47 protein-coding genes and 3 pseudogenes (2 of these 50 running past the window's edge) are annotated in these 56,476 nt (G+C 73.8%); 22 read left to right on the forward strand and 28 right to left on the reverse strand.

Annotation, left to right across the window (positions count from 1 at the left end; translation table 11 throughout):
• The 4 genes in view from narH to ACGRHY_RS24325 are tightly spaced (each overlapping or abutting the next) and all read left to right on the forward strand, a layout consistent with a single transcriptional unit that may run on beyond the window.
• A protein-coding gene (gene narH / locus ACGRHY_RS24310; protein ID WP_394637439.1) for a nitrate reductase subunit beta crosses the window boundary here: on the forward strand, positions 1–1,132 show its 3' portion. The gene continues 590 nt to the left of window position 1, outside the view; 1,132 of the gene's 1,722 nt are visible here — the last part of the coding sequence; its start codon lies beyond the left edge, outside the window; its stop codon occupies positions 1,130–1,132.
• Positions 1,129–1,806 carry a nitrate reductase molybdenum cofactor assembly chaperone gene (gene narJ, locus ACGRHY_RS24315; protein ID WP_394637440.1) on the forward strand — a complete coding sequence of 226 codons (678 nt, stop codon included), beginning with the start codon at positions 1,129–1,131 and terminating at the stop codon, positions 1,804–1,806. The genes narH and narJ overlap by 4 nt, the downstream gene beginning before the upstream one ends.
• Positions 1,803–2,561: a respiratory nitrate reductase subunit gamma gene (narI, locus tag ACGRHY_RS24320; protein ID WP_394637441.1), complete on the forward strand. Its 759-nt coding sequence runs from the start codon at positions 1,803–1,805 to the stop codon at positions 2,559–2,561. The genes narJ and narI overlap by 4 nt, the downstream gene beginning before the upstream one ends.
• On the forward strand, positions 2,558–2,932 hold the full coding sequence (locus ACGRHY_RS24325; RefSeq protein WP_394637442.1) for a cupin domain-containing protein: 375 nt from the start codon (positions 2,558–2,560) through the stop codon (positions 2,930–2,932). Before narI ends, ACGRHY_RS24325 begins: the two co-directional genes overlap by 4 nt.
• A 143-nt stretch (positions 2,933–3,075) precedes the next feature.
• On the opposite strand, the gene ACGRHY_RS24330 is transcribed toward ACGRHY_RS24325, so the two are convergent.
• The 3 genes from ACGRHY_RS24330 to ACGRHY_RS24340 form a co-directional block, all read right to left on the reverse strand.
• Positions 3,076–4,128 (reverse strand): ABC transporter ATP-binding protein, encoded by a 1,053-nt coding sequence (locus ACGRHY_RS24330; protein ID WP_394637443.1) that lies wholly within the window; start codon positions 4,126–4,128, stop codon positions 3,076–3,078.
• The gene (locus ACGRHY_RS24335) at positions 4,125–5,615 is read right to left on the reverse strand and encodes an ABC transporter permease (protein WP_394637444.1); all 1,491 of its coding nucleotides are present in this window, start codon (positions 5,613–5,615) and stop codon (positions 4,125–4,127) included. The genes ACGRHY_RS24330 and ACGRHY_RS24335 overlap by 4 nt, the downstream gene beginning before the upstream one ends.
• A 105-nt stretch (positions 5,616–5,720) precedes the next feature.
• Complete coding sequence (locus tag ACGRHY_RS24340; RefSeq protein ID WP_394637445.1) at positions 5,721–6,749, reverse strand: iron ABC transporter substrate-binding protein; 1,029 nt, start codon at positions 6,747–6,749, stop codon at positions 5,721–5,723.
• A 265-nt stretch (positions 6,750–7,014) separates the two neighbouring features.
• Between ACGRHY_RS24340 and ACGRHY_RS24345 the strand changes: the two genes are divergently transcribed.
• Positions 7,015–9,624 carry an AMP-binding protein gene (locus ACGRHY_RS24345; protein ID WP_394637446.1) on the forward strand — a complete coding sequence of 870 codons (2,610 nt, stop codon included), beginning with the start codon at positions 7,015–7,017 and terminating at the stop codon, positions 9,622–9,624.
• Positions 9,625–9,655: 31 nt separating this feature from the next.
• Here ACGRHY_RS24345 and ACGRHY_RS24350 read toward each other — a convergent pair whose 3' ends face one another.
• From ACGRHY_RS24350 to ACGRHY_RS24365, 4 genes are all read right to left on the reverse strand, one after another.
• The gene (locus tag ACGRHY_RS24350; RefSeq protein WP_394637447.1) at positions 9,656–10,114 is read right to left on the reverse strand and encodes a pyridoxamine 5'-phosphate oxidase family protein; all 459 of its coding nucleotides are present in this window, start codon (positions 10,112–10,114) and stop codon (positions 9,656–9,658) included.
• 126 nt (positions 10,115–10,240) lie between these two features.
• Complete coding sequence (locus ACGRHY_RS24355; protein WP_394637448.1) at positions 10,241–10,948, reverse strand: response regulator; 708 nt, start codon at positions 10,946–10,948, stop codon at positions 10,241–10,243.
• Between the two features lie 168 nt (positions 10,949–11,116).
• The gene (locus ACGRHY_RS24360) at positions 11,117–11,791 is read right to left on the reverse strand and encodes a CBS domain-containing protein (RefSeq protein ID WP_394637449.1); all 675 of its coding nucleotides are present in this window, start codon (positions 11,789–11,791) and stop codon (positions 11,117–11,119) included.
• Between the two features lie 35 nt (positions 11,792–11,826).
• The gene (locus tag ACGRHY_RS24365; RefSeq protein ID WP_394637450.1) at positions 11,827–12,288 is read right to left on the reverse strand and encodes a Crp/Fnr family transcriptional regulator; all 462 of its coding nucleotides are present in this window, start codon (positions 12,286–12,288) and stop codon (positions 11,827–11,829) included.
• A 302-nt stretch (positions 12,289–12,590) separates the two neighbouring features.
• Between ACGRHY_RS24365 and ACGRHY_RS24370 the strand changes: the two genes are divergently transcribed.
• Both ACGRHY_RS24370 and ACGRHY_RS24375 read left to right on the forward strand, forming a co-directional pair.
• Positions 12,591–13,226, forward strand: a complete 636-nt coding sequence (locus ACGRHY_RS24370; protein WP_394638184.1) for a hypothetical protein — start codon at positions 12,591–12,593, stop codon at positions 13,224–13,226.
• A 194-nt stretch (positions 13,227–13,420) separates the two neighbouring features.
• Positions 13,421–14,311, forward strand: a complete 891-nt coding sequence (locus tag ACGRHY_RS24375) for a universal stress protein (protein WP_394637451.1) — start codon at positions 13,421–13,423, stop codon at positions 14,309–14,311.
• 552 nt (positions 14,312–14,863) lie between these two features.
• On the opposite strand, the gene ACGRHY_RS24380 is transcribed toward ACGRHY_RS24375, so the two are convergent.
• The 6 genes from ACGRHY_RS24380 to ACGRHY_RS24405 all read right to left on the reverse strand — a co-directional run bounded on the left by ACGRHY_RS24380 (position 14,864) and on the right by ACGRHY_RS24405 (position 23,030).
• Complete coding sequence (locus ACGRHY_RS24380) at positions 14,864–15,547, reverse strand: DUF5825 family protein (protein WP_394637452.1); 684 nt, start codon at positions 15,545–15,547, stop codon at positions 14,864–14,866.
• A 72-nt stretch (positions 15,548–15,619) separates the two neighbouring features.
• A complete protein-coding gene (locus ACGRHY_RS24385; RefSeq protein WP_394637453.1) occupies positions 15,620–17,545 on the reverse strand; it encodes a RiPP maturation radical SAM C-methyltransferase in 1,926 nt (641 codons plus the stop codon).
• 220 nt (positions 17,546–17,765) lie between these two features.
• Entirely contained in the window at positions 17,766–19,667 is a 1,902-nt protein-coding gene (locus tag ACGRHY_RS24390; RefSeq protein WP_394637454.1) for an alpha/beta hydrolase family protein, read from the reverse strand.
• Positions 19,664–20,950 carry an MFS transporter gene (locus ACGRHY_RS24395; RefSeq protein ID WP_394637455.1) on the reverse strand — a complete coding sequence of 429 codons (1,287 nt, stop codon included), beginning with the start codon at positions 20,948–20,950 and terminating at the stop codon, positions 19,664–19,666. Before ACGRHY_RS24395 ends, ACGRHY_RS24390 begins: the two co-directional genes overlap by 4 nt.
• 378 nt (positions 20,951–21,328) lie before the next feature.
• On the reverse strand, positions 21,329–22,543 hold the full coding sequence (locus ACGRHY_RS24400) for an acyl-CoA dehydrogenase family protein (RefSeq protein ID WP_394637456.1): 1,215 nt from the start codon (positions 22,541–22,543) through the stop codon (positions 21,329–21,331).
• 16 nt (positions 22,544–22,559) lie between these two features.
• On the reverse strand, positions 22,560–23,030 hold the full coding sequence (locus ACGRHY_RS24405) for an SCP2 sterol-binding domain-containing protein (protein ID WP_394637457.1): 471 nt from the start codon (positions 23,028–23,030) through the stop codon (positions 22,560–22,562).
• Positions 23,031–23,110: 80 nt separating this feature from the next.
• Here ACGRHY_RS24405 and ACGRHY_RS24410 point away from each other — a divergent pair, with 80 nt between their 5' ends.
• Positions 23,111–23,815: a TetR/AcrR family transcriptional regulator gene (locus tag ACGRHY_RS24410; RefSeq protein WP_394637458.1), complete on the forward strand. Its 705-nt coding sequence runs from the start codon at positions 23,111–23,113 to the stop codon at positions 23,813–23,815.
• Here the strand turns inward: ACGRHY_RS24410 and ACGRHY_RS24415 are convergent.
• Together ACGRHY_RS24415 and ACGRHY_RS24420 are read right to left on the reverse strand one after the other, a co-directional pair.
• On the reverse strand, positions 23,801–24,808 hold the full coding sequence (locus tag ACGRHY_RS24415; RefSeq protein ID WP_491630967.1) for a MaoC family dehydratase: 1,008 nt from the start codon (positions 24,806–24,808) through the stop codon (positions 23,801–23,803). The genes ACGRHY_RS24410 and ACGRHY_RS24415 overlap by 15 nt on opposite strands.
• A 4-nt stretch (positions 24,809–24,812) precedes the next feature.
• Positions 24,813–26,207 (reverse strand): 3-oxoacyl-ACP reductase, encoded by a 1,395-nt coding sequence (locus ACGRHY_RS24420; protein ID WP_394637459.1) that lies wholly within the window; start codon positions 26,205–26,207, stop codon positions 24,813–24,815.
• A 56-nt stretch (positions 26,208–26,263) separates the two neighbouring features.
• Between ACGRHY_RS24420 and ACGRHY_RS24425 the strand changes: the two genes are divergently transcribed.
• The 4 genes and pseudogenes from ACGRHY_RS24425 (at position 26,264) to ACGRHY_RS24440 (ending at position 31,146) form a co-directional block, all read left to right on the forward strand.
• Positions 26,264–27,580: an acetyl-CoA C-acetyltransferase gene (locus tag ACGRHY_RS24425; RefSeq protein ID WP_394637460.1), complete on the forward strand. Its 1,317-nt coding sequence runs from the start codon at positions 26,264–26,266 to the stop codon at positions 27,578–27,580.
• Between the two features lies 1 nt (position 27,581).
• Positions 27,582–29,421 (forward strand): annotated as a pseudogene (locus ACGRHY_RS24430) (AMP-dependent synthetase/ligase); the annotation flags it as partial.
• A 12-nt stretch (positions 29,422–29,433) separates the two neighbouring features.
• Positions 29,434–29,667, forward strand: a pseudogene (locus ACGRHY_RS24435) (cholesterol oxidase); the annotation flags it as partial.
• Between the two features lie 390 nt (positions 29,668–30,057).
• On the forward strand, positions 30,058–31,146 hold the full coding sequence (locus ACGRHY_RS24440) for a polysaccharide deacetylase family protein (RefSeq protein WP_394638186.1): 1,089 nt from the start codon (positions 30,058–30,060) through the stop codon (positions 31,144–31,146).
• A 45-nt stretch (positions 31,147–31,191) separates the two neighbouring features.
• Here the strand turns inward: ACGRHY_RS24440 and ACGRHY_RS24445 are convergent, their stop codons facing one another.
• Both ACGRHY_RS24445 and ACGRHY_RS24450 read right to left on the reverse strand, forming a co-directional pair.
• The gene (locus tag ACGRHY_RS24445; RefSeq protein WP_394637461.1) at positions 31,192–31,569 is read right to left on the reverse strand and encodes a hypothetical protein; all 378 of its coding nucleotides are present in this window, start codon (positions 31,567–31,569) and stop codon (positions 31,192–31,194) included.
• Between the two features lie 80 nt (positions 31,570–31,649).
• Positions 31,650–33,353: an ATP-binding SpoIIE family protein phosphatase gene (locus tag ACGRHY_RS24450; RefSeq protein ID WP_394637462.1), complete on the reverse strand. Its 1,704-nt coding sequence runs from the start codon at positions 33,351–33,353 to the stop codon at positions 31,650–31,652.
• Positions 33,354–34,029: 676 nt separating this feature from the next.
• Between ACGRHY_RS24450 and ACGRHY_RS24455 the strand changes: the two genes are divergently transcribed.
• Both ACGRHY_RS24455 and ACGRHY_RS24460 read left to right on the forward strand, forming a co-directional pair.
• Entirely contained in the window at positions 34,030–34,263 is a 234-nt protein-coding gene (locus ACGRHY_RS24455) for a DUF397 domain-containing protein (protein WP_394637463.1), read from the forward strand.
• 135 nt (positions 34,264–34,398) lie between these two features.
• Entirely contained in the window at positions 34,399–35,304 is a 906-nt protein-coding gene (locus ACGRHY_RS24460; RefSeq protein WP_394637464.1) for a Sco1979 family transcriptional regulator, read from the forward strand.
• An 88-nt stretch (positions 35,305–35,392) separates the two neighbouring features.
• Here the strand turns inward: ACGRHY_RS24460 and ACGRHY_RS24465 are convergent, their stop codons facing one another.
• Complete coding sequence (locus tag ACGRHY_RS24465; RefSeq protein WP_394637465.1) at positions 35,393–36,208, reverse strand: SAM-dependent methyltransferase; 816 nt, start codon at positions 36,206–36,208, stop codon at positions 35,393–35,395.
• 218 nt (positions 36,209–36,426) lie between these two features.
• A complete protein-coding gene (locus tag ACGRHY_RS24470) occupies positions 36,427–37,443 on the reverse strand; it encodes a LacI family DNA-binding transcriptional regulator (RefSeq protein WP_394637466.1) in 1,017 nt (338 codons plus the stop codon).
• Positions 37,444–37,726: 283 nt separating this feature from the next.
• On the opposite strand from ACGRHY_RS24470, the gene ACGRHY_RS24475 reads away from it, so the two are divergent.
• From ACGRHY_RS24475 to ACGRHY_RS24490, 4 genes are all read left to right on the forward strand, one after another.
• Positions 37,727–39,025, forward strand: a complete 1,299-nt coding sequence (locus tag ACGRHY_RS24475) for an extracellular solute-binding protein (RefSeq protein ID WP_394637467.1) — start codon at positions 37,727–37,729, stop codon at positions 39,023–39,025.
• 119 nt (positions 39,026–39,144) lie between these two features.
• Positions 39,145–40,161, forward strand: coding sequence for a carbohydrate ABC transporter permease (locus ACGRHY_RS24480; protein WP_394637468.1), 1,017 nt, complete (start codon positions 39,145–39,147; stop codon positions 40,159–40,161).
• A gap of 18 nt (positions 40,162–40,179) precedes the next feature.
• Entirely contained in the window at positions 40,180–41,106 is a 927-nt protein-coding gene (locus ACGRHY_RS24485; protein ID WP_394637469.1) for a carbohydrate ABC transporter permease, read from the forward strand.
• 94 nt (positions 41,107–41,200) lie between these two features.
• Positions 41,201–42,661 (forward strand): GH1 family beta-glucosidase, encoded by a 1,461-nt coding sequence (locus ACGRHY_RS24490; RefSeq protein ID WP_394637470.1) that lies wholly within the window; start codon positions 41,201–41,203, stop codon positions 42,659–42,661.
• A gap of 74 nt (positions 42,662–42,735) precedes the next feature.
• Here ACGRHY_RS24490 and ACGRHY_RS24495 read toward each other — a convergent pair whose 3' ends face one another.
• Positions 42,736–43,167, reverse strand: a complete 432-nt coding sequence (locus ACGRHY_RS24495; protein WP_394638187.1) for a DnaJ family domain-containing protein — start codon at positions 43,165–43,167, stop codon at positions 42,736–42,738.
• Positions 43,168–43,398: 231 nt separating this feature from the next.
• A pseudogene (locus tag ACGRHY_RS24500) lies at positions 43,399–43,782 on the reverse strand (ATP-dependent DNA ligase); the annotation flags it as partial.
• A 390-nt stretch (positions 43,783–44,172) separates the two neighbouring features.
• On the opposite strand from ACGRHY_RS24500, the gene ACGRHY_RS24505 reads away from it, so the two are divergent.
• Together ACGRHY_RS24505 and ACGRHY_RS24510 are read left to right on the forward strand one after the other, a co-directional pair.
• Positions 44,173–46,860 carry a SpoIIE family protein phosphatase gene (locus ACGRHY_RS24505; RefSeq protein ID WP_394638188.1) on the forward strand — a complete coding sequence of 896 codons (2,688 nt, stop codon included), beginning with the start codon at positions 44,173–44,175 and terminating at the stop codon, positions 46,858–46,860.
• Positions 46,861–46,977: 117 nt separating this feature from the next.
• The gene (locus ACGRHY_RS24510) at positions 46,978–47,100 is read left to right on the forward strand and encodes a hypothetical protein (protein ID WP_394637471.1); all 123 of its coding nucleotides are present in this window, start codon (positions 46,978–46,980) and stop codon (positions 47,098–47,100) included.
• A gap of 45 nt (positions 47,101–47,145) precedes the next feature.
• On the opposite strand, the gene ACGRHY_RS24515 is transcribed toward ACGRHY_RS24510, so the two are convergent.
• The 5 genes from ACGRHY_RS24515 to ACGRHY_RS24535 all read right to left on the reverse strand — a co-directional run bounded on the left by ACGRHY_RS24515 (position 47,146) and on the right by ACGRHY_RS24535 (position 50,471).
• Positions 47,146–48,024 carry a 5-oxoprolinase subunit C family protein gene (locus ACGRHY_RS24515; RefSeq protein ID WP_394637472.1) on the reverse strand — a complete coding sequence of 293 codons (879 nt, stop codon included), beginning with the start codon at positions 48,022–48,024 and terminating at the stop codon, positions 47,146–47,148.
• On the reverse strand, positions 48,021–48,644 hold the full coding sequence (locus ACGRHY_RS24520; RefSeq protein ID WP_394637473.1) for a 5-oxoprolinase subunit B family protein: 624 nt from the start codon (positions 48,642–48,644) through the stop codon (positions 48,021–48,023). Before ACGRHY_RS24520 ends, ACGRHY_RS24515 begins: the two co-directional genes overlap by 4 nt.
• Positions 48,641–49,396 carry a LamB/YcsF family protein gene (locus ACGRHY_RS24525; RefSeq protein WP_394638189.1) on the reverse strand — a complete coding sequence of 252 codons (756 nt, stop codon included), beginning with the start codon at positions 49,394–49,396 and terminating at the stop codon, positions 48,641–48,643. Before ACGRHY_RS24525 ends, ACGRHY_RS24520 begins: the two co-directional genes overlap by 4 nt.
• Positions 49,397–49,500: 104 nt before the next feature.
• Positions 49,501–49,836 carry a DUF1232 domain-containing protein gene (locus ACGRHY_RS24530; protein ID WP_394637474.1) on the reverse strand — a complete coding sequence of 112 codons (336 nt, stop codon included), beginning with the start codon at positions 49,834–49,836 and terminating at the stop codon, positions 49,501–49,503.
• A 119-nt stretch (positions 49,837–49,955) separates the two neighbouring features.
• Positions 49,956–50,471, reverse strand: a complete 516-nt coding sequence (locus ACGRHY_RS24535) for a metallophosphoesterase family protein (protein ID WP_394637475.1) — start codon at positions 50,469–50,471, stop codon at positions 49,956–49,958.
• A 146-nt stretch (positions 50,472–50,617) separates the two neighbouring features.
• Between ACGRHY_RS24535 and ACGRHY_RS24540 the strand changes: the two genes are divergently transcribed.
• Positions 50,618–51,619, forward strand: coding sequence for a Gfo/Idh/MocA family protein (locus tag ACGRHY_RS24540; protein WP_394637476.1), 1,002 nt, complete (start codon positions 50,618–50,620; stop codon positions 51,617–51,619).
• A gap of 267 nt (positions 51,620–51,886) precedes the next feature.
• The gene (locus ACGRHY_RS24545) at positions 51,887–55,072 is read left to right on the forward strand and encodes a glycoside hydrolase family 3 N-terminal domain-containing protein (RefSeq protein ID WP_394637477.1); all 3,186 of its coding nucleotides are present in this window, start codon (positions 51,887–51,889) and stop codon (positions 55,070–55,072) included.
• Between the two features lie 345 nt (positions 55,073–55,417).
• Here the strand turns inward: ACGRHY_RS24545 and ACGRHY_RS24550 are convergent, their stop codons facing one another.
• The gene (locus tag ACGRHY_RS24550) at positions 55,418–56,104 is read right to left on the reverse strand and encodes a hypothetical protein (RefSeq protein ID WP_394637478.1); all 687 of its coding nucleotides are present in this window, start codon (positions 56,102–56,104) and stop codon (positions 55,418–55,420) included.
• A 90-nt stretch (positions 56,105–56,194) separates the two neighbouring features.
• A protein-coding gene (locus ACGRHY_RS24555) for a DUF302 domain-containing protein (RefSeq protein ID WP_394637479.1) crosses the window boundary here: on the reverse strand, positions 56,195–56,476 show its 3' portion. The gene runs 105 nt beyond the window's last position; the window shows 282 of its 387 coding nt (coding positions 106–387); its start codon lies off the right edge, out of view; the stop codon is at positions 56,195–56,197.

Raw genomic sequence — 56,476 nt, forward strand, 5'->3', positions numbered from 1 at the left:
CGCGATCTACAAGCGCAGCGAGGACGGCATCGTCCTGGTCGACCAGGACCGCTGCCGCGGCTGGCGGATGTGCGTGACCGGCTGCCCGTACAAGAAGGTCTACTTCAACCACCGCACCGGCAAAGCCGAGAAGTGCACCTTCTGCTTCCCCCGCATCGAGGTCGGACTGCCCACCGTCTGCGCCGAGACCTGCGTCGGGCGGCTGCGCTACATCGGCCTGGTCCTCTACGACGCCGACCGCGTGCTGGAGGCCGCCTCCACTCCCGACGACAAGGACCTGTACGAGGCGCAGCGCGGCATCCTGCTCGACCCGGACGACCCGGAGGTGATCGCGGCGGCCGAGCGCGAGGGCATCCCCCGCGACTGGATCGAGGCCGCCCGGCGCTCCCCCGTCCACTTGCTGATCAACACCTACAAGGTGGCCCTGCCGCTGCACCCGGAGTACCGCACCATGCCCATGGTCTGGTACATCCCGCCGCTGTCCCCGGTCGTCGACGCGGTGCGCGGAACCGGCCACGACGCCGAGGACCGCGGCAACCTCTTCGCAGCCATCGACACGATGCGCATCCCCGTCGAGTACCTCGCCGAGCTGTTCACCGCCGGCGACCCGGCCCCCGTCGACGCCGTGCTGCGGCGGCTCGCCGCCATGCGCAGCTACATGCGCGACATCAACCTCGGCCGCGAGCCCGACGCCTCCATTCCGGCCGCCGTCGGCATGGGCGAGGAGGAGATGTACGAGATGTACCGGTTGCTGGCGCTGGCCAAGTACGACGAGCGGTACGTCATACCGCCCGCCCACGCCGAGCAGGCGCACGGCCTGGAGGAACTGGCCACCGAGTGCAGCCTGGACTACGAGGGCGGCCCCGGCATGGGAGGCTCCGGCCCCTTCGGCGAGGCGTCCGGCGGGCCCGACCCGGTGGCGGTGGAGAACTTCCGGATGCTCCACGCCCGCCAGACCACCGACTCCTTCACCGACCCGGCGGACAAGGCGGGCCGGGTCAACCTCCTCAACTGGGACGGAAAGGGCCGCCCGAAGGGGCTGTTCCCGGACCGCCCCGGCAGCGGGGAGGCACCCCCGAAGGAACCGATGGACGGCACCGAACCGAACGCCGAGAGCGAGCCGAAGCCATGACCCCCCGCACCACCGACAGCACCTCCGACCGCACGTCCGGACAGGACACCCCCCTGCCCGCACCGGCCTGGCAGATCCAGTCGCTGCTGCTGGCCTACCCCGACGAGCACCTGGACGGCCGCGTCCGGCTGGCCCGCCGGGTCGCGGCCGCGCTGCCCGAGCCGGTCGCGGCCCCCCTGCACCGCTTCCTGGACCACGCCGAGCGCACCGGCGCCGCCCGCCTGGCCACCGAGTACGTGGAGGTCTTCGACCACCGCAGGCGGTGCTGCCCGTTCCTGACCTACTACGCCCACGGCGACACCCGCAAGCGCGGTGTGGCGCTGCTGCGCATCAAACGGACCTACGCCGCCGCCGGGCTGCGCCTGACCGACGAGGAGCTGCCCGACCACCTGGCCGTCGTCCTGGAGTTCGCCGCCGGTGAGCCCGGGGCCGGGCGGAAACTGCTGACCGAGCACCGCGCCGGTCTGGAGCTGCTGCGCCTGGCCCTGCACGACGCCGGCGCGCCCTGGGCGCACGTCCTGGACTCGGTCTCGGCCACCCTGCCGCCGCTGGGCGGCGACGAGCGCGAGGCCGTCGCCCGCCTCGCCGCCGAGGGGCCGCCCGAGGAGGAGGTGGGCCTGGCGCCCTTCGCCCCGCCCCAGTACATGCCCGACCCGGTGGGAGGCCGCCGATGACGCACCTGGCCCGGAACGCCGCCGACCCCGGCGCGCTCCACATCCTGCTGTGGGTGATCCTGCCGTACGTGGCGCTGGTGATGTTCGCCGGCGGGCACGTCTGGCGCTACCGCTACGACAAGTTCGGCTGGACGACCCGCTCCTCCCAGCTCTACGAGGGCCGGCTGCTGCGCATCGGCAGCCCCCTGTTCCACTTCGGCATCCTGGTGGTGCTGGTCGGCCACGTCATCGGCCTGCTCATCCCCAGCCGCTGGACCGAGGCCGCGGGCGTCGGCGAGCACACCTACCACGTCACGGCCGTCGTGCTGGGCCTGATCGCGGGCGTGAGCACACTGGGCGGGCTGGCCATCCTGATCTACCGGCGCCGCACCGTCGGCCCGGTCTTCAGCGCCACCACCCGCAACGACAAGCTGATGTACCTGATGCTCACCGTGGCGCTGGTGCTGGGACTGGCCGCCACGGTGGCCGCCAACGTCGTCGACGACGGCTACGACTACCGGACCACCATCTCCCCCTGGTTCCGGTCGGTCTTCTACTTCCAGCCCGACCCCTCGCTGATGGCCGGCGTGCCACTGCTGTTCCAGCTCCACGCGCTCAGCGCACTGGCCCTGTTCGCCGTCTGGCCCTTCACCCGGCTGGTGCACATGCTGACCGCTCCGCTGGGGTACCTCACCCGTCCCTACATCGTCTACCGCAGCCGGGACACGCAGCTGGGCTCGCGTGCCACACGGCGCGGATGGGAGCGTGTCCGATGATCACTCCGCAGGGCGGTCCCGAGCCGGACCGCGAGAAGCACCCCGCCGGAGAGGTGGCGGGACTGAAGGCCCAGGGCGAGTGGCTGCTGGCCGAGGCGGGGGCGGCCGACTCCGGGCGGAAGGCGCAGACCGTCGTCAAGGTCCCCGGACTCAGCGTGACCCTGATGGCACTGGCCTCCGGCCACGGACTGGCCGAGCACCAGACGCCGGGGGCCGCCACGCTGCTGTGCCTGACCGGCCGGGTGACGCTGAGCACCGTCGAGAAGGAATGGGAGCTGGGCCCGGAGGACCTCATCGCCATCCCCGCGGAGCGCCACCGGCTGACCGCCGGCACCGACGCACTGGTGCTGCTCACCGTCCGGCTGGACTGACCCCGGCCGGCGCAGCTCCCGCACCGTGCGCAGGGCACCCACCCCGCGCACGGTGCGGCACCGAGTACCGGAGGACCGCGGCGGCGACGGGGTGTCCGCCATGGTCGCGGTCGGCTCTCCCCCGGCGCGCGCCGCCGGGCCGGTCACCGGTGCAGGGTCGCCTGCCCGGTGACGCGGACGCCGGTTTGCTGACCGGGGCGCACGGCGACCGGCCCGGCGACACGGACGCCCACGGGATCGTCCAGCCCGTCGACGCGGACGGTCACCATGGCGTCGTGCCCGTAGAAGCACACGTCGGTCACCGTGCCCCGGACCCCCTCGGCCCCGTCCTGGACGAGGTGGAGCTGTTCGGGCCGCAGCAGCACCGTGCCGCCGGGCGGACCGCCCGCTTCGGCGCCGTCCCCGCCGGGCGCGGTGAGCGGTATCCGGCCCAGCGCGGTGGCGGCCGCGCCGTCCTCGGCCGAGCCGGGAAGCAGCACGGCGTCACCGACGAAGCCCGCCACCCACAGGTCGGCGGGGTGCCGGTAGACGTCCTGGGGGGTGCCGCACTGGGCGACCCTTCCGCCGCGCACGACCGCCACGAGGTCCGCCGTGGACAGGGCCTCCTGCTGGTCGTGGGTGACCAGGAGCGCGGTGGCGCCGGTGGCGAGCAGAGCGGCCCGGACGTCGGCGCGGACCCCCGCGCGCAGGGCACTGTCCAGGGCGTTGAACGGCTCGTCCAGCAGCACCAGTTCGGGCCGCGGGGCCAGCGCGCGGGCCAGGGCGACGCGCTGCTGCTGGCCGCCGGAGAGCTCGTGCGGCATCCGGTCCCCGTACCCGGCCAGACCGACCAGGTCCAGCATCTCCCCGACGCGTCGGCGTGACTCGCCGCGGTCGAGGCCGGTCAGCCCGAAGGAGACGTTGCGGGCCACGCTCAGGTGCGGGAAGAGCGCGCCCTCCTGCGGCACGATGCCGACCCGGCGGCGCTCGGGCGGCACATGCGTCCCGGGGCCCTCGACCGGGCGGCCGGCGATCGTGACGGTGCCCGAGTCCGCGCGCAGGAAGCCCGCGATGACGCGCAGCAGGGTGGTCTTGCCGCAGCCGGAAGGGCCGAGCACGGCCGCCAGGGTGCCGGCGGGAACGGCCAGGTCCAGCCCGTCGAGCACGGCCGCGCCGCCGTAGGACTTGGACAGGGCGTCGATCCGCAGTTCGGTCATGTGCGGTGCCTCCCGAGCAGGTACGAGGGGACTGCCGCCAGGAGGATGAGCGCGGCGGCGTAGGGCGCGGCGGCGGCGAACGACCCGGAGCCGGTCTCGGTCCACAGGCGGGTGGCCAGGGTGTCCGTGCCGGTGGGGCTCAGCAGCAGGGTGGCGGGCAGCTCCTTCATGCACACCACGAAGGTCAGGGCGGCTCCGGCCGCCACGCCGGGCGCCGCCAGGGGGACGGTCACCTCGCGCAGCACCCGCAGCGGCGAGCGGCCCAGCGAGCGGGCCACGTCCTCCAGCACGGGCGGGGCCTGGAGCACGGCGGCGCGTGTGGCGGCCACCGCGACCGGCAGGAACAGCACCGCGTACGCGCAGATCAGCAGCGGGAGTTCCTGGTAGAGCGGGTATGCGTAGCGCACGGCGAAGAACACCAGGGACAGGGCGACGGTGATGCCGGGCAGCGCGTGCCCCGCGTAGGCGGTCTGCTCCAGCAGGTGGACCGCGCGCCCCCGGTGCCGGGCGGCGATCACGCCGACCGGCAGGGCCAGCACGGTGGTGAGCGCGGCCCCGGCGGCGGCGACGCCGAGGGTGGTCCACGCGGTGTCGGCCAGCCGGGCAGGATCCCAGGTCGCGGAGTTGCCGACGGCCAGCCAGTAGCCGAGCGTGCCCAGCGGGAAGGCGACGGCGACGGCGGTGACCGCACCGCACCAGGCCAGGGCGGGAACGCGGAAGCGCCCCAGGGGGTGGGGGACGGCGGGCCGGGCGGTCCCGGTCCCGGTCCGCGCGTGGGCCGCGCGCCCCCGGGTCCGCGACTCGGCGGCCACCAGGGCCACGGTCATCAGCACCAGGACGACGCTGAGCGCGGCGGCCGGGGTGCGGTCGAAGCTGGCCCGGTAGGAGGTGTGGATGGCGCGGGTGAAGGTGTCGTAGCGCAGCAGGGAGACCGCGCCGAAGTCGGAGAGCACGTACAGCGCCACCAGCAGTCCTCCGCCGGCCGCGGCGGGGCGGATCTGGGGGAGGGTGACGCGGACGAAGGTGCGTACCGGACCGGACCCCAGCGAGCGGGACACCTCCTCCTGCGCGGGGTCCGTGCCGCGCAGGGCGGCGGTGACCGGCAGGTAGACGTACGGGAAGCTCACCAGCGTCAGCGCCAGCGCGGCTCCGGTGAAACCCGCGACCCCGGGCGCGGCCGACAGCCAGGCGAACGCCGCGACGTAGCTGGGCACCGCCAGCGGCAGGGTCACCAGCACCGACCAGACGCGGGCTCCGGGCAGGGCGGTGCGCACGGTCAGCCAGGCCAGGGAGACGCCCAGCACCAGGCAGGCGGACACGACGACGGCGGTGAGCCCAAGGCTGCGGCCGAGCAGCAGGGCGGTGCGCTCGTCGGCGACGACGTCCCAGGCGTAACCGGGCCCCCGTTCCAGGGAGCGCACGGTCAGGTAGCCCAGGGGCAGCAGCGCGAAGGCCGCGGCCACCGTGGCGGGGACGACCAGGATCAAGGGGGGTCTGTTCCCGGCACGCCGGCGCCCGGCCGGCCCGGAGGGGCCGGCCGGGCGGACGCCGGTATGTGTCCGGGCATCGGGTTGCGGTGCGCGCACGGTGGCTCAGACCATCCCGACGTCCTGGAGCATGGCCAGGGTCTCCTGGAGCGAGTCGAGCTCGCCCAGGTCTATCTCGGGGGAGTCCAGGGACTCCAGCGGCGGCAGGTCCTCCACGGAGCTGGTGACCCCGGCGGCCAGCGGGTACTCCTTGGTCTCGTCGGCGAAGTAGTTCTGCGCCTTCTCGGACAGGAGGAAGTCGACGGCCTCGCGGGCCTCCTCGCCGCGGCCGCTGTCCTTGAGGACGCCCGCCCCGGCCACGTTGACCAGGGCACCCGGGTCGCCGCCCGGCAGGAAGTGGAGCCGGGCCGTGACCGCGTCGACGCCCTTCTCCGCGACCCGCTCGTACCAGTAGTAGTGGTTGATCAGGCCGAGGGAGACCTCCCCGGAGTCGACCGCGTCCAGCACGGCGATGTTGTTGGTGTACACCTTGCCGTTGGCCTTGAGCTTCTCCAGCCAGGCGCGGGCGGCCCCGTCGCCTTCCAGGACGCGCATACCGGTGACGAACGCCTGGAAGGAGGCGTTGGTCGGCGCGTAGCCGATCTCGCCCTTCCAGCGGGGGTCGGTCAGGTCGTGGACGCTGTCCGGGGCCTCGGCGGCCTTCTCCGGGTTGTAGGCGATGACGCGGGCGCGTCCGGAGACGCCCGTCCACTCGCCGCCGGTGGCGCGGTAGGCGGGGTCTACCTTCTCCAGGGTCCTCCGCGGCAGCTTCTCCAGGCGTCCCTCCTCGGCCAGGGCGCCCAGCGCTCCGGCGTCCTGGGAGAAGAACAGCGCGGCCTCGCTCTTGTCCCCCTCCTCCAGCAGTTGCGCCGCGAGTTCGGCGCTGTCGCCGTAGCGGACCTCGACCTCGGTGCCGACGGCCTTCTCCAGCTCGTCCAGGATCGGCTTGACCAGCTTCTCGTTGCGGCCCGAGTAGACGACGAGCGCGGACCCGTCCTCCTCACTCCCGCTTCCCCCGCCGCAGGCCGCGGCGGCGGGGAGGAGCACGGCCGCGACGAGGATCGCGGCGAGACGGCGGACCGATGGGCGTCGCATGGCGGGGCCTTCCTTACCGGGTTCGCCTCCGTCGCCGCGAGGTGCGTCCGGGCGGACGGCGCACCGGCACCGAGGAGGAACTGTCAACGCCCCATGATTAAGGTAAACCTAACCTAAAGGTCAAGTTGAGTGGCTGAAACTCTTGACCCCAGGCGCGGTGCAATGAGGTCTTATATGTATGAACTTGGACATTTCCTTTGACTTGATGCGCGAAAACCAGCCCCCCGGGCGTGATCGTAAGGTTAGCCTTACCTAGTATTCGAATGTGACATCCCTACCCCACCCTCACCCCGGCTCCGGAGCGGTCCCGTTCGCCCGCGCCCTGGACGCCCACGGCGACCGGACCGCGCTCATCACCGCCGACGGCGGGATGTCCTACCGCGAACTCGCCGCCGAAGTGGCGGCCACCGCGCGGCGGCTGGGACAGCGGCGGCGGCTGGTGCTCCTCGCCGGCGCCAACCGGACCGGCGCCCTGGTCTTCTACCTCGCGGCACTGGCCGCCGGCCACCCCGTCCTGCTGGTCCCGGGCGACAACCCCGAGGCCGTGCGGTCGCTGACCGCCGCGTACGACCCGGACGTCGTGGTGCGGCCGGACGGCGGGGAGTGGGTGGTCGACGAGCGGCGCGAGGTCTCCGCGCACGAACTCCACCCGGACCTCGCGCTGCTGCTGAGCACGTCCGGATCGACGGGGTCGCCCAAGCTGGTCCGGCTGTCGCACGAGAACCTCCAGGCGAACGCGGAGTCCATAGCCCGGTACCTGGGGATCCACGGCGGAGACCGGGCCGCCACCACCCTGCCCCTGCACTACTGTTACGGCCTGTCCGTCGTCAACAGCCACCTGCTGTGCGGCGCGGCGCTGATCCTCACCGACCTGTCGGTGGCCGATCCCTGCTTCTGGGACCTCTTCCGCGCCGGCCGCGGCACGTCGTTCGCCGGCGTCCCCTACACCTTCGACCTGCTGGACCGGGTCGGATTCGCCGACATGGACCTGCCCCACCTGCGGTACGTCACCCAGGCGGGAGGCAGGCTGGCCCCCGACCGCGTGGCCCGCTACGCCGCCCTGGGGCGCCGGTCCGGCTGGGACCTGTTCGTGATGTACGGCCAGACCGAGGCGACCGCGCGCATGGCCTACCTCCCGCCGGAGCTGGCGGCCTCCCGCCCCCAGGCCATCGGCGTCCCGGTACCCGGCGGCTCCTTCCGGCTCCAGCCGCTCCCGGACCGTCCCGGCCCGGACACCGGCGAACTGGTGTACGCGGGGCCGAACGTGATGCTGGGCTACGCCGAGACCCCGTCGGACCTCCGCCTGGGCCGGACCGTCCGGGAACTGCACACCGGGGACATCGCCCGGCGCGCGGAGGACGGGCTGTACGAACTGGTGGGGCGGCGCAGCCGGTTCGCCAAGATCCTCGGCCTGCGGGTCGACCCGCAGCAGGTCGAGGCGGTACTGGAACGCCGCGGCCTCCCCTCGTGCTGCGTCGGCGGCGACGGCGAACTGGTCGTGGCCGTCTCCGGCGGCGCGAACGCCGCGGACGTCCGCCGGCTGGTGGCGGGCGAGTGCGGTCTGCCGCAGCGGGCCGTCAGCGTGCACGTCCTGGCCGAACTGCCCCGGCTCGCCACGGGCAAGCCCGACTACCGGGCCGTGCGCGACCTGGCGCGGACGGCCGCCGGGAACGCGCCCGGGCCCGCGGCGGCGCCGGAGCCCGACGTACCCCGGGACGCCGGGCCCGTGGACCTGTGCCGCCTGTACGCCGATGTCCTCGACCGCGCCGATGTCACCGAGGACAGCAGCTTCGTCGGCCTGGGAGGTGACTCGCTGTGCTACGTCGAGATGTCGCTGAGGCTGGAGGAGGTGCTCGGCCCCCTGCCCCCCGACTGGCACACCCGGCCGATTCGCGACCTGCGGCCCCGCCGGGAGGGAAGGCCGGCCGTCGCACGGCGGCGCACCCTGGAGACCGGCGTGGCCCTGCGCGCCGTCGCGATCGTCCTGATCGCCGGCTCGCACATCCCGGTCTTCTTCGTCCAGGGCGGCGCGCACGTGCTGCTGGGGGTCGCGGGGTTCAACTTCGCCCGCTTCCACCTCACCTCCGCGCGGCGGCGCGAACGCGTCCTGGGAGCCTGGCGCGCCATCGCGCGCGTCGCCGTGCCCAGCCTGCTCTGGATCGTCCCGGTGGTGCTCGTCACCGGCGCGTACGACACCGCCAACGCCTTCCTGCTCAACAGCCTCGTCGGACCGCGCGACGGCCGTACGGAGTGGCACTACTGGTTCATCGAGACGCTCGTCTACTTCCTGGTCGCGATGACCGTCCTGCTGTCCGTCCCGGCACTGGACCGGATGGAGCGCAGGTTCCCGTTCGGCCTCCCGGCGGCCCTGGCGGCGCTGGGCCTGGTCACCCGCTATGACCTTCCCGGGCTCGACATCCGCGGCCACCACCTGACGCCGATCGTCGTCTTCTGGCTGTTCGCGCTGGGCTGGGCCACGGCCAGGGCGGTCACCGTACGGCAGCGGCTGCTGGTCACCGCGGCGATCCTGGTCACCGTCCCGGGATTCTTCGGCCAGCCCGCGCGGGAGGCGGTGGTCGTGGCCGGGCTGACGCTGCTGGTGTGGCTCCCGAGCCTGCCGAGCCTGGGACCGCTGAACCGCCTGGCGGGCCTGCTCGCGGGCAGCTCGCTGTACATATACCTGACGCACTGGCAGGTCTACCCGCATCTGAAGGACCACTCGCCGCTGCTGGCGCTGTTCGCCTCGCTCGCCGTCGGCATCGCGTACGGCGCGGTGGCGACGCGCCTGGTGCGCCGGATGCCCCTTCCGGCGCCCGGCCGCCGGGAGGACCGCCGGGAGAGCGGCCCGGTGCGCTCCCGGGTGCCCGCCGCCTGACCTCCGGGGCCCCTGCGCGGGGCGGCGGGGTTCAGGCGGCGCCGGTCGCCTCCGGAGTGACCGGGGACCGCACGCCGGAGGCGACGTCCTCCAGCAGTCGGCCGGTCACCAGCTCGGGCTCGATCCGCACATGGACCCCGTCCTCGATCGGCGCCCAGGACAGCGGCCCGGACCGGCTCAGCCGCTCGGCCTCGCCGGGATCGGCCACCAGCGAGGCACGCCCGGTGACGACCACGCTCCAGCCGGAGCGCGTCGCCTCGTCGAACCGGTCCACCTCGAAGGCGACCACGCTGGTGTCCACCGCGCGGGCCATCCGGGACGCGCCCGAGGTGCGCAGGACCACGGCCTGGTCGTGATCCAGGAAGAAGTTGACCGGGAGGACGGCGGGCAGCGCGTTCTCGGTGTAGACGATGCGTCCCAGAGGGACCTGCGCCAGCAGGTCCAGGCACTCCCGCCGGTCGAGTTCGCGGAAGCCGTCGTGTCGGTGCATGCGTCCATGGTGCGCGCGCCGCCCGGGCGGGGATAGGGCCGGTCGGCCCCATCCGGGACGAAAACGGGCGGGGCCCCGCCCCGGTACGACGGCCCCGCCGCTTCCCGCCGCCTCCGCGGATCCCGCTCAGCGCGGCTGCTGCCCCGAGGAGTGCGGGGCGGTCTGGGTGGCGATGACGGCGGCCTGGACACGCCGCTCCACCCCCAGCTTGGCCAGCAGCCGGGAGATGTTGTTCTTGACCGTCTTCTCCGACAGGTAGAGCTGCCGGCCGATCTGCCGGTTGGTCATCCCCTCGCCGATCAGGGCCAGGATGTCGCGCTCGCGCGGCGTCAGCGAGGCCAGCGCGGCGTCCTGCGGCTCCTCGGCGGGCTCCTCGGTGTCCTGCACCCGCAGGCTGTTCATCAGCCGCGCCGTGGTCGCCGGGTCCAGCATGGACTGCCCGGAGGCGACGGTGCGCACGGCGGCGATCAGGTCCGAGCCCCTGATCTGCTTGAGGACGTAGCCGGAGGCACCGGCCATGATCGCGTCCAGCAGCGCGTCGTCGTCGTCGAACGAGGTCAGCATCAGGCAGGCCAGCTCCGGCATCCGCGAGCGCAGCTCGCGGCAGACGGCGATGCCGTTGCCGTCGGGCAGGCGCACGTCCAGCACGGCCACGTGCGGGCGCAGGGCCGGGCCGCGCGCGAGGGCCTGCTCGGCCGTGCCGGCCTCGCCGACCACCTCGATGTCGGGTTCGGCGTCCAGCATGTCGTGCACGCCGCGCCGTACCACCTCGTGGTCGTCGAGGAGGAACACCCGGATCGGGTCCTGTGGGGAGAACTGCTGGGCCTGGGTCATACGGATCCTTCGCACTGTCGGTCAGGGGCACGCCCCCTGCCCCACGATCCTGCCCCGACCCGCCCGTCCGGCGCCAGGGCCCAACGGCCCCGCCGCCCGTCCGCGCGGGAGCCCGCGGCCGCCCGGTCCCGGCAGCCGCCCCGGTACGCCGGTTGCGCCGCCGACGGCTCACGCGGGCCGCCCCAGGTCGAACCCGACGTCCACCACCCCCTCCACCGACCGCGCCATCCGGGCGGCCACCGGGACCAGGGCGGTGTTGCGGATCTCGCCGGTGAAGGTCACCACGCCGTCCGCCACCCGCACCCCCACGCTCCGGCCCCCGCCGGGGAAGAGGGGCCCGACGACCTCACGGCGCACCTCCCGGGCGATGTCCTCGTCCGGACGCAGGAACACCTTCAGCAGGTCCCCGCGGCTGACGACGCCGACCAGCAGGCCGTCGGCATCGGTCACGGGCAGCCGCTTGACACGCCGGTGCGCCATGATCCGCGCGGCCTCGGCCAGCGTGGCGCGGGCGTGGACGCACACCGCCGGCGCCGTCATCAGCTCGCCCGCGGTCACCGCCCCCACCCGGGACAGCTCCTGGGGGCGCCGGAACTGCTCCATGCGGCTGGGGTCGCCGTCCCGGAACTCCTCCTTGGGCAGCAGATCCGCCTCGGAGACGACGCCGACGACGCGGCCCTCGCCCTCCAGCACCGGCAGAGCACTGACCTTCCACTGCTCCATGGTCATCACGATCTGCTTGAACGGGGCGTCCCGGCCGACGGAGACGACGGTCTGGCTCATCACATCGCTGACGGTGTGCGGGGTGCGCGGGGCGCCGTCCGCGCCGTCCATGCTGTCCATGGGCTCCTCCTCGAAGTCGTCCGCCGTGACGCGCGTCACGGCATGGGGCCGCTGCCGTAGGGCCCGTACAGGTCCAGCAGCCGGGTGCGGGCCGCCTGCAGCCGGTGCGAGATGATCTCGGCCATCCGCAGGGCCACCGCTCGCCCCAGCACCGGGTCGGCCTCGCACAGCTCCCGCACCCGGGCGGCGTCGAACTCCAGGGCCCGCACCGGGCTGAGCGCCTCGGCGCCCAGCTGCCAGGTGTAGGGCGGGAAGAGCCATGACCAGCCCAGCAGGTCGCCGTGGGAGAGGGTCTCCACCGCCGCGGGGCGGCGGCCGGGCACCCGCATGTCGAGGGTGACCGAGCCGGTGCGGATCACCCAGAACCGGTCGGCCCGGTGGCCCTCCTCGGAGATGCGGGCGCCGGCGGGGAAGGAGACCTCGCGGGCGAGTTCCAGCAGCCGTTCGCGGCTTTCCGGGGGCAGTGCCCCGAGCAGGTTGTTGGCGGTGACGATCATCGCGGGCCTCCCTGGCGGTGAGTGGGTGGTGTGCGTGCAGGCGTCCGCTTCCGGCCGGGCGTCGTGGCGGTCCGCCGCCGCTCCCTCTACTCCCGTTGTACTCCCGCGGCCGGGAAGTGGTGCCTCGCCGTCATCGTCGGATTTCCCGCCCCGCCGGGGCAGGGGCCGCACGGGGCCCCGGGGCGGGACCTTCGGCCCCCGAGCACGGGCCCGCGGACCCCTGCCGCGCCGGCCGCCGCCGCGAGACGGTGTGAATGTGCCCGACCGGCGGGCCGACTTCTTCCGTGAAGGGGATGAGCGACATGGCAGTCCACGGCCACACGCACGGACACCGGGGGTTCCGCCTCCCGGTGCGGCGCACCACCCGGACCGCACCCGCGTCCGGCGAGACGGCGGCCGCGGCGGCCGTGGTGCCGGCGGCATCGGCCGCGGCCCGCGTCCTGGCCGGGGTCCGCTTCGCGACCGGGTTCGTCTTCCTGTGGGCGTTCGCGGACAAGGCCTTCGGCCTGGGCTACGCGACCCCCGCCGAGCGGGCCTGGACCGGGGGAGGCTCCCCCACGGAGGGCTTCCTCAGCGGCGTGGCCGTCGGCCCCCTGGAGTCGTTCTTCCACGGCATCGCCGGGGCCGCCTGGGCGGACTGGCTGTTCATGCTGGGCCTGCTCGGCATCGGTCTCGCCCTGACCGCCGGGGTCGCACTGCGGCTCGCGGCGGTCGCCGGCACCGTGATGATGGCGCTGATGTGGGCGGCGGAGTGGCCCCTGGCCCGGCACCTGTCGGACGGCAGCCCCAGCATGTCGACCAACCCGGTGGTGGACTACCACGTGGTGTACGCCGCCGTCCTGATCGTCCTGGCGGTCGCGGCGGCGGGCGACACCTGGGGGCTGGGCCGGTGGTGGGCCCGGCTGCCCCTGGTCCGCGGCCTCCCCTGGCTGCGGTGAGCCCGCCGCCCCGGAGCGGACCACCGGCCCGCGGCGCCCCGGGACGCCGCGGGCCGGCCGTTTCCCCGCCGCGCGGGACCCGCGGGACTTCGGGCCCGCGCGGAAGGGACCAGTGACCCCTGCCGAACGCGGGTACCCGGACCGATCATGGAAACGAGAGCGGTGGAAAGCCGCCCGTCAACGGAGGTGTTGTGATGGTACGTACGGTCACCGTGGGAGTGGACGGCTCGGCCGAGAGCCTGGCCGCCGCCGACTGGGCGGCCCGGGAGGCGGCGCGGCGCGGGGCGCCGCTGCACCTCGTCCACGTGCGGGAGCCCGACCCCTTCACCCCTCCGGACTCCTTCGCCGACCCCGAGACCCGGCAGCACTGGGCCCAGCGGATCCCGCGCGAGGCGGCGAACGGCCTCGCCCGCCGCCACCCGGAGCTGGAGATCACCACCGACCAGCTCACCGGCCGTCCCCCCGAGGTGCTGACCGCGGCCGCTGAGCAGGCCGAGGTGCTGGTCATCGGCACACGCGGCCTGGGACCCGTGGCCGGCTTCCTGGTCGGTTCCATCGGCCAGGCCACCGTCGCCCGTGTGGAGTGCCCGGTGGTGCTGGTGCGGGCCGAGACGTCGAAGGAGGGCGGACCGGAGAGCGCCGAGCCCCCCGCCCCGCCCCGCGATGTCGTCATGGGACTGGAGCTGTACCGGCCGGCCGACGAGCTCATCGAGTTCGGCTTCGACGCCGCCGCCCGGCGCGGCGCCGCGCTGCGGGTCATCCACGGCTGGAACCCGCCGCTGGTCTACGGCGTCGACCCCATCGCCGTCGACCCCCGTCTGGCCACCGACCTGGCCCAGGAGAGCTCCCGCGCCCTGAACGACGCGCTGCGCCACTGGAGGGAGAAGTACCCGGACGTCGAGGTGAAGGCGCAGGCCGTGGTGGGCCGGGCCGCCCGCCACCTGACGGAGGCGTCCGAGGACGCCTCGCTGGTCGTCGTCGGCCGCCGCATCCGCCGTTCGCCGGTCGGGTTCCACATCGGACCGGTCGCCCACGCGGTCATGCACCACTCCAAGGCGCCCGTCGCCGTCGTCCCGTTCGGCTGACGGGCACCTGCCGCGACTGCGGGCGCCCCCGGGCCGCGACCCCTCGGTGAACACCGAGGGGTCGCGCCCCTGTCGTTTCCCGTATGAGCGCCACGCCTTCCGGGCGGGCGCACGACGGAAGGGGTAAGCGGATGTACGACGTGACCGGGGGACCGGGCACCGGGCGGGACGCCCTGGCGTCGGTGGGGGGAGAGACGGCGGGCGCGGCGGGCGTCAGTGTGGAGGGCGGCGGTGTGTTCGCCGCCGGCGGCCGGCCGGTGGCCCGCTTCCTGCTGCGCGACGGCGAGGCGGCGTGCTCGGTGCCGCGGGCCGCCGGGACACCGGTGACCGGCTGCCGGAAGGCGCTCACCCGGCGACTGGACCAGGAGCGCCCGGGGCAGCCCGGCGCGATCACCCGCGCTCCGGCCGACGCCGGGGTGACCGTGGAGGCCCCGCACTCCGGCCACGACCACCGGCCCGTCATCGTGGCGGACGACCCCGTCGCCGCCGCGGCGGCGACGGCCGCCCGGGGCCGGGCCGGGCCCCGGTGCGTCAGGCAGCACCGCAGCTCCGTCAGATCGCCATGGCCTCCTGGATCCACCGCCGCACCCGGTAGGGCAGCCACAGCACCAGGGGCCCCACATCGGCCACCAGGCGCTCCTCGCGGAACTCCGCCAGGACCGGCGCGGGCACGTCACCGGCGCGGGCGCCGTAGGCGAGCGCGGTGATGGCCGCGTGGTACTCGGGCCCGTCGGCGGTGAAGCGGCGCAGATCCCCCCAGCGGCGGTCGCGTATCTGCACGAAACCCGGACCCTGCCGCCACAGGCACTTGCACAGGTAGTGCCCCTCGCGCCACCGGGCCAGCGCGTCGGCCGCGTCCTTCGGCCCCTCCAGCTCACCGGGCGGCTGGAGGTGCCCCAGGACCTCCCAGTCGCCGGAGGGCTCCGGGGCCAGCCGCAGCCGCCACTCGACGAACACCGCGCGTGCGGTGAGGTCGCGCACCAGGCACAGGTCGCGGACGGCACGGGCAGCGGCACCGGGATCGCCGGCGGCGGCGAGGTCCACCGTGCGAGGCAGGCGCACCCGGCGGGCGCCCGACTCCCACAGCCGGTCCACCGCGGCCGCGACCGGGCCCTCGATCCGCACATCGCCCAGGCGCATGCCGGGCAGCGCGCACGCCTGCGGGTCGTAGTCGCGCCAGGCGGTGACTGTCAGCGGCGCCGGGCCGCCGGTGTGTTCCGTGATCGTCGTACTCAACGTGTCCTCTCCCTCGTCGGTCTGCCCGGCCGGTGGCCGGTGGTCTGCGGTCTCCGGCGGCCTGTGGGACCGTCAGACACCGGCCGTCGGCCGCGCCGGTACGGAGCCGCCCTCCCGCGGCGCGGCGTGCAGATGGCGCATGAAGTCCAGCCGCAGCAGGTCCTCGTTGACCGCCGCGGGGGCCACGTGCACGTACTGGCCGCCCTCGGCGAAGACCAGACCGAGCCCCAGCCAGCGCTCCAGCAGTTCCCCCACGGCGTCCCCCTCCACGGCGTACGGCAGCCGGGCGGTGAGTTTCCGGGTGAGGGCCGCGGGGGTGTGCGGCTGGTCCAGCAGGCGGAAGGCGGCGACCTCCAGCGGATCGTTCAGTTCCAGCGCGCCCCAGTCGAACAGCCTCCGGCGGCTGACCAGCACGATCCGGTCGCCCAGGTCGGCGTGGGTGAGCCTGCTGTCGGTATGGGCCTTCTTCCAGGCGGCCAGCGCCTCGTTGAGCGACTTCACGGTCTCCTCGCCGATGCCGCGTGCCGGGGCCTCGAACACGTAGGCCAGGTCGTAAAGCTCCTCCTCGGGCAGGTCGTAGGTGAAGCGGTAGTGCTCCTCGGCGCGCAGTCCGGAGAAGCCGAGCTCGGGGCGGGTGAAGTACGGGCTGAAACGCTCGATGGCGATGCGGGCGGACAGATCGACCGGCGGGTTCAGGTGTTCCAGCGCCGGTATCTGGGCGATGACCCCCTCGTAGTCGGCGGCCGTCTCGCCGGGGAAGCCGTGGAGGTAGTTCCAGGAGACCGACAGGCCGGTCTCGGCGCCGTCCCGCAGCATCCGGACGTTCTGGCAGCCGCTGACCCCCTTGTCCATCAGCCCCAGCACACGGCTGTTGAGACTCTCGATGCCCGGCTGGACGTAGATCAGACCCGCGTCCGCGAGGGTGCGCAGCTGGGAGCGGCGCATGTTCGCCTTGATCTCGATGTGCAGCCGCAGGTCGTACCCGCTGTCGATGACGCGGGGCAGCACCGTGTTGAGATAGCCCATGTCGAGGATGTTGTCGACGACGTACATGTCCAGCACCCGGTGCCGGCGGGCCAGCTCCATGATCTCGTCGTGGAAGACCTCCGGGCTCTTGCTGCGGAACTGCATGAACGAGCCGTTGAGCCCGCAGAAGGTGCAGTGGTGCTTCTCGCCCCACCAGCAGCCGCGGGCCCCCTCGACGACGAGCTTGGGCTCCACCCAGTTGCGGGCCACGGAGGCGGCCAGCCGCTCGAAGTAGCCGGTGTAGTCGGGCGGCAGAATGGCGGACGGGGGCATCGGCGAGGTGCTCATCGGACTGGCGGTGCTGGATCCGTCCGCCCCCCGGTGGCACAGTCCCGGTATGTCCGACGGGTCCGACCCCTCGGCCAGCGCGGTCAGAAGCCGGGGGAAGGCCACCTCGCCCTCACCGCGCACCACGTGGTCCACGAAGGGGAAGTTGCGGTGGACGGCGGCGCCCTGCTCGGCGTCGCAGTTGGCGCCTCCCATGACGGTCACGATGTGCGGGGCCAGCAGTTTGACCTGCCGGGCGGCGGCCAGCGCGGCGGTGTTCTGCTGGAAGGTGGAGGTGAAGCCGACCACGTCCGGGCCGTACGCCACGATTCGCTCGGCGGTCTCCCGGACGAACTCCGGAGCGATCCGGTGCAGCTCCCGTGTCAGCCGCAGACGGGAGGACCGCAGCTTCCCGCTCATCACGGAGGTGAACTCCTCGGTCCGCCACTCGGGATCGTCGTAGAGGGCGGAGGAGAAGACCCAGTCGCCGCACCCCATGAAGTAGGAGGACAGGGCGTAGTACTCGTAGTCGTCCCCGGTGAACTCCATGCGGCGGGTGATCCAGTCGGTGAACTCCAGGTTGGCGTGCAGCACCTCGGCCCGGCCGCCGGGAACCCGCTCGTCCACGCTGCGCTTGAGGATGCCGAGCGCCAGGGACGGCAGATCGATCGGTGACCAGGGCATGTTGACCAGCAGGACGCGCATGGCAGCTCCTCGGTACGGAAGATGTGGCCAGAAGCGGGCGGCGGCGAGGGCCGGTGGCCGCCCGGCCCGGCGGTGAGGCCGGACCGGGCGGTGAGGAGTCACTCCTCCTCGGTGTCCTCCGCGTTGCGGAACGGGATGGTGACGGTGATGCCGACGGAGGGCTTGCGGTTCTCCTCGTCGCCCGCGAGCGGGTCGTTGTTGATGACGTCCTTCTGCATGGCTACCTCCTCTCGTGGTCCACTCGGTCCCCGGCCGCCGCTGCCGGCGGCCGGTCCTGCCCCCGCCCCGGCCGGGGCGGGGAGTCGTGATCGCGGCCGGTCGCCCGGCCGGCGCCGCGCAGCTCCCGGTCCAGGAAGCCCAGGGCCCGGCGCAGCACGGCGACGTGGTCACCGCCGAGGTAGCCGTCGTGTCCGGAGTCCAGCCACATCTCCTCGTGGCGCACTCCCGAGGCGCGCAGCGCGGCCAGGTACGTGCGGACCTGCTCGGGCGGGCACTTGACGTCGTGGAGCGCGGCGGCCATCAGCAGCGGCGCCCGCACCCGGTGCGCGTAGTGGACGGGGGAGCTGCGTGCGTAGAGTTCGGGCACCTGCTCGGGGGTGCCGCCGAACAGTGCCTCGTCCAGGGCGCGCAGGGCCGGCGTACCGGTGCGGTGGGCGGTGGCGCAGTCGGCCAGCGGTTTGACGGCCACCCCCGCGCGCCACAGCCCGGGCCGGGTGCCCAGTGCCAGCAGGACGAGGTAGCCGCCCCAGGAGGTGCCCCACAGGCCCACCGCGCCGGGATCGGCCAGCCCGCGCGCCAGTACGTCGGCCCGGACCGAGACGAGGTCGGCGACCTGGGTCAGGCCCACCCCCTGGCCGTACGCCGCGCGCCAGCGGGGCCCGTAGCCGGTGGAGCCGCGGTAGTTGACCCGGGCCGCGGCGAAGCCCGAGGCGACCAGCGAGTGCACGACCGGGTCGTAGGCGTCCCGGTCGTGGTCGGCGGGGCCGCCGTGGACGAGCATCACCAGCGGCGGACGGACGGCGGGGCGCTCGGGGAGGCTGAGCAGGGTGTGCACGTCCCCGTCCGGCCCGGGCGTCCACAGTTCGGTGTGCCGCCCGGGCACCCGGACGGCGGGCGCGTCCGCGGCCGGCGGCGGGGCGCCGGAGGCGGAACGGGCGTGCGGCGGGGTGGCGGTGTCGGTCCACAGGTAGTGCACGTCCCCGTCCGGCCGGGGCACGGCGTCCAGAACGCTGCCGCGGGGCACCGGCACGGGGGTCAGGGTCCGCCGGTCCAGGTCGGCGGTGAACAGCAGGCTGCGGCCGCGGCGGTCCTGGCGCACCAGGACGCGGCGCCCCCGGGGGTACCAGCGGGCGGTGATCTCGGTGTCGAAGGCGCACCACCGGTGCGGGCGTACCCCGTCCCCGGCACGCCAGGTGGCGGTCTCGTAGCGGTCGCCGTCCTGCCGCACCAGCAGCAGCTCCGCCTCGACGTCTCCGCTGCTGCCGGGAGCGGCGGGGGCGGCGGGGGCGAAACCCAGCGCCCACAGCCCGCCGCCCCGGCCGGACAGCTCCGCCACCGTCTCGCCGGAGGCGGTGTGGACGGTGACGGCCCGCTCCGAGGAGGCCGACCGGGTGACGACCAGCAGTCGGCCGTCCGGGGAGAGCCCGGAGAGGACCGCGTGCCCCTCCACCCGCACGGCCGGCCGGCCCGTGCCGCCGCGCCGGCCGAGGTGGACCGTCAGACCGTTTTCGTCGCCGAGTCCGACGGCGACCGTCCCGTCGGCGCCGACGGCCAGCCCGCGCGGGGTCGCGGCGGGCAGGCCGGTCAGGCCGGGCCGTACGGGACCGCCGTGGAAGTCCTGGTGGAGCCAACGGCCGCGGCCGTTCTCGTCCTCGTCGAACCACCAGACGGCGGCGTCGGCGTCGATGGCGCAGTGCAGGGTTCCGAGCGGTCGGTCGGTGACCTGCCGGGCGCGGCCGGTACGGGCGTCGAGGGCGAAGACCTCGCAACGGCCGCCGGCGTCACCGGTGAGCACCATCAGCGCCGGGTCGCCCGGACAGACCTCCGGCAGCACCGGCCGGTAGACGCGGTAGCCGGAGGCGGGGCGGCCCGCGTCCGGTGCGGAGGCGGCGGTCGTGCTCATGGCGCTCCCTTCGCCGTCACGGCCGGCCCGGAGGAGGGCACGGACAGGGCGCCGCGGGCCACCGCCAGCGTGGTGCCCGCGGCGAGCAGGGCCAGCAGCGCCGCACACCCCGCGATCGTCGGCGCGGCCCCGACCCGGGCCACGGCCGTCCCGGCGGCGAGGGGCGCCACCGCCGCGGCGATCCCCGCCGCGGTGGCCAGCGCCGTTCCGGTGCGGGCCTGCAGCGCGGGCGGCGTCACCCGCAGCACGCGGGTCTGGAGCACCACCACGGCGGCCGGGACCAGCAGGGAGACCGCGCCGAACAGCAGCCCGTACGACCAGGGGCCGCTTCCCGCCGCCAGTCCGGCGGCGGGCGCCACCACCAGCCATGAGACCGCCACCAGCGTCCGTGGCGCGGTCAGCCGCCTGACCACGGAGGGCGCGGCCAGCGCCCCGGCGAGGCCGGCGGCGCCCGCGACGGAGAACACCAGCCCCACGGCGGCCGGGCCCCGTCCGCCGTCCTGGAGGGCGAAGACGATGGTGTAGTGGAGCGCGACCAGCAGCCCGCCGGCGGCGGCGGTCCACACCAGCACCAGACGCAGCACGGGGGAGCGCAGGACCAGGGCGAGACCCGCTCCCGCCTCGGAGGCGAAGGCCGCCCACCGGGCCCGCGAAGGACGCGTGTCCCGCCCCTGCGTCCCCGCCGGGGCGAGGTCCGAGCGCATGCCGCGCACGCACAGCGCGGCGACGAGGTAGGACAGGGCGTCCGCCAGGAACGGCAGCCACCGGGCGGCCTGGTAGAGCAGCCCGCCCAGCAGCGGCCCCAGCACCAGGGCGCCCTGCTCGCCGGCCTGGAGCCGCGAGACCACTCCCGGATGGTCGTCCGGAGGGCAGACCAGGGCCACGGTGCCGCGGGCCGCCGCCTCCTGGCAGGAGGTCGCGACGCGTTCGACGAGGACCGCGGCGAACAGGTGCGCCGGATGGAGCGGGCCCAGCGCCAGGGCCGCTGCGAGCGATCCCAGCGCGGCGGCTGACACCGCGGCGGAGAGGATCATCACGCGGCGGCGGGCGCCCCGGTCGGCGGGGACGGCGGCGAACGGGCCCAGCAGCAGCCCCAGCGCGGTGGAGACCCCCGCGACCGCTCCGACGAGCGCGGGGGAGTACCCCAGGCCCAGCAGGAGCAGGGGGAGGGCCAGGCCGGAGACCTGGGTGCCCAGGGCGTCGGAGCTGTTGGCCCACCACAGCAGCCGTACGTCACGGCCCGGAGCGGAGGGCCGGTGCCCGCCGGCCGCGGCCCGCCTCATCGGCCGGACCGGGGGCGCGGCGGGGGGAGCGGGGCGGTGCACGTCGCGGCGCGCGGGGCGGAGAGCCGCGCGGAAGGACGTGCGCCCAGGCGGATCAACGCGGGTAAAGCGCCCGTGTCTCGCGATACCGGACCTTGTTCCACGCGCAGCCCTTCCACTCGACCTCCACGCGATGTCCGTGAAGGCCGGATCCGATGGTCGACATGCGAAGAAACCGTGTGCGAATCGCAGCGGGCGGGAGTCTAGTCACGGGGTGACGCGGGTCACAAGAGGCTTGAGGGAAAGGCGAGTTGGGACCGCGGAACGGAACGCGTCCGTCCGCGCCCCGGGCGACCGGGAACGCGGACGGACGATGCCGGGGAGCGGCGGGAGCCGGGTTCAGCGGATGTGGCGGCCGGAGACCGCGCGGGCGATCACCAGGCGCTGGATCTCGCTGGTGCCCTCGAAGATCGTGTAGATCTTGGCGTCCCGGTACATCCGCTCCACCGGATGCTCCCGGCTGTACCCGGCGCCGCCGAGGACCTGGACGGCCTTCTCGGTGGCGGCGACGGCCAGTTCGCCGGCGCGTAGTTTGGACATCGAGCCCTGGGCCGCGTCGAAGGCGCGGCCGTTGCGCGCCATCCAGGCCGCCTGCCAGATCAGCAGGCGGACGGCCTCGATCTCGGTCCGCAGATCGGCCAGGGCGAAGGCGACGGCCTGGTTCTCGACGATGGGACGGCCGAAGGCGACCCGGTCGCCCGCGTACCGCAGGGCGTACTCGTAGGCGGCGCGCGCGATGCCGAGCGCCTGCGCGCCCACGGTGGGCCGGCTGACCTCGAAGGTCGCCATGGCGGCCTGCCCCCTGGCCCGACCGCCCTCCCTGGCGCGGGCCAGGCGCGTCTCCAGCCTCTCCCCGCCGCCCAGCAGGCAGTGGCCCGGCACCCGCACCTCGTCCAGGAAGACGTCGGCGGTGTGCGACGCCCGCAGCCCCAGTTTCCTGATCTTGCGTCCGGCCTCCAGGCCGGGTGTGCCGGGCGGGACGATGAACGCGGCCTGGCCGCGTGCGCCGAGCTCCGGCTCGACCGAGGCCACCACCACGTGCACGTTCGCGATGCCGCCGTTGGTGATCCACGCCTTCTGGCCGCTGATCACCCACTCGTCCCTCGCCTCGTCGTACCGGGCGCGGGTGCGCATGGCCGAGACGTCGGAGCCGGCCTCGGGCTCGGAGACGCAGAAGGCCGCCACCTCGGGGGCGCTCTCGTCGCCGAAGCACTGCGGAACCCACTCGGCGAGCTGGTCGGGGGTGCCGGCGGAGAAGACGCCCGCCACCGCGAGCGAGGTGCCGAACAGGGCCATGCCGATGCCGGCGTCGCCCCAGAACAGCTCCTCGTTGGCGATCTGGAGGGACAGGCCCGAGGGGTCGCCGTACATGTCGGCCAGGGACTCGAAGCCGTACAGGCCGATCTTCGCCGCCTCCTGGATGACGGGCCAGGGGGTCTCCTCCCGCTCGTCCCACTCGGCGGCGGCCGGGCGCACGACGTCGGCGGCGAAGCCGTGCACCCACTCGCGAAGGTCGTTCTGCTCCTCGGTGAGGTCGGGACAGAAACCGCTCATGATCCGGGTTTGCCCCTCATGCCTTGGGGATGTCGAAGTAGCGGGTCAGGCCGGAGGCCAGGCCTACATCGCCGGCCAGCTTCAGCCTGCGCGTCATGAACATCGTCACGGGGCTGGCGTTGCCGGAGACGAGTCTGAGGAACTCGGCGTCGCCCATGGTCAGCGTCACGTGCGGGTCGGTGTCGCCGCGGCCCTCGCGGACGGTGCAGGAGCCGCCGGAGACGGCGATCTCGCGGACGACCTCGGTCTCCCCGGTGACCTTCCAGCGGATCACGGCGTCCAGCGATCCGGCCCGCTCGGGGCGGAACTGCCGCTCCATGCGCCGGAAGACCTCACCGAGCACGCGCATCCGCAGTTCGCCGCGCATGATCTCGGCGATCTCCTTGTTGGACAGGCCCTTGACGATCCGCGCGAACTCCTCGGGGGAGACGGCAGTGAAGTCGAGGTCGGCGAGGTCGGCCGGCTCCCGGCTGACGCCGTTGGTCATGTGGTTCCCCTTCACTCTTCTTACCCAAGAGTAAATTTACTGGTGAGTAAGATTACGACGTGGTAGGTAGGCTGGCAAGAGTGAGCGGCGAACGCAGGCGACGGGTGCCCCGGCGGGTCCGGGAACAGCAGATCATCGACGTGGCGGTCCAGGTCTTCGCAAGGCGCGGATACCATCCCGCCTCGGTGGACGAGATCGCCGAGCTGGCGGGCATCTCCAAGCCGATGGTCTACCTCTACCTCGACTCCAAGGAGGGCCTGTTCCTGGCCTGCCTGCGCCGCGAGGCCGAGCGGCTGGTGGCGGCCTTCCAGGGCGCGGCGCGCGATGTGCGCACCCCGGAACTGCGGCTGTGGGCCGGGCTGTCGGCGTTCTTCGCCTTCGTGGCCGAGCACCGTGACAGCTGGGTCGTCCTCCACCGCCAGGCGTCGCAGCTCAGCGAGGCCATCACCGCCGAGGTCGCCCAGGCCCGCCGCGCGGTCATGGCCGAGGTCGCGGGCCTGGTCCGGGACGGGATCGGCGAGGCGCTCGGGCCGGTCCCGGTCGCCGACGAGGAGGCCGACTTCGTGGCCCACGCACTGGTGGGGGCGGCGGACTCGCTCACCGACTGGATGGAGCGCCATCCCGGGGAGCCCCCCGAGCGGGTCGCCCGGCGTCTGATGAACATCGTGTGGGTGGGCATGCGCAACGTGCTGGCCGGGGAGGTCTGGGCACCTCCGGCGGGCTCCGCCGGGAGGCCCGGGGCACCGGGGGCGCCGGCGGGCCCGGAGCACTCAGTCCAGGAGTGAGACCTCGCCGCGCAGGTGCTCGCGCCCCGCGTCGCCGTCCCCGCGCAGCCCGAAGTCCCACAGTGCGCCGGCTTCGGCCGACGCGGCCGGCCCCGTGGCACGGAAGCGCACCGCCGAGGGCAGCGGGACCGGGGCCCGGAAGGAGACGTCCACCCGGCAGGCGCCGGGCACACGCTCCTCCAGCGCCGCCAGACAGCGGGCCTTGGTCCACATGCCGTGCGCGATGGCGCGCGGGAAGCCGAACAGCCGCGCGCTGAGCGGGTGCAGATGGATCGGGTTGCGGTCACCGGAGACGGCGGCGTACGCGCGCCCCGCCGAGCCGGTCACCTCCCAGCGCTCCTCCAGCACCGGGCCGCCCGCCCCGTCGGGCAGGGCGGCGCCGGACGCGGTCCTGTCGGACGCGGCCCCGCCTGAGCGGGCTTCGGCACCCGGCGCGGGACCGGCCGCCGCGCGCTCCCGGCGCAGATACGTGCTGACCGACCGCCACACCGTACGGGCGCCGTCGTCGGCCTCGGCCGTCACATCGAAGGCGGTGCCCTTCGGGTGCGGCCGGAGGTCCCCGGCCCACACCCGGTAGGTGAGCCGCTCCCCGGCCTCGATCGGCCTGTGCCGGTCGATCCGGTTGGCGATGTGGACCAGCCCGAGCAGCGGCAGCGGGAAGTCCCGCCGGGTCATCAGCGACATCGCCAGCGGGAAGGCGACGACGTGCGGGTAGGTCATGGGCAGCCGGGAGGCGTCGGCGAAGCCGCAGACCCCGGCGTAGCGGCGCAGCCGCCCCGGGTCGGCCGCGGCATCGCGCAGCACCAGTCGCCGCGCCGGCACCGTACCGCCCCGCATGCCGCCGGACCTGGGCAGCACCGCGCGGACGTACAGCCCGGCCGTGTCCGGCGCGGACGACATCTCCAGCGTCTCAGGCCCCCCGCGGCCGGCGCCCCCCGTGCTGTCCGGGCCCTCTGTGCCCTCCATGTCCTCCACGCCCTCCACGTCTGTCACACCCTCACGCTCCCAGCAGGGACTGGCCGCACACCCGCAGCACCTGGCCGCTGACCCCGCCGCTGCCGGGCGAGGCGAGATAGGCGACGGCCTCGGCCACGTCGACGGGCCGCCCGCCCTGCTTCACGCTGTTCATACGGCGGCCCGCCTCCCTCACGAACAAGGGCACCGCCGCCGTCATCCTCGTCTCGATGAAGCCCGGGGCCACCGCGTTGACGGTGACGCCGCGCCCGGCCGTGACCGGTGCCAGGGCCTGGACCAGCCCGATCAGACCGGCCTTGCTCGCCGCGTAGTTGGTCTGCCCGACGTTGCCCGCGATGCCGCTGATGGAGGAGGTGCACACGATCCGGCCGCCCTCGCGCAGCGCCGGCTCCCCGGAGCCCCGGGCCTCCAGCAGACGTTCGGTCAGGCGTTCCACCGCGGTGAGGTTGACCGCGATCACCGAGTCCCACTTCGCGGCGTCCATCCGGCCCAGGGTCTTGTCGCGGGTGATGCCCGCGTTGTGCACCACGACGTCCACGCCGCCGTGGCGGTCGCTCAGGTGCTCCGCAAGGGCGCCTGCGGCATCGTCGGCGGTGATGTCCAGCTCCAGCGCGTCCCCGCCGATCCACCCGGCCAGCTCGCGCAGCTCCCGGCCCTGGCCGGGCACGTCCAGGCAGACCACGGTCGCCCCGTCCCGGGCCAGGGTCTCGGCCACCACCGCGCCGATGCCGCGTGCCGCTCCGGTGACCACGGCCGTCCTCCCGTCCAGCGGGCGCTCCCAGTCGGCCGGTGCGGTGGTCCCCGCGACCGGTTCCCCGATCCGGACCACCTGGCCGGAGACGTAGGCGGAGCGGGCCGAGAGCGCGAAGCGCAGTGTGGACTCCACCGCGTCCTCCGCTCCGGGCGCGACGAGCAGCAGATGCGCGGTCGCCCCGCGCCGCAACTCCTTGCCGACCGAGCGTACGAAGCCCTCCAGCGCCCGCTGGGCGACGGCCTGCCGCACCCCGCCGGCCGCCTCGGGCGGGGTGCCCAGGACCACGACCCGGCCGCAGGGGGCCAGCGAGCGGATCCGCGGATGGAAGAAGTCGTGCAGGGCGCGCAGCCCGCCGCTGTCGGCGATGCCGGTGGCGTCGAAGACCAGTGCGGCGGGGGCCTCCTGCGGACCGGAGGAACGGGAGGGGGCGGGGGAGCCGCTCGCCGCGCCCGGCAGCGCGGCCACCAGCTCGCGCAGCGGCCCGGTCAGCCGGCCGCCCCCGGCGCCGTCCACGACCACCGGGCCGGACAGGACGGGGCGGCCCGGGCGGTGGCGCTCCAGGATCTCCGGGCGCGGCAGCCCCAGGCGCCGGGCGAGGAGCGCCCCGGGTCCGGAGGCCGTCAGCTTCTGGTAGCGATCCACCGTTGATTTCTCCTTACGCATGAGTAAGTTTACTCCGAAGTAAGTAGAAGGGTTTCCTACCACAAGGAGTGGTGGCCATGGCAACGGCCGTCCGCCGCGTCGCGATCGTCGGCAGCAACCGCATCCCCTTCGCCCGGGCTGACGGGCCCTACGCCACCGCCTCCAACCGGGAGATGCTCTCCGCCGCGCTGGCCGGCCTGATCGAGCGCCACGGCCTGCGCGGCGAAGTGCTGGGGGAGTTCGCCGCGGGAGCGGTCCTCAAGCACAGCCGGGACTTCAACCTCGCCCGGGAGGTGGTGCTCGGCAGCGCGCTGGACCACCGCACCCCCGCGTACGACGTCCAGCAGGCCTGTGGAACGGGTCTGGAGACCGTCATCCTCGTCGCGAACAAGATCGCCCTGGGGCAGACCGAGTGCGGCGTCGCCGGCGGCGTGGACACCGCCAGCGACGCACCGCTGGGCGTCAACGACGACCTGCGGAAACTGCTGCTCAAGGCCCGCCGGGCCCGCTCCCTGCCCCGGCGCCTGGGCGCCCTGGCCGGGTTGCGCCCCGGGCACGCCGTCCCCGACGTCCCCCGCAACGCCGAGCCGCGCACCGGCCTGTCGATGGGCGAGCACGCCGCCCGTACCGCCGCCGAGTGGGGCATCGCCCGCGCCGACCAGGACGCCCTGGCCGCCACCAGCCACCGGCGCCTGGCCGCAGCCTACGAGCGCGGCTTCCTGGACGACCTGGTCACCCCCTTCCGGGGCCTGGAGCGCGACCAGAACCTGCGCCCGGACAGCACGCCGGGGAAACTCGCCCGCCTCAGGCCGGTGTTCGGCGAGGGCGAGAGGGCCACCATGACCGCCGGCAACTCCACCCCGCTGTCCGACGGCGCCTCCACCGTGCTGCTGGCCGGCGAGGAGTGGGCCGCGGAGCGCGGCCTGCCGGTACTGGCCTACCTCACCCACTCCCGCGCCGCCGCCGTCGACTTCGTCGACGGCCCCGACGGGCTGCTCATGGCACCGGTGTACGCCGTACCGAAGCTGCTCCGGGACGCCGGACCGAAACTGGGCGACCTCGACCTGTACGAGATCCACGAGGCGTTCGCCTCCCAGGTCCTGGCCACCCTCGCCGCCTGGGAGGACGAGGAGTTCTGCGCCCGTCGTCTGGGCCTGCCCGGCCCGTTGGGCACCGTCGACCGCGACCGGCTCAACGTCGCCGGGTCCTCCCTCGCGGCCGGACACCCCTTCGCAGCCACCGGCGGCCGGATAGTGGGCACCCTCGCCAAGCTGCTCCACGAGAAGGCCGCCGAACGCGGCGGGCCCGCGGCCGACGGGGAGCCGGCCGTACGCGGCCTGATATCGATCTGCGCCGCGGGCGGACAGGGCGTGACCGCACTCCTGGAGCGCTGACCGCCGGGCCCGTACGAGCCACCGTCCGTACGGGCCCGCCTCTCCCCCCGGCACCACCGCCGACATCCCCTTCACCACCGCCGAACAAGGCCCCGACGCGGTGGTGCTGCGCCGCCGGGAGGCCGGCCGGTGGACCCCGGTCACCGCGGCGGCCTTCGCACGCGAGGTGAACGCGGTCGCCAAGGGGCTGATCGCAGCCGGGCTCCGGGCCGGTGACCGGGTCGCGCTGATGTCCCGCACCCGCTACGAGTGGGAACTGTTCGACTTCGCGGTCTGGGCGGCCGGCGGGCAGACCGTACCGGTCTACCCCACCTCCTCGGCCGACCGGACCGAGTGGATCCTGCGCGACTCCGGCGCCCGCTTCCTGGTCGTGGAGACCGAGGAGAACGCCGTCACCGCCGCGGCCGTCGCGGTCTCCGTCCCCGAACCGCCGCGCACCTGGCGGATCGACGCCGGGGCCGTCGCCCAACTGTCCGACCTGGGAAGGGAGGTGGGCGACGAGAAGGTGACCGAGCGCCGTGCCGGCCTGACCTCCGACACCGTCGCCACCGTCTGCTACACCTCCGGCACCACCGGCCGCCCCAAGGGCTGCGTGCTGACCCACGGCAACCTCCAGGCCGAGGCTTACAGCACCGTGCGGCTGCTGCACCCGGTCTTCGAGGCGGCCACCGGCAAGAAGGCCTCCACCCTGCTGTTCCTGCCGCTGGCCCACATCCTGGGCCGCACCATCCAGATCGCCTGTCTCCAGGCGTGCATCGAACTCGGCCACTGGCCCAGCATCAAGCCCGACGAACTGCGGCCCGAACTCAAGCGGTTCCGCCCCACCTTCCTCGTCGGCGTGCCCTACCTCTTCGAGAAGATCCACGACACCGGACGCGCCACGGCGGAGAAGATCGGCCGCGGCTCCTCCTTCGAACGGGCCGACCGCATCGCAGTGCGCTACGGCGAGGCCTTCATGGACACCTTCCGCGGCACCGGGACCGGCACCGGCCCCCGTCCCGGACTCTCCCTCGCCCGGGGCCTGTACGACCTGCTGGTCTACCGGCGCGTCCGCAAGGAGCTCGGCGGCAGGCTCCACTACGCCATCAGCGGCGGCTCCCCCCCCCCTGGACCGCCGCCTCAACCTCTTCCTCGCCGCCTGCGGCATCATCGTCTACGAGGGCTACGGCCTCACCGAGACCACCGCCGCCGCCACCCTCGTCCCGCCCCTGGACCCGCGCCCGGGAAAGGTGGGGCAGCCCATCCCCGGCACCGCCGTGCGCATCGCCGACGACGGCGAGGTGCTGATCAGGGGCGGCGTCGTCTTCGACTCCTACCGGAACAACCCGCAGGCCACCGCGCAGGCCCTGCGGGACGGCTGGTTCACCACCGGAGACATCGGCTTTCTGGACGAGGAGGGCTACCTCACCATCACCGGCCGCAAGAAGGACATCATCGTCACCTCCGGCGGCAAGAACGTCTCCCCGGCCGTGCTGGAGGACCGGCTGCGCAGCCGGCCGCCGATCGGTCAGTGCATGGTCGTCGGCGACAACCGGCCCTATGCGGCGGCGCTCATCACCCTCGAACCCGACGCCCTGGAGCACTGGCTGTCGGTGCGCGGGCGCCCCCTCGACACCCCCTTCGCCGAGCTGGACAAGGACCCCGAACTCCTCGCCGACGTCCAGCGCGCCGTGGACTACGCCAACGAGGCGGTCTCCCGGGCGGAGTCGATCCGCCGCTTCGCCCTGATCGACGGGGAGTTCACCGAGGACAACGGCCTGCTGACCCCGTCGCTGAAGGTCAAGCGCCATGTCGTGGCCGCCGTCCACGCGGACCGGATCGACGCCCTCTACCGGAAGTGAGGGGGCACCGCCATGAGCGACCACCACCGCGGAACCGGCCGCGCGTACGACTGCGGCGTGATCGTGGTCGGTTCCGGTTCCGGCGGTCCGGTGTCCGCGCCGCGGCTGACGGAGAAGGGCTACCGGGCCGGGGTGCTGGAGGCGGGGCGGCGTTTCACCCGCCGGACGCTGCCGAGGAACTCCTGGGAGCCGGGGAACTACCCGTGGGCCCCGGCGCCGGGCCTGTACGGCATCCGGCGCATCCATCCATCTCGGCCGTGGACGGTTCGGCCGTCTCCCGCCAACCTCGGCGTCAACCCGTCGCCGACCAACACCGCCCAGGCGGAGCGGCGATGTCCCTGTGGCCCGGCGGGGGCGAGGACGACCCGCGCCCCGAGCAGGGCGCCGACCACGTACGCGCGAGGCCGGTGGCGCCCCGCGGCCCCGCCTGCCCCGTGCACGCCCACGCGGTCCTGGCCCTGCCCGTGCGGCCGGGACCGGCCGCACGGGCAGGGCCCCACGCGTGTGACGGCCGAACGGCCCACCCTCCGCCGATCGGCCGAGCGTGACAGGAGAAGAAGGCAGAGCTGCCGGAGCCTGGGGGAGACGGCCCGGCGACCCGCCGGACGTCACCCTTCCCGACACCCGGAGGGCACCATGCGCCACATCATCCGAGGTGACCGCGCGGCGCTGGCCGCGATCGCCATAGTCCTCGCCGGCTGTTCCGCGACGGCCGGCTCCCGGACCCCCGCGACACCCGACGACCGGGCGCCGAAGGCGCCGGGGAACGCACAGCAGGACTCCCACCAGAACCCGCAGCGGGGCAGATCCGAGGGGGCACGGGGCGGTTCCGGGGAAACCGACCCGGCGGCGGTGCGGGCCAACGAACTGGGCGCCGTACCGGTGCTCATGTACCACCAGATCACGGACGAACCACAGAGCATCGACGACCGCACCCCCCAGGAGTTCCGCGCCGAGCTGGAGCGGCTGGCGCGGGAGGGCTACGTACCGGTCACCGCAAGGGAGTTCACCGGAGGAGACATGAACATACCCGCCGGAACACACCCGGTGGTCCTCACCTTCGACGACTCCACCCCCAGCCAGTTCCGGCTCGGCGAGGACGGCCGCCCCGCCCCCGGCACAGCGGTGGACATCCTCCTGGAGGTGGCCGAGAACCACCCGGGCTTCCGGCCCGTGGCGACCTTCTTCGTCAACGCCGACCCGTTCGGCGAACCCGGCGGCCGCAAGACGCTGAAGTGGCTGGACGACCACGGGTTCGAGGTCGGCAACCACACTCTGGAACACAGCGCTCTGGAGGACGCCGACGACGCGATGGTCCAGTGGGACATCGCCTCCAACCAGTGGCTGATCGACAAGGCGCTGCCCGACTCGCCGGTGGTGTCGATGGCGCTTCCCTACGGCTCCGTGCCCCGCAACCGGCAGCTCGCCCTCACCGGCGAGTACGGCGGCGTGCGCTACCGCCACCAGGGCGTCTACCTGGCCGGCGGCCGCCCCGCTCCCTCGCCCTACTCCTCCGACCTCGATCCCGGTGCCATCCCGCGCATCCGCTCCCAGGAGACCGACACCGAGGAGGGCGCGTACAGTTCCTCGGCCTGGCTGGACAAGCTGGGCGACGGCACGGTCGAGCCGTACACCTCCGACGGCGACCCGGAGACGGTCAGCTTCCCCCGGAAACAGGCGCCCCGGCTCGCCTTCGACCACCAGGAGGCCGCACGGCCGTACTGACGTACTGACCGGCCGTACCGCCGGGCCGCCCGGGCCGGCCGTGTGCTATCCCGAGCGGGGGTGCGGTACGGCGATCACCTGGTCGTCGTCCTCGTAGACGATCCGCCCCGGGTCCGAGGACCGCAGGCACCGGTAGGCGACACCGTGCGCGGCGAGGATCTCCAGATAGCCGTCCACGCGCTCGATCAGGTGCCGGGCCGAGGACTTGAACCACGCCACCGCGCCCGGGTTCACCGCGGGGTCGTAGACCGTGGGGTCCACCGAGGTGGGGTTGGTGAAGTTGGCGTCATACCAGGCGTTGTTGACCCGCCGGAAGAGTTCCTGCCCGGTGGTCAGCCGGCCCGCCCGGGCCAGATTGTTGACCAGTGCGAAAACCCCGGGGTGGACATCCCGTCCGCCCCGGTCCGCACTCTGGAAACGCACGTACCGCGCCCGCTCCACGCCGGCTCCCGATCTTCTTCGGCCCCGCACGCCGCCTGCCCCCGCCCCTCGGGACGGGCGTCTCAGGAGACGGTGCGGGGGATGTCCTGCTCCGCCCAGACGACCTTCCCACCGGGCGTGCGGCACGAACCCCAGTTGCGGCTGAGCATGTTGACCAGCTGCAGGCCGCGCCCGCCCTCGTCGCTGAGCTCCGCGTGCTGGATCTGGGGCAGGTCGGGGCCGGTGTCGGACACCTCCAGCGTCAGCCTCTCGTGCCGCATCAGACGAAGCTGCCCGGGCCCGCCGCCGTACCGCAGGGCGTTGCCGACCAGCTCGCTGACGACCAGCTCGGCGATGTCGGAGAGCTCCTCCAGGCCCCAGAGGGCGAGCCGTTCGGTGACCAGGGAGCGGGCCGCGGACGCGGCGGTGCCGTCCGGCGGCAGCGGCCACACGCACAGGTCGGTGCCCGGCGGCAGCTTCCCGCCGGCGGCCACCAGCAGGACGGACTCGTCCAGGCGCTCCCCGCTCCCCGGCGCGATCCCGTCCGGATCCCGGTGCTCCAGCAGCCGGTCCACCAGCTCCGGAGCGGTCTTCGCCAGCCGCCGAAGCTGTACGTCGATGTCCCCCCGGCGCGTCTTGACCAGGCCGTCGGTGTACAGCACCAGGCGGCTTCCGGCGGGCACCCGCACGGTGGCCGAGTCGTAGGGGATCACCCCGGCGCCCAGCGGCGCCCCGGCGGGCACCTCGACCCGTGAGACGGTGCCGTCGGCGTCCACCAGCAGCGGCGGCATGTGCCCCGCGCCGGCGATGGTGCAGTTCGCGGTGGCCGGGTCGTAGACGGCGCACAGACATGTGGCGACCTGGTCGTCCTCCAGGTCGCGGGCGGCCAGGTCCAGCCGGGCCAGTACGCGGTCGGGGGCGGTGTCCAGCGCCAGCAGCGTGCGGCCGACCGTGCGCAGCCGCCCCATCGTGGCCGCCGCGGGCACCCCGTGGCCCATGACGTCCCCCACCACCAGGGCCGTCCGGCCGCCGGGCAGGGCGACCACGTCGAACCAGTCGCCGCCGACCCCGCTGGGATCCAGGCTCGGTGTGTAGTGGGTGAGGACCTCCAGGCCCGGTGTGTTCGGGGTGGCGCGGGGCAGCAGGCTGCGCTGGAGGGAGAGGACGTGCTCGCGCTCGCGCCCGTAGAGGCGGGCGTTGTCGATGAAGACCGCCGCCTTGGAGGCCAGCTCCGTCGCCAGCTCGACGTCGGCGCGGGTGAACGGGGGGCTGCCGGGGCCGCGGATGAAGTCGGCGACCCCGAGCAGCACACCGCGGGCGGTCAGCGGCACGGCCATGTAGCTGTGCACCCCCGCCTGGCGCAGCTTGGCCGCCGCGCTGGGCGTCGGGGCCACCCGCACGTGGTCGTCGCGCCTCATCCGGCTCAGCAGGACCGGCTCCTGGGCCCGCAGGCAGTGGACCGAGAGCAGCGTCTGGGGGTGGACGGAGAGCTCGCCGGGCTCGTCCGGTTCCAGTTCCTCCATCTCGACGATCGAGGACACCGCGACGGCCCGGGTAACCGGCGGCTCCGCTCCCGTCCACCGCTCGCCGCCCCCGCCGCGCAGCACCGACTCCAGCAGGTCGACGGCCGCCCCGTCGGCCAGTCGCGGTACGGCGAAGTCGGCCAGTTCCTGTGCGGTCCGCTCCAGGTCGAGCGTCGTGCCGATCACGGTGCTCGCCTGGTTCAGCCACGCCAGGCGGCTGCGGGAGGCACGAGGGCGGGCCAGGGCGGCGGTCGCGCGGCGCATGCGCACGGGCGTCCGGCCGCTCCGCACGGGCCGATGCCGCCGGTGGCCACCGCTGCCGTTCGCTGTCACGACTCTCCCCACTCGCACCCCGCCACTGGTGCCTCAAGGGTCTTCCAGGCCGTGGGCGGCGGCTTGTCGGGAAGAGGAGCGCTGAGCCGAACGGAGGCACCTGCTCCGCTTCCGTCGGCCCACCCCGGGGCTTCGGCGACCGTTGACGGGTGCCGATCATCGCACACGGCAGACGGCCGTGAACTGCTTTCCGGGAGTTCCGGACCCTTCCGCGGCGAGCACCGCCGCCCTGTCTTCCGAGGGTAGGGCAGCCGTCCCCGGGGTGCTCCCGGGGCGGGGAGGAGCGGTCCCCGGGAGCCGGTTCTTGACGCGCCGTCGGCACGGCGGCTTGGTGTTCCTGCTGGGAGCGCTCCCATTTCGCCGGAAGGGCGACCGTGCGCAGCGGGCCGTCGGCCGGGCGGCCGTCGCCCGGTTTTCCGGAGTCTGCCGGAGAACCTGGCACGGGAACCGCCCGCGGCGCTACCATCCTCGACTGTCGCACATTGCTGCAATTACATCTGCGCTTGCAGATGTAATTGCAGAAACGTCGACGCCGATACGCGGAACAACGGAACGTCATGGCCGAGGCCCGGTCCGAGGGGAAGGCCGCGGCCGGTGAGGGGCGACAGTGCAGCAGACCGTCAACGGCATGCCGGCCGGGGATCTCGAGGGCGCGGTGTGGCGCAAGAGCCGCCGCAGCAGCATGGGCAACTGCGTCGAACTCGCCCCGCTGCCGGACGGCGCGGTGGCCGTGCGCAACTCCCGTCACCCCGACGGCCCCGCCCTCGTCTACACCCGTGAGGAGATGACGGCCTTCCTCCGGGGCGCCAAGGACGGCGAGTTCGACGACATGGTCGGCTGAGCCGAGGCCGGGCGGGGCCGGAGGGAGGGCTTCCGCGGGGTCGGCCGAACCGGCGGCCGACCGGGGGCACCGCTGTACGACGCGGTGGCGCCGGTGGCACACTGGGTGTCTGTCCCTTCACTCAGGAGAGCACTCATGGCCGCCGAACCGAGCCGCTCCTTGTCGATAAAGCGCTATATCGGACATCCCAAGGGCAGCCCGACGGTGCTGCGCCTGGTGGTCGGCTCCCAGCTTCGCCGGCTGCGCAAGGAACGCGGCATCGACCTGGAGGAGGCGGCCAAGGCGATCCGCGGCTCCACCGCCAAGGTCAGCCGCCTGGAGCGGGGCCAGGGCGCGTGCAAGGAGCGCGATGTCGCGGACCTGCTCACGCTCTACGGTGTGCTGGACGAGGGCGAGCGGGCGGACTTCCTCGCCCTGACCCGCCAGACGAACACCCGCGGGTGGTGGCACCGCTACAGCGACGTCCTCCCCGAGTGGTTCGAGCGGCACCTCGGTCTGGAGGAGGCCGCCGAGGTCATCCGCACCTACGAGGTGCAGTTCATCCCGGGCCTGCTGCAGACGGAGGAGTACGCACACGCGGTGACCCGCCTGTGCCACCCCCACGCCTCCGTCCAGGAGAACGACCGGCGGGTCCGGCTGCGCATGGAACGGCAGGCGCTGCTCACCCGGCCGGACGCCCCGCGCCTGTGGGCGGTCCTGGACGAGGCCGCCCTGCGGCGCCCGCTCGGCGACACCGAGGTGATGCGCGGTCAGCTCCGCCACCTGATCGAGGCGGCGCGGCGGCCGAACGTCACGCTGCAGGTCGCGCCGTTCGAGACCGGCGGCCTGGCCGCGGTGGGCGGCCCGGTGACGATACTGCGCTTCCCCGAGCCGGACCTGCCCGACGTCGTCTACCTGGAGCAGCTGACCAGCGCCCTCTACCTGGACAAGGAGGAGGACGTCGATTACTACCTGTCCATCATGGACCGGCTGTGCGCGGTCGCCGAGACCCCCGTGAACAGCGTGGGTTTCCTGGAAGGGCTGCTGGAGAGGCTCGGCTGAACACGGGGTCGGGAACGACCCGTTCACGTGTGCGGGGCTGCCCCTCCCTCGGGGAGGGGCAGCCCCGCACACGGTCCGGCGGCGGGCCTCAGGGCATGCGGGCGACGCCTCCGAACTCCTTCCACTCCCAGGTGCGCTGCCTGGGCCCCACGTCCGAGTCCGGCCGCCAGGTGGAGACCTCCACCAGGCCGGGCTCGAGGATCTCCAGCCCCTCGAAGAACCGCTCGACCTCGTGCGGCTCCCTGACCCTGCCCCAGTTGCCGCCGGTGCTCCTGTCCATGAACTCGGTCACGGACCTGCGCGTCTCCGCGTCCTCGCTGACCAGTTGGCAGATCACGAAGAAGCTCCCCGGTGCCAGCCGGCCGGCCACGCGCTTGACCACGCCTGCCGGATCGGCGGAGTCGGGGACGCAGTGGAAGACGGAGTTGAACAGGGCGGCGACGGGCCGGCCGAAGTCGATCAGCCGGGCGGTGTCCGGGTGGTCGAGGATGCCGTCGGTGTCGCACATGTCCGCCTGGATGACGGTGGTGTTCTCGTTCTCCGCCAGCAGCGCGCGGCCGTGGGCCAGCACGATCGGGTCGTTGTCCACGTAGACCACGCGCGCTTCGGGGTCCACCCGCTGCGCGATCTGGTGGACGTTGTCCTGGGTGGGCAGGCCGGAGCCGTGGTCTATGAACTGCCGGATCCCGTACTCCCGGGCCAGGACGCGCACCGCGCGCTGCAGGAAGCGGCGGTTGTTGAGCGCCAGCGCCTGGGTGCTGGGAACGACATCCAGGAGCTTCTCGGCCGCCTCCCGGTCGACGGCGTAGTTGTTCTTGCCGCCCAGGTAGTAGTCGTACATGCGCGCGGCCGTGGGGACTGTGACGTCGATCTTACTGGTGAGGGGTTCCCTGGACTGGTTCATCCGGGCCTTCACAACCTTCCGCCTGGGAGATGTGTCGAGAACGGGGCGGCACCCGCCGAGTGGGGATCCATGCTGCCAGGCGGGACCCCTCCTCGCTGCGGAAAGGCGAACACCGGCCGGCCGCTTCCCGCGGTGCGCCCCGGTGGCCCGGCCGGGCTCAACGCTCTTTGCTCACAAGCCGGTTCGGCAGAAGCGTACGGAGCCGCGAGCGGACGGCGTCAGGTGGAGTCGCGGACGACGAGCGAGGTGGGGAGCACCATGTGCCGCCGCATGCCGCCGGGTTCGCCGATCTCCCGCAGCAGCAGTTCGGTGATCGTCCGTCCGATCTCCTCGACGGGCTGCCGCACGGTGGTCAGCGGCGGGTCGGTGTGCCGGGCGACGATCGAGTCGTCGAAGCCCACCACCGCCACGTCGTCCGGCACCCGCCGTCCCCGGCGGCGCAGTTCGGCCAGGGCGCCCGCCGCCATCACGTCCGAGGCGGCGAAGACCGCGTCCAGCCGGGGGCGGCGCTCCAGCAGTTCGCGCATGGCGAGGCGTCCGCCCTCCTCGGTGAAGTCGGCGGGGGCGACCAGTTCCCCGCCGGCCTCCCGCCCGGCCCCGTCCAGCGCGTCCCGCCAGCCCCGCAGGCGGCTGTCGGCCACGTCCATGTCCAGCGGGCCGGTGATGGTCGCGATCTCGCCCCGCCCGCGCTCGATCAGGTGGCGCACCGCGCCGTGCGCGCCTCCGACGTTGTCCGAGTGGACATGGTTCAGCGGCTCGGCCGGGGAGCGGCGCCCGGCCAGGACGGTCGGCAGCCCGAGCTTCTCCAGCAGGCCGGGCAGCGGGTCGTCGCGGTGGACCGAGACCAGCAGCACGCCGTCCACCCGGCGCGCGGTGAGGAAGCGGGTGAGCTGGTCCATCTCCCGCTGGTCGCGGACCAGGGTGAGCAGCAGCTGGATCTGGGTGCCGGCCAGGCCGTTGCTCACCCCGCGGATCACGGCGGAGAAGTAGGGCTCCGACCCCAGCCGGCTCTCCGATTCGGGTATGACCAGGGCGATGGAGTCGGTCCTGCTGGTCACCAGCGACCGCGCCACGGAGTTGGGCACGTAGCCCAGCTCGGCGATCGCCGTCTGCACCGCCTGTCTGGCCTCGTCGCTGACCAGGGCCGAGCCGTTGAGGACCCGGGAGACGGTGGTGCGCCCCACTCCGGCCCGGGCGGCCACGGTCTTGATGGTCGGCCGCCGAGTGGCCCCCATGGCGTCCCCGCCTCCTCTGCTTCCGTCGCGCCGCGCACGGCGCTCACCAGCGCATTGTGCCAGACGGCCGTGCGGCGACCGGTGTGGCGTCGGTGCTCGCGGGAGCCTCGGCGGGTAACGGATCCGACTCCCGTCCTTGACAGCGACCGTTCCTGCGGACAGTCTTCCACAACCTGATGGGAACGTTCCCACTTTCGAGTGGGAACGATTCCACCCGTCGGACCCGTGCGGCCCGGCGGGGCCGCACCGCGGTGATCCCGTCGCCGCCCGCAAGGAGGACGCCATGGGCAGTGCCCGCAAGCTGTTCGGTACAAGAGTCGTGGCCGTCGCGTCGGCCGCCGCCCTCACGCTCGTGGCGGGCTGCTCGGGCGGCGACAGCGGCGGCGGAAAGACCGAGGACGGCGAGACCGTCATCACCATGGGGCTGTTCGGCGTCATGGGCATCGAGGAGACCGGCCTCCTCGAGAAGTACATGGAGGAGAACCCGGACGTCGTCGTCAAGGCCGAGATCGCCGGTGACGAGCAGACGTACTACACGGCGCTGCAGACCCGACTGGCCGCCGGCAGCGGCCTCAAGGACATCCAGGGCATAGAGGTCGGCCGCGCCAAGGAGCTGGCCGACACCCGGGCCGACAAGTTCGCCGACCTCTCCGGTGTCCCGGACACCGACCACTTCCTGCCCTGGAAGCAGAGCCAGGTCACCACCGGCGACGGCAGGGTGATCGGCCTGGGCACGGACATCGGCCCGATGGCGGTCTGCTACCGCAAGGACATGTTCGAGAAGGCGGGCCTGCCCACCGACCGCGAGGAGGTCGCCGCGCTCTGGGACGGCGACTGGGCGAAGTACGTCGAGGTCGGCAAGGACTTCAAGGACGGCTTCAAGGGCGACGCCGCCTACATGGACAGCGCCAGCGGCCTGTTCAACGCCATGATCTACGGCAGCTCCGAGCAGTTCTACGACAGGAACGGGGAACTGATCCACCGGGAGAACCCGGTCATCAAGGACGCCTGGGAGCTGGCCACCGGAGCGGCCGGGGACGGCCTGACGGCCAAACTCCGCCAGTTCCAGCCCGGCTGGGACCCGGGCCTGGCCAACAGCAGCTTCGCCACCGCCGTCTGCCCGGCGTGGATGCTCGCCCACATCAGCGAGAAGGCCGGCGAGGCCAACAAGGGCAAGTGGGACGTCGCCAAGGCGCCCGAGGGCGCCAACTGGGGCGGCTCCTTCCTCGGGGTCATGGAGGACAGCCCGGTGAAGGATGAGGCCATGAAGCTGGTGGCCTGGCTGACCGCGCCGGAGCGGCAGGAGCACATCTTCGAGGAGATCGGCAACTTCCCGTCCTCCGCGAAGGCCCTGGAGTCCCCGGCGGTGACCGGGGCGAAGTCCGAGTACTTCAGCGGCGCACCGATCGGTGAGGTCTTCGGCGCCGCGGCCCAGGACATCCCCGACGAGCAGGTGCTCGGCCCCAAGGACGGCACCATCAAGGACACCTTCTCCCAGGGCCTCCAGCTCGTCGAGCAGGGCAAGAGCCCGGCCGAGGCGTGGGAGACCACCGATGAGCGCATCAGGAAGGCCGTCGACTGACCCGGCCTCCCCTCACCGGGATCCCCGGCGGCCACCGCCTCCCCGCGCGGCCGCCGGGGGCTCCGCCCCCACCGTCCTCACCGTCTCCCACCACGCACTCCCCAGGAAGGAAGCCCTCCGTGGCCACCTCCACCCCGGCATCCGGCCTCGGCGGGCCGCAGAGCGGACCGGCCGGCCCCACGAAGGAGAGCCCCGACGGCCCAGGCGGGGCGCGTCCCCGGCGGTCGCGGGGCACCCTTCCGCACCGCTTCGACATCAAGGCGGCCCCCTACGCGTTCGTCGCCCCCTTCTTCGTCGTCTTCGGCGCCTTCAGCCTCTATCCGCTGCTCTACACGGCCTGGATCTCCCTCCACGACGTGGAGCTGGCGACCATGGACATCATGGAGTGGGAGGGCTTCGGGAACTACTCGCAGCTCTGGCGGGACGACCGCTTCTGGAACGCGCTGGCGAACACTTTCACCATCGGCGTGATCTCCACCGTTCCGCAACTGCTGATGGCCCTCGGCCTGGCGCACCTGCTGAACTACAGGCTGAAGGGCTCGGCGTTCTTCCGGGTCGCGGCCCTGACGCCCTACGCGACCTCGATCGGCGCCGCCGCGCTGGTGTTCACCATGCTCTTCGAGCGCGACTTCGGAATGATCAACTGGTTCCTGAGCCTGTTCGGGGTCGACAACGTCGACTGGGAGAACAGCAGATGGCCGGCCCAGTTCGCGATCTCCTCCATCGTCATCTGGCGCTGGACCGGCTACAACGCCCTGCTGTACCTGGCCGCGATGCAGGCCATCCCACAGGAGCGGTACGAGGCGGCGGCCATCGACGGCGCCTCGCGCTGGCAGCAGTTCACCAAGGTCACCATCCCCGGCATCCGTTCCACGATCGTCTTCACCATCGTGCTGTCCACCATCGGGGCCACCCAGCTCTTCGGCGAGCCGCTGATCTTCGGACAGGGGCCGAACGGCGTCAGCGGCGGAGCGGACAACCAGTACCAGACGCTCGGCCTGCTGCTGTACGAGGAGGGCTGGAAGAACTACGAGATGGGGCGGGCCGCCACGGTCGCCTGGGCGATGTTCCTCCTGCTCGTCCTCGCCTTCGTCCTGCAGCGCGTCGTCAAGCGCGTCAAGTCCCGCACATCCTGACCAGGGAGCGGTAACCCCATGACCACCGACACCGCCCGCCCCCGGGCGGACGTACCCGAGCCGCTCGCGGGCACCCTCGCGCCCACCGGCCGCCGGATCGGCCTGTCCCTGCGCCCGAGGGCCGGGCAGCAGCGGAAGGCCGGGCCCGTGGCCTACGCGCTGCTCGGTCTGGCCGCGCTGCTCTCCCTGTTCCCGCTGTACTGGACGATGGTGGCGGCCTCCACCGACAACACCCGGGTCTCCCAGACCCCGCCGCCGTTCCTGCCCGGCCCCAACCTGCTGAAGAACCTCTCGGCCGCCTGGGAGGACGCGGCGATGGGCACGGCGCTGGTCAACAGCCTCATCGTCGCCATGACGATCGCCCTGTCCACCGTCCTCTTCGCCACCCTGGCCGGCTTCGCCTTCGCCAAGCTGCGCTTCCGCGGCCGCAACATCCTGCTGATGCTGGTCATCGGCACGATGATGGTGCCGCCGCAACTGAGCGTGGTGCCCCTGTTCATGATGATGACCGAGCTGGGCTGGGGACAGAAGCTGCCCGCCGTCATCTTCCCCACCCTGGTCAGCGCCGTCGGTGTGTTCTTCATGCGGCAGTACCTGCTGGAGGCACTGCCCGACGAGCTCGTCGAGGCCGGTCGCGTGGACGGTGCGCACAGCCTGCGGATCTTCTGGAGCATCGTCCTGCCGGTCGCCCGCCCGGCGATGGCGGTGGTCTTCATGATCACCTTCGTGCACGCCTGGAACGACTTCTTCTGGCCGTTCATCGTGCTCGACATGACCAACCCCACGATCCCCGTCGCCCTGACCCAGCTCAGCGCGGGATACGTGCGCGACCAGTCGCTCATCATGGCCGGCGCGCTGCTGGGCACCCTGCCGCTGCTGGCGATGTTCGTCGTCTTCGGCAAGCAGATCGTCGGCGGCATCATGCAGGGCGCGGTCAAGGGCTGAACACACCGTTCGGGAGGACCGGACGACCCCGTGGTCCCGGACCCCTCCCGCTCCCGGTCCCACTCCCCGACACCACCGATCCGGAAGGACCTCCGTGGCCACCGCATCCCGTACGGCCGAAACCGCCCCGGCGACCCGGAGCACCCGGGTGTTCCCGCCCGGCTTCCTGTGGGGCACCGCGACCGCCGCCTACCAGATCGAGGGCGCCGCCGCCGAGGGCGGCCGCACCCCCTCCATCTGGGACACCTTCTCCCGCACCCCCGGCAGGACGCGCAACGGCGACACCGGGGACATCGCCTGCGACCACTACCACCGCTGGCGCGAGGATCTGGAGATCATGGCCGGCCTCGGTGTGGGCGCCTACCGCTTCTCCGTCTCCTGGCCGCGCGTCCAGCCCGGCGGCAGCGGTCCCGCCTCCCGTGAGGGACTGGACTTCTACAGCCGTCTGGTGGACGGGCTGCTGGGCAAGGGCATCCAGCCCGTCGTCACCCTCTACCACTGGGACCTGCCGCAGGAGCTGGAGGACGCCGGCGGCTGGCCGGAGCGCGCCACCGCCGAGCGGTTCGCCGAGTACGCCTCCCTGGTCGCCGGCGCGCTCGGAGACCGGGTGGGCACCTGGACCACCCTCAACGAGCCCTGGTGCTCGGCCTTCCTCGGCTACGGCTCGGGCGTCCACGCCCCCGGCCGAACCGACCAGGCGGACGCCCTGCGCGCCGCCCACCACCTCAACCTCGCCCACGGACTGGGCACCCAGGCCCTGCGCGCCGCCCTCCCCGACGGCGCGCAGACCTCCGTCACGCTCAACCTCCACCATGTGCGGCCCCTGACGGGCGGTCCCGCCGACCTCGACGCCGCACGCCGCATCGACGGCGTCGCCAACCGGGTCTTCACCGGCCCCATGCTGCGCGGCGAGTACCCGGGCGACGTCCTGCGGGACACCGCGCACCTGACGGACTGGTCGTTCGTGCGGGACGGGGACCTGGCCGGGATCCACCGGCCGCTGGACTTCCTGGGCGTCAACTACTACAGCCCCACCCTCGTCTCCGCCGCCTCCGGCCCCGGCTCCCACAACGCCGACGGGCACGGCGCGAGCGAGCACAGCCCATGGCCGGGCGGCGACGACGTCGCCTTCCACCGGACGCCGGGCGAGACCACCGCCATGGGCTGGACGGTCGACCCGACCGGCATGTACGACCTGCTGCTGAGAGTCCGGGACGACTTCCCCGGTATGCCGGTGGTCATCACCGAGAACGGTGCGGCCTTCGACGACTACGCCGACCCCGGGGGCCGTGTCCTGGACCCGCAGCGGATCTCCTACCTCCACGGCCATCTGGCGGCGGTGCACCGGGCCATCGGGGCCGGGGCGGACGTGCGCGGCTACTTCCTGTGGTCCCTGCTGGACAACTTCGAGTGGGGGTACGGCTACAGCAAGCGCTTCGGCGCGGTGTACGTGGACTACGCGACCGGCAGGCGCATCCCCAAGGCCAGCGCCCGCTGGTACGCGAAGGTGGTCCGCGACGGCGCCCTGCCTCCGGAGCCCGGCGCGGAGGCATGACCGCGCCCCGAAGCCCCGGCCGCGGGCCCGGCCCCGATCCGTCGGCCGGGCCCGCGGCCGGCCGTTCCCGGAGGTCAGGCGGGGCGCCGCCCGCCCGGCTCCCCGCGCCCCTCACGCTCCTCGCGCCACCCCCGTACGACCTCCTCGGTGTCGAAGGGCTCCAGGCCCAGCGGGGGCCCGGGCGGCGGCATCCGCAGCGCCGCGTGGATCCTCTCGTTGATCCCCGCCACGATCCGCCGCACCTCCGGCTCCGAGCGGGCCCGGCGGGCGGCGGCCAGGGTGTCCTCCGCCTCCTTGCGCAGGGCGAGCGCGGGCGGCAGGCAGGTCAGCCCCTCGCGGCCCATCTTCCTCCTGACCCACCACAGATCGTCATAGGGCTGGTCCAGGTCGGGCAGCGGCCTGCCCATGCCCGGCAGTTCGTCGAACTCGCCGCGTTCGGCCGCCTCGCGGATCTGCCGGTCTGCCCATGTCTCGAAGTCGATCCCGGGCGGTTTGCGTTCGGTCACGGTGCGCTCCTCCTCGCGGTAAGGCGGTGCCGCGGTGCTCCACGCCGACCAGGCTACGGGCGGGCGCGGGCGGACACGGCCCGCCCGCGCCCTCATCCGCCGACTTCGGCCAGCCGTCGGGTGAGGTGGCGCCACCTGCCCCGGCGACCCGCCGACCATCACCGCCCGCCGCACCCCGGCCGGCTCCGCGCCCACCGCCGCCGCCAGGCCCTCGGCGGCGAACGCGTCCAGGGCCCCCTGCCGCAGTTCGCCGCCGATGAGCCGGACGAGGAAGCGCTGCTCCTCGACGGTGGCGGCGGACAGCAGCCCGTGCAGCAGCCGTGCGCGCTCGGCCTGCGTGCCCCGGCCCGAGACGGCGGCGATCTCCTCCAGGGTCCGGTGCACGTCCGCCACCGACCGCGACGGTGCGTCCGCCGGGGGAACGGCCCGGCTCAGCGCCTTCCAGCCGATCCCGGTTCTGCGCTGGGGGAGCCTGCCCGCCAGACAGGTGATGACGACCGGGACCTCCGCGGGACCGGCCTCGCGGAACAGCCCGGCGAGCAGGGCGACCTTCTCCGTACGCGACGGGGTCCTCGCGACCCGGTGGGAGACCTGGGCGACTTCGGCCAGCAGCATCTCCCCACCCTCGTCCGGACGGCCGCCACCGGTGCCGAACGGCACGCGGAGGAAGGGAGGTGCCGGCAGACCGATGACTTCCGGTGCACCGGCGGCAGGACGACCCCCGTCGGGGTGGCGACCGACACCTACCGGGTGGCCGGGCCGACCCGCCACGGCTCGTTCGGCCTGGAGGAGCGAGCCCGGCCGCCGCGGGGCGCGGGCACCCAACTTCTGACATGTACGCGGATGTTCGTAAAGGCAGAGGTTCGGTGGCCGCCCCGCGGTGGGGTGATCTCACCGTGTCTGCACGTTTGTCGGATGACAAACGTGACGGCCTGTGAACGTGGTGTGAACGCACCGCCTGCCCGTCCGGGGACGACCGGAGGAGCACGGCACGTGACGAATCCGGTGGCGGACATGGCTGACACCACGGTTGGCGAGCCGCGCCCGGCGGAACGCGGCAGGAGCACCGGCAAGGCGGGGGAGCGGGAGCTGAGGCAGCTCCTGGCCGGCCTGACGGCCGTCCGGGACGGCGACTTCGGCACCCGGCTGCCGGACGGCGCCGAGGGAGTCCTCGGCGAGATCGCCACGGTCTTCAACGGCATGGTGGACCAGTTGTCGCTGTTCACCTCCGAGGTGACCCGTGTCTCCCGCGAGGTCGGCAGCGAGGGACGCCTGGGCGGCCAGGCCGAGGTCGAGGGCGTCTCCGGCACCTGGAAGCGCCTGACGGAGAACGTCAACGAGCTGGCCGGGAGCCTCACCCGCCAGGTCCGCGCCATCGCCGAGGTCACCGGCGCCGTCGCCGAGGGCGACCTGACCCGCTCGATCACCGTGGACGCCTCCGGCGAGGTCGCCGACCTCGAGGGCAACGTCAACTTCATGGTGCAGTCCCTGCGCGAGACCACCCGGGCCAACCAGGAGCAGGACTGGCTCAAGACCAACCTGGCCCGCATCTCGGGCCTGATGCAGGGCCACCGCGACCTCGCCGTCGTCGCAGAACTGATCATGGACGAGCTCACCCCGCTCGTCGGCGCCCAGTACGGCGCCTTCTACCTCGCCGAGGACGATGACGGGGGCACCGAGCTGCGCCTGGTCGGCTCCTACGGCCACCCCGCGGTGGCCGAGGGCGCCGAGCCGCCGCGCTTCGGGCTCGGTCAGTCCCTGGCCGGCCAGGCCGCCCGCAGCCGCCGCACCATCACAGTCGACGACCTGCCCGCCGGCTACGTCACCGTCTCCTCCGGCCCGGGCGCCACCGAGCCCACCGGCCTGATCGTCCTGCCGATCACGGCGGAGGACCAGGTGCTCGGCGTCATCGAGCTGGCCTCGGTCACCCCCTTCACCGCACTCCACCAGGACTTCCTGGGCCGGCGGCAGGCGCCCGAGGGCTGCCGGGTCACGGTCCCCGCCGATAACGGCGGCCGCATCCTGGGCGTTCTGGAGATCTGCTGGCCCGGCCCGCTGGAGCCGCAGTCCCCGCAGGTCCAGCGGCAGATCGAGGCCCTGGCCGAACTGTGTGCCCACACCCTGGACAGCCGCGCCGCGGACACCGCGGACTCCGGGGATGTTCTTCAGGCACGGCACCCGGGCGCCTCGGAACTGGTGGACTTCGCCGACGGCCTGCTGGACCCGGCCCTGGTGCTGGTGCCCCAGCCGGACGCCGAGGGCCGGCTCGCCGACTTCCGCATCCACCACGTCAGCGCCCACTTCGTCGATCCGGTGGGCCGTCCGCGCGGCGCCGTCGCCGGATCACTGCTGCTGGAGGCCTACCCGATGGCGGTGGGCGAGAGCGGCCTGTTCGAGAAGATCGAGCACGTCCACGCCACCGGCGAGCCGTTCCGCGCCGAACGGATGGTGCTGCGCGCCCTGGTCGGCCAGGTGCCGCTGACGGTGGAGGCGGCCGTCAGCATCAGCCGCCACGGCGAGAACGTCCTGCTGATCCGGCGCGTCCAGGACGAGGCGGCACGGCTGGCGAGCGTGCTCCGGCACGCCCAGCGCCTGGGCCGCATCGGCGGCTTCGAGGAGAACCTCGTCACCGGCGAGATCGTCTGGAACAGCCGGCTCTTCGCCCTCCACGGACTGCCGCCCACCGCCGCGCCGATCCCCCTGGAGCAGCTTCCCGCCCACACCCACGCGGACGACGAGGCCGCCATCGGGCGGTTCCTGCGCACCCTGCTGCACCACCGCCGCCCCGCCTCCACGGCCTTCCGCCTCCAGCGGACCGACGGGATCGTGCGGCACATCCGCGTGGTCGCCGAACCGGCCCTCGACGACGGGGGCCGACTGGTCGCGGTACGCGGCGCCTACCAGGACGTCTCCGCACAGCACTGGACGGAGGTCGCGCTGGGCGCCACCCGCGACCAGCTCGCCCATACCGAGCAGCAGGCCGCCGAGCGCAACCGCATGACACCGCAGCTCCAGCGCGCCATCATGCCGCCCACCCGGGGTCCCATCGACGCCGGAGGGCTGGACATCGCGGTGCGCTACCGCCCCGCCGAGAAGGACCATCTGGTCGGCGGCGACTGGTACGACGCCGTCGTCCTGCCGTCCGGCCAGGTGCTGCTCTCCGTCGGCGACGTGGCGGGCCACGGCATCGAGGCGGCCACCGGCATGGTCGTCCTGCGCAACGCCCTGCGCGGTCTGGCCACCACCGGAGCCGGGCCCGCGCAGATCCTGGCCTGGCTCAACACCGTCGCCCACCACCTCACCGAGAACGTCACCGCCACCGCCGTCTGCGGTCTCTACGACCCGGACACCCGGACGCTGCGCTGGGCCCGGGCCGGCCACCCGCCGCCGGTCCTGGTGCGCCGGGGGGAGGCGGCCACGCTGCCGCTGGTCGGCGGACTCCTGCTCGGCGCCGTCGCGGAGGCCGGGTACGAGGAGGAGAAGCTGGTGCTGGAGACCGGAGACATGCTGCTGATGTACACCGACGGTCTCATCGAGCGCCGGGACCGCTCCCTGCAGGAGTCCGCCGACCAGCTCATGGCCCTCGCCCGGGACTTCGGCGCCACCCTGGACAAGCAACTCGACCGCCTGCTGACCTACAGCAACTCCGACACCGACGACGACACCTGCGTCGTCGGCGTCCTGATGCGCTGACCGGCCCGGGCGGCCCCGCCTCCGCCGGACCGCTCCCGCCGGGCCGCCGTTTCCGGTCCCGCGCACCGGGTACCTGCGCCGTGCACCCGAACGCGACACACCGTGAGGACGACGGCCATGGGCGAGACGAACAGGCACCAGGAGCAGGGCGAGGGCGAGCGCGGCCACGGAGCCGAGCGCCGCACCGACCCGGCCGACCGGGGCCCCGGAGCCCACTCCGGCCGGAAGCCCGCGGGCTGAGCCCCGGCGCGTGCAGCCCGGACGCCCCCGGCGCCCCCGGCCCGCTCAGCGCCGCAGCGGGACGAAGCGCACCCGAAGCCCCGGCACCGCCTGCGCCGCGGCCGCCAGCGCCTCCCGCGGCACCACGCCGATCACCGGATAGCCCCCCGTGGTCGGATGGTCGGAGAGGAAGACGATCGGCTCACCGCCCGGCGGCACCTGCACCGCGCCCGTCACCATGCCCTCGCTGGGCAGCTCGCCCCTCACCGACCGCTCCAGGGCGGGCCCCTCGGTCCGCAGCCCGACGCGGTTGCTCTCGGCGGACACCCGGTAGACCCCCCGGGCCAGGGTGCGCAGCGCGGCCGGGGTGAACCAGTCGTCGCGCGGCCCGGGAACCATAGGCAGTACCAGCTCGCCCGACGGCGGCCCCGGCGCGGCGGAGGCGACCGCGCCGGCCCAGGGGACGGGCCCGGGCGCCGGCCCCACCGGCAGCCGCGCCCCCTCCGACAGCGGCACCGGGCCGAGCCCGGACAGCAGATCGGTGGAACGGCTGCCGAGAACCGGCTCGACGCCGACGCCACCGGCCACGGCCAGATAGCTGCGCACCCCGGCCCGCGCGGCGCCGACCTCCAGCACGGCCCCGCCCGGCACCCGTACCGCCGCGCCCCACGGCGCCGGACGGCCGTCGATCCGCACCGGGCACGGAGCACCGGTCACCGCCGCCACCACGGCGCGGTCCGGGCGCACCGCGCACCCGGTGAGGGTGGTCTCCAGTGTCGCGGCACCGGACGCGTTGCCCACCAGACGGTTGGCGAGCCGGTGGGCGGGGGAGTCCAGTGCCCCCGAACGCGGCACCCCCAGATGGGCGAGGCCCGCCCGGCCCAGGTCCTGCACGGTGGTCAGCGCCCCCGGCCGCAGGACCGCCAGCACACCCGCGCCGGTCATGCCACCGCCTCGAACCGCACCCGGGCGCCCGGGGCCAGCAGCGCGGCCGGCTCCCGGCAAGCGTCCCACAGCACCGCGTCCGTCCGGCCGATCAGCTGCCAGCCGCCGGGCGAGGTACGCGGATACACCCCCGTGTACGCCCCGGCCAGCCCCACCGAGCCCGGCGGCACCGAGGTGCGGGGGACGGCGCGGCGGGGCACGCCCAACTCCCCGGGCAGTCCGGTGAGGTAGCCGAACCCGGGGGCGAACCCGCAGAAGGCGACCCGGAACTCGGTGCGCGTGTGGATCGCGACCACCTCCTCCTCGCCCACCCCCCACAGCGCCGCCACCTCGGCCAGATCGGGGCCGTCGTAGCGCACCGGAAGCACCACCGCGACGGTGTCCGCCGGGGCGGCGCCGGGAAACTCCCTGTCCCGCAGCCACCGCGCCAGCGCCTCCGGATCCTCCAGTCCGTCCAGCAGTACGGTGGCCGCCGCCGGGACGATCTCCTCCACCGAGGGCAGCTCGCCGGTCTCCCGCAGCCGCACCAGCTCGCCGTGGAGGGCCTGGGCCCGCTCGGTGCTCCCCACCTCCAGCAGCAGGGCGCGCCTGCCCACGGGCAGCACCCTCGCCACCCTCATGGCGCGAACGCCTCGACCCGCACCCCGGCCTCCGCGAGGGCCTGCCGCACCCGCCGGGCGAGCGCGACGGCACCCGGGGTGTCACCGTGCACGCACAGCGACCTGGCGCCGGCGGCCACCTCCCCGCCGTCGCCGGTGGCCACACTCCCGCGCAGCGCGATGCCCAGCGCCTGGGAGACCACGGCGTCCGGCTCGTGGATCACCGCCCCCGGCTCCCGCCGGGACACCAGCGTGCCCCGCGCGGTGTAGCCGCGGTCGGCGAACGCCTCGGCGACCGCGGGCAGCCCGGCCTCCTCGGCGGCCCTGAGCAGCAGCGACCCGGGCAGCCCCAGCACCGGCAGCTCCCCGCCCGCCAGCAGCACCCCGGACACCACCGCCCGCGCCTGGCCCTCGTCGTGCACCGCGCGGTTGTAGAGCGCGCCGTGCGGTTTGACGTAGGCCACCCGCGCCCCGGCGGACTCGGCGAACACCCGCAGGGCGCCGATCTGGTAGGCGACCTCGTCGGCCAGCTCGTCCTCCGGGACCTCCATCGGCCGCCGCCCGAAGCCCGCCAGGTCGCGGTAGGCGACCTGGGCACCGATCGCCACCCCCCGCTCGGCCGCCTGCGCGCACACCCGGCGCATGGTGGAGGGATCCCCGGCGTGGAAGCCGCACGCGATGTTGGCGCTGCTGACGACCGAGAGCAGCGCCTCGTCGTGGGTGAGCTCCCACCGTCCGAAGCCCTCGCCCAGATCGGCGTTGAGATCGATCACCGAGGCCGTGTCCTCCACCGGACCCACCGCCCCCTTCTCCCCTCGTCCCGCTGTGTCATGCGACGAGAGTAGTTCCGGAACGGGGACGGACGCGTACGCGTCCGTCAGCGTCGGCGGTGAAGCTCCGGGGCCTTCGGGGGCTTTGCCTCCGCCTCCCCGGGGGCCCGCCCGTACCTCCGCGCCACCGCGCCCAGGTGGTGGAGGACGAGCAGCAGCAGTCCGACGTCGTCCAGGTACACCGGGTCCGGGAGCAGATCGACGGGGAAGACCGTGTAGACCAGCGCCCCCCAGAACGCGGCCCTGGCGCTCACGGGGATGTCCGCGCCGCGCAGGAACAGGTAGGTGCGCACCAGCCTGACCAGCAGGACGGCTGCGAAGGCCAGCGTCGCGGCGGCGAGCACCGCGCCGACGGCGATCAGTACGACCTGCCAGGTCTCCAACGCGCCTCCTCGCTCGCAGTCCGGTCGGCGGCCCGGGGCCGGGACGGTGTCTCCTCCCTCTTCTGCTCGCCGTCCCCGGGCGGAAACGCGCGGGGCCTCCCGCCCGGAGACGGCGGCGCTCAGCCGCGCGGCGGCAGCCGGTGCAGCTCGACCGCGTCCAGCCGCCCCGACTCCACCACCGCCGTCATGCAGGTGCGGTACGGCTGGGAGCGCCGGTCGGTGGGCGAGCCGGGGTTGAGCAGCCGCAGCGGCGTGCCGCCTGCCGTGGTGGCGGTGGTGTCCCAGGGGACGTGGCTGTGGCCGAAGACCAGGACGTCCAGGTCGTCGAAGCGCTCGGCGCACCGCTTCTCCCGCCCCTGCTTCGGGCCCGTCTCGTGGACGACGCCCAGGCGCAGCCCGTCCAGCTCGGCGCGGGCCACCTCCGGCAGCCGGGCGCGCAGTCCGGGGCCGTCGTTGTTGCCGTACACCCCGATCAGGCGCCGGGAGCGCTCCAGGAGGAGGCCGAGGGTGGCGGTGTCCACCCAGTCACCGGCGTGGACCACCACGTCAGCCTCCGCCACACGCTCCAGCAGTTCGCCGGGCAGCCGCCCGGCGCGCTTGGGGATGTGGGTGTCGGACATGATCAGCACAAGCACGTTCCCACCGTAGCCCGCACGCCCCGCCGCCCCGCTCCCCGCCGGGCCGCGTACACCATGCGGACAGCCCGCCCGAGCGCCGCGCGCCCGCCGTAGTGTGATCGCCGACACGCCCACGCCAGACCGGCCCGCACCCGGGGGAGCACATGACGCGCACCGACGACACGATCAGATGGGGCATCCTCGCCACAGGCGGCATAGCCGGAGCCTTCGCCCGCGACCTCGCGGCCCTGCCCGGCGGCGAGCTCCTCGCGGTCGGCTCGCGCTCGCCGGAGTCCGCCCGCCGCTTCGCCGACGAGCACGGTGCCCCGCGCGCCCACGGAAGCTGGGCCGAGCTGGCCGCCGATCCGGACGTGGACGTGGTCTACGTCGCCACGCCCCACTCGGCGCACCTGGAGGCCGCCACCGTCTGCCTGGAGGCGGGGAAGGCGGTGCTGTGCGAGAAGCCGCTCACCCTCAACCTCGCCCAGGCGCGGGAGATGGTCGCACTGGCGCGACGCAGGGGTGTCTTCCTGATGGAGGCCATGTGGACCTACTGCAACCCGGTGGTCCGCCGCATGCTCGAACTCGTCGCCGACGGCGCGATCGGCGAGGTGCGCTCGGTCCACGCCGACTTCGGCATCGTCGCCCCCGCGGACGCCTCGCACCGCCTGCGCGACCCCCGGCTGGGCGGCGGCGCCCTGCTGGACCTGGGCGTCTACCCGGTCTCCTTCGCCCATCTCGTCCTGGGCGAGCCCTCCTCCGTCGCCGCCTGGGCCCATCTGACGCCCGAGGGCGTGGACGAGACCACCGGCGTCCTGCTGGGCTACGACAGCGGAGCCGTCGCCACCCTCTCCTGCTCCATCGCCTCCGCCAGTCCCACCGTGGCGGCCGTCAGCGGTACACGGGGGCGCATCGAGCTGCCGCACGGCTTCTTCGCCCCGGAATCCTTCGTACTGCACCGCGAGGGGCGCGAGGTCGAGGAGATCCGGGTGCCGCGGGCGGAGGGCGGCGCCGGCTACGGGCCCGAGGCGGCCGAGGTGATGCGCTGCCTGCGGGAGAAGGAGACGGAGTCCCCGCTGGTGCCGCTGGACGGGACGCTCGCGGTGATGGCGACGCTGGACGCCGTCCGCGAGCGCGCCGGGGTCCGCTACCCGGGCGACGACTGACCGTTCGCCGGGCGGCCGGTGTGCCGGGGACCTTCGGGGCGGTTGCCGGCGTCACGGAGGCCCCTCGTCTGCCACGACGCCGAGAGCGCTCTCAATTTCCGGCCGGTGAGGGGCATGGGAGGGCTCCCGTCTTCAAGAGGTTTATGAATCGGGGGTATTGACGCCCCATCCGGTCGCGTACAGGATCAGCGCCGTGCGCACGACAGTGCGCCTGTGCCTCCGTGTGTTCGAGTGATGAAAACTCCGACCGCGCCCGAGGGAGCCGCCATGGGACAGCCGCCGAACACTGGAACGGGACCTGGGGGAGGAGGCTGGCGAGGGCGGCGCCGACGAACGGCCGCCGGAGTCCTCGGCGCCCTCCTCGCCCTGCTCGCCTCCGGTCTGACCCCCACCGCGTCGGCCTCCGCGCAGGACCGCGTCCTGGACGACTTCGACGGCGCCGTCCCCGGCCCGATCGGCACCTACGGCAGCACCCCCCGGGACACCCCGGGACTGAGCCAGGTCGCAGCCGAGACCCGCCCCGGGGCCAACGCCTCCAACCGCGCCATGCGAGTGGAGTACGACATCACCGCCTGGGGCGGCTTCGACCACGCCCTGACCGGTGCCGAGGACTGGAGCGGCCACGAGGGCTTCTCCTTCTGGGTGAAGGGCACCGGCAGCGGGGAGCGCGTCCAGTTCGAGGTCAAGGACGGCGGTCCGAACGCCGGGCAGGCCGAGCTGTGGGCCGGCTACCTCACCGACGACACCGACGGCTGGAAGCAGGTCCGCACTCCCTTCGAGGACTTCGTCCGGCGCCCCGACTACCAGCCCGCCGGCGCCCCGGACGACGGCGTGCTGGACCTGACCCGGATGTGGGGCTACGCCGTCAACCTGCCCACCGCCTCCGGAACCCTGGAGTTCGACCAGGTCGAGCTGTACGGCGTGGGCGGGGTACGGGCCCGCGTCGCCACCGACCGGCCCGTCTACACCGTCGAGCACGGCGGCACCGCCACCGTGGAGGTGTCGGTGGGCACCACCGGCGGCGTACCGCTGGCCGAGCCCGTCACCGTCACCTACGCCACCGGCGAGGGCACCGCGGAGCCCGGCGAGGACTACATCCCGGTCGAGGGCACCCTCACCTTCCCCGCCGGCACCCCCTCCGGCACGGCGAGGACCTTCACCGTCGACACCAAGCGCAGCGCGGAGCCCGCCACCGCCAAGGCCATCCCCGTCAGCCTCTCCGCCGACGGCGCACGCGCCCCCGACGACCCGCCCACCGTCGTCATCGACGCGCACGGCCTGCCGTACCAGGACCCACGGCTCCCGGTGGAGGAGCGGGTGGAGGACCTGCTGTCCCGGATGACGGTGGACGAGAAGATCGGCCAGATGACCCAGGCCGAGCGCGGCGCCCTGGAGGCCCAGGACCACATCGCCTCCTACGAACTGGGCTCGCTGCTGTCCGGTGGCGGCTCCAACCCCGCCCCCAACACCCCTGAAGCCTGGGCCGACATGATCGACGGCTTCCAGTTGCGGGCCCAGCAGACCCGGCTGCAGATTCCGCTGATCTACGGCGTCGACGCCGTCCACGGCCACAACAACGTCGTCGGCGCCACCGTCTTCCCGCACAACACCGGCCTCGGCGCCGCCCGCGACCCGGAACTGGTCGGGGACACCGCCCACGCCACCGCCAAGGAGGTCCGCGCCACCGGCGTCCCCTGGAACTTCGCCCCCTGCCTGTGCGTCAGCCGCGACGAGCGCTGGGGACGGGCGTACGAGGCGTTCGGCGAGGACCCGGCGCTGGTCACGCGGCTGGCCACGGCCGTCGAGGGCTACCAGGGCCGCGCCGACGGCCGGGACCTGAAGGACGCCGACCGGGTGCTGGCCACCGCCAAGCACTACGTCGGTGACGGCGGCACCGAGTTCGGCTCCTCCACCACCGGCACGTACACCATCGACCAGGGTGTCACGAGGACGACGCGCGAGGAACTGGAGGCCGTCCACATCGCCCCCTTCGCCGAGGCGGTCGACCAGGGGGTCGGCACCGTCATGCCGTCCTTCTCCAGCGTGGACTTCCTCGGCGACGGGGAGGGACCGGTCAGGATGCACGCCCACGCCGACCTGATCACGGACGTCCTCAAGGGCGACCTCGGCTTCGACGGGTTCGTGATCAGCGACTGGCAGGCCATCGACCAGATCCCCGGCGACTACGCCTCCGACGTGCGGACCTCGGTCAACGCCGGACTCGACATGATCATGGTCCCGTACGACTACAAGGGCTTCACCTCCACTCTGCGCGAGCAGGTCGACTCCGGAGCCGTGCCCATGGCGCGGATCGACGACGCGGTCACCCGCATCCTCACCAAGAAGTTCCGGCTCGGCCTGTTCGAGGAGCCCTACGCCGACCGCACCCACCTGGACTCCGTCGGTTCCGACCCCCACCGGGAGCTGGCCCGCCGGGCCGCCGCCGACTCCCAGGTGCTGCTGAAGAACGACGGGAACCTGCTGCCGCTGAGCGGTGACGGGAAGCTCTACGTCGCCGGCTCCAACGCCGACGACATCGGCAACCAGGCCGGCGGCTGGACCATCTCCTGGCAGGGCTCCTCCGGTGACATCACCGAGGGCACCACCATCCTGGAGGGAATCCGCCGGGCCGCCCCGGACGCCTCCGTCACCTTCAGCGAGGACGCCTCCGCGCCCACCGACGGACACCGGGCGGGCATCGTGGTGGTCGGCGAGACCCCTTACGCCGAGGGCGTCGGCGACGTCGGCAACGGCCACGACCTTCAGCTGTCCGAGGCCGACAGGAAGGCGGTCGACACCGTCTGCGGCGCCATGGAGTGCGTGGTGCTGATCGTCTCCGGCCGCCCGCAGATCATCACCGACCAGCTCGGCGACATCGACGCCCTGGTGGCGTCCTGGCTGCCGGGCACCGAGGGCACGGGCGTGGCCGACACCCTCTTCGGCGAGCGGCCCTTCACCGGCCGCCTGCCGGTGAGCTGGCCGCGCTCGGCCGCCCAGGTCCCGGTCAACGTCGGCGACGCCTCCTACGACCCGCTCTACCCGTACGGCTGGGGCCTGCGCACCGACCGCGCCCGCGACCGGCTGGAGGACGTCCGCGACGAACTGCGGGACCGCCACGATGCCGCCTCCCGCGTCGCGGCCGTCCACATCCGCCTTGCCCTCGGGCACCGGCACTGGAACGCCGACGGCACGGTCCGCGCCGCGGACGCGGTCCTGAAGCGCCTCTCCATGGCCGCCGCCCCGCTGGAGAAGTCGAGGGCGGACTCCTACCTCCAGGCGGACGAACTCACCTCGGTGGCCCGGGACATCGCCCAGGCCACCCTGCTGAAGGCCGGTGACGGCGCCCCTGACCGCGCGGTGTCCCGCACCGCGGACGCCGACCACGCCCTGGCCTCCGGCGACTACGCCGAGGCGATCCGCCACCTGGCCGAGGCCCACCGCCTGGCCCGCTGACCCGTCCGTCCCACCCGTCCGGAACGGTCCGCCGGCCGCCCCGCCTCCAGGGACGCCCGGCGGACCCCCGTTTTCCCGGGAGGCGCACCCGCCGCCAAAGAGGCACCGGTGGGCTGCGGCGACCGCTCCGAGCCGCGGCCGGGACGCCGGGCCGGCTTTCCGCGGATCGGACTGCCGAGGCCGCCCGTGGCGAGGTGGCCGGGCACGCCCGCCGACCGGGGGCCGCGCGGCCTGCGCCGGAGAACCCGCCACCGCGCCGGCCGCGGTCCGGCGTACGGCGGCCGTCGGCGCCCGCAGCCCATGCGTCCGGCGGGCAGCTCCGAGGCCGGGGCACCGTGCCGAGTGTCAGACTCCCGCGCCGACGCGGGCCCGCAGGTTCTGGAACTGCCGCACCTGCATGATGAAGTGCGCCGGTTCGCCCATCAGCAGGTCGAACGGCTTGGTGATCCCCCGCGGCCGGCTCCGGCCGCGGGTACGGACCACCAGGCGCGTCCCGCCCGCCGGGGCCGGCCGCAGGTGGAAGGCCCAGATGCCGTCCATGTAAGCCCGGGGCGGGGCGACGGTCGGCATGTCGAAGGAGTGGCCGGAGGGAAGCTCCAGGTCCGAGCGCAGCACCAGTGTCCGGTTCGGTTCCAGCAGGGCCACGGTGAACCAGGCGCGGCCGTCGCGCGTCGTGAGCAGCCGCTGCCCCTCCGCCAGGCCCTGCCATTCGGGTACGAGGCGGTCCGCGCTCGGCTCGCCGTAGTGGTCCAGCCTGTCCCAGCTGTACCAGCCGCCGCGGTCGCCCCCCATCTGGGCCAGCCAGGCCCAGACCTCCTCGGGCGGCGCCGGGAGGGTGGTGGCCATCGTCGACGAACTGGTGGCGTCGGGGACGAGGTCGTCGCCGGGACAGGTGCTCGCGGTCTCCTCCTCGGTCGCACCCCAGGTCAGCAGCCGGGGGCGGAGCCAGAGCGCGTAGAGCGCGGAGGCCGCGGAGGCCGCGGAGGTCGTGGTGAGGGGGAGCAGGCGGGCTCCCCGCCGGTGTCCGCTCATGCCTCCAGCATCGCGCCACCGCCCGCGCCCCGCCACTCGTCCGGCGGACGCTCCCTCCCCGGGGCCCGCATCCCCGGGAGCCGGGCCGGTTCAGCCCAGGGCACCCAGGGCCGCGTCCAGGCGCCGGGTGGCCTCGGAGGCGACGGGCTCCATGGCGGGCAGTCCGGTGAGGGTCACCATGGTGCCGGGGTCGAGGGCCTGGACGACCGTCTGGTCGCCGTCGCGGCGCACGACCACGTTGCACGGGAGCAGCAGGCCGGTGTCGCGGTCGTTCTCCAGCGCCCGGTGCGCCAGCTGCGGATTGCAGGCGCCCAGGATCAGGTAGTCCTCGATGTCCCGGTCGAGCTTCTTCTTCAGGGTGGCGGTGACGTC

Source organism: Streptomyces shinuiensis (genome assembly GCF_043660855.1).
Classification (GTDB): Bacteria; Actinomycetota; Actinomycetes; order Streptomycetales; family Streptomycetaceae; genus Streptomyces.

Excerpts from the sequence above, each read along its gene's own strand:
- narJ (WP_394637440.1), top strand. The coding sequence starts at position 1,129 with ATGACCCCCCGCACCACCGACAGCACCTCCGACCGCACGTCCGGACAG.
- narI (WP_394637441.1), top strand. The coding sequence starts at position 1,803 with ATGACGCACCTGGCCCGGAACGCCGCCGACCCCGGCGCGCTCCACATC.
- ACGRHY_RS24325 (WP_394637442.1), top strand. The coding sequence starts at position 2,558 with ATGATCACTCCGCAGGGCGGTCCCGAGCCGGACCGCGAGAAGCACCCC.
- ACGRHY_RS24330 (WP_394637443.1), bottom strand. The coding sequence starts at position 4,128 with ATGACCGAACTGCGGATCGACGCCCTGTCCAAGTCCTACGGCGGCGCG.
- ACGRHY_RS24340 (WP_394637445.1), bottom strand. The coding sequence starts at position 6,749 with ATGCGACGCCCATCGGTCCGCCGTCTCGCCGCGATCCTCGTCGCGGCC.
- ACGRHY_RS24350 (WP_394637447.1), bottom strand. The coding sequence starts at position 10,114 with ATGCACCGACACGACGGCTTCCGCGAACTCGACCGGCGGGAGTGCCTG.
- ACGRHY_RS24355 (WP_394637448.1), bottom strand. The coding sequence starts at position 10,948 with ATGACCCAGGCCCAGCAGTTCTCCCCACAGGACCCGATCCGGGTGTTC.
- ACGRHY_RS24360 (WP_394637449.1), bottom strand. The coding sequence starts at position 11,791 with ATGGACAGCATGGACGGCGCGGACGGCGCCCCGCGCACCCCGCACACC.
- ACGRHY_RS24365 (WP_394637450.1), bottom strand. The coding sequence starts at position 12,288 with ATGATCGTCACCGCCAACAACCTGCTCGGGGCACTGCCCCCGGAAAGC.
- ACGRHY_RS24370 (WP_394638184.1), top strand. The coding sequence starts at position 12,591 with ATGGCAGTCCACGGCCACACGCACGGACACCGGGGGTTCCGCCTCCCG.
- ACGRHY_RS24375 (WP_394637451.1), top strand. The coding sequence starts at position 13,421 with ATGGTACGTACGGTCACCGTGGGAGTGGACGGCTCGGCCGAGAGCCTG.
- ACGRHY_RS24385 (WP_394637453.1), bottom strand. The coding sequence starts at position 17,545 with ATGCGCGTCCTGCTGGTCAACATGCCCTGGTCACCGATCGATCTGCCG.
- ACGRHY_RS24390 (WP_394637454.1), bottom strand. The coding sequence starts at position 19,667 with ATGAGCACGACCGCCGCCTCCGCACCGGACGCGGGCCGCCCCGCCTCC.
- ACGRHY_RS24395 (WP_394637455.1), bottom strand. The coding sequence starts at position 20,950 with ATGAGGCGGGCCGCGGCCGGCGGGCACCGGCCCTCCGCTCCGGGCCGT.
- ACGRHY_RS24400 (WP_394637456.1), bottom strand. The coding sequence starts at position 22,543 with ATGAGCGGTTTCTGTCCCGACCTCACCGAGGAGCAGAACGACCTTCGC.
- ACGRHY_RS24405 (WP_394637457.1), bottom strand. The coding sequence starts at position 23,030 with ATGACCAACGGCGTCAGCCGGGAGCCGGCCGACCTCGCCGACCTCGAC.
- ACGRHY_RS24420 (WP_394637459.1), bottom strand. The coding sequence starts at position 26,207 with ATGCGTAAGGAGAAATCAACGGTGGATCGCTACCAGAAGCTGACGGCC.
- ACGRHY_RS24425 (WP_394637460.1), top strand. The coding sequence starts at position 26,264 with ATGGCAACGGCCGTCCGCCGCGTCGCGATCGTCGGCAGCAACCGCATC.
- ACGRHY_RS24440 (WP_394638186.1), top strand. The coding sequence starts at position 30,058 with ATGCGCCACATCATCCGAGGTGACCGCGCGGCGCTGGCCGCGATCGCC.
- ACGRHY_RS24450 (WP_394637462.1), bottom strand. The coding sequence starts at position 33,353 with ATGCGCCGCGCGACCGCCGCCCTGGCCCGCCCTCGTGCCTCCCGCAGC.
- ACGRHY_RS24460 (WP_394637464.1), top strand. The coding sequence starts at position 34,399 with ATGGCCGCCGAACCGAGCCGCTCCTTGTCGATAAAGCGCTATATCGGA.
- ACGRHY_RS24465 (WP_394637465.1), bottom strand. The coding sequence starts at position 36,208 with ATGAACCAGTCCAGGGAACCCCTCACCAGTAAGATCGACGTCACAGTC.
- ACGRHY_RS24470 (WP_394637466.1), bottom strand. The coding sequence starts at position 37,443 with ATGGGGGCCACTCGGCGGCCGACCATCAAGACCGTGGCCGCCCGGGCC.
- ACGRHY_RS24475 (WP_394637467.1), top strand. The coding sequence starts at position 37,727 with ATGGGCAGTGCCCGCAAGCTGTTCGGTACAAGAGTCGTGGCCGTCGCG.
- ACGRHY_RS24485 (WP_394637469.1), top strand. The coding sequence starts at position 40,180 with ATGACCACCGACACCGCCCGCCCCCGGGCGGACGTACCCGAGCCGCTC.
- ACGRHY_RS24510 (WP_394637471.1), top strand. The coding sequence starts at position 46,978 with ATGGGCGAGACGAACAGGCACCAGGAGCAGGGCGAGGGCGAGCGCGGC.
- ACGRHY_RS24515 (WP_394637472.1), bottom strand. The coding sequence starts at position 48,024 with ATGACCGGCGCGGGTGTGCTGGCGGTCCTGCGGCCGGGGGCGCTGACC.
- ACGRHY_RS24520 (WP_394637473.1), bottom strand. The coding sequence starts at position 48,644 with ATGAGGGTGGCGAGGGTGCTGCCCGTGGGCAGGCGCGCCCTGCTGCTG.
- ACGRHY_RS24540 (WP_394637476.1), top strand. The coding sequence starts at position 50,618 with ATGACGCGCACCGACGACACGATCAGATGGGGCATCCTCGCCACAGGC.
- ACGRHY_RS24545 (WP_394637477.1), top strand. The coding sequence starts at position 51,887 with ATGGGACAGCCGCCGAACACTGGAACGGGACCTGGGGGAGGAGGCTGG.
- ACGRHY_RS24550 (WP_394637478.1), bottom strand. The coding sequence starts at position 56,104 with ATGAGCGGACACCGGCGGGGAGCCCGCCTGCTCCCCCTCACCACGACC.